Below are 57671 nucleotides of genomic sequence, written 5' to 3' on the forward strand. Positions count from 1 at the left end.
ATGGGCAGATCGGTATGGCTCGCAAAGGGCTTGTTCTATCTTCGCTGACCAAGTTGAAGCAGATTTGTGACCATCCGGGTCTGATCATTCCAGGCCGGGCTGATAGTGGTAAAACTGAAAACTCGGGCAAAATGGAGCGACTGCTGGAATTGGTAGAGACGATTCGCGAGAACGGCGAATCGGCGCTGATATTCACCCAATATGTGTCGATGGGAGAATTGCTGGTCTCTCGTTTGGCCAAAATCTTCGGGGAAGAGCCGTATTTTCTGCATGGAGGACTGGCGAAAACCAGACGTGATGAAATTGTTCACAACTTCCAGCAGGGAGAAGGACCGAATATATTCGTACTTTCCCTGCGTGCAGGTGGCGTGGGCCTGAACCTGACACGCGCCAGCCATGTCATTCACTATGACCGCTGGTGGAATCCTGCAGTGGAAAACCAGGCGACGGACCGCGTATTCCGTATTGGTCAAAGCCGCAATGTACAAGTGCACAAGCTGATTTGCCAAGGTACACTGGAGGAGCGGATCGACGAGCTGATCGAGAGCAAAAAGGCACTTTCCGAGCAGGTTGTCGGCTCCGGTGAACATTGGCTCACCGAAATGTCTGATGATGAATTGCGCGGTCTGATTGCGCTGCAAAATGATGTATGGATTGAGTGAGCAGAGAAAGGATGAAGGCGATGACGAGGCCGCGAGTGAAGCTAAAAGTAACTGACGGTCAATGGATAGCGGAATTAGACGGATTGGGGTTGGAAGGCGAATCAACGGGTGTACCTTCCACACATGCTGTCCAATGGACTGGCCCAGCGCCTGTACTAAACCCCGAACAGCGGAAGGCATGGCTGGAGCAGCTAAAAGCAGATCCTTTGGATATCTATCGTTTTTTGCAAGGGGAAACCTGTCTATCGCTGGATGAGATCGTTCAGCTAGCAGCTGAGACAGCCACTTCCAGCATGGAGGATGGCGTGGGTGTAGTCGACGATGTGAAGAAAGCTCTTCAAGCCGGTCTGGAAAGCGATCCGCAGACCTGTCTGGAACTGATCGGAATGTCGCGGGAAGAGTTGCTGGAGTACGTATTTAGTGCTTGGGCCGGAGAGTTATCCCATGTGCAGGGGACATCCCCCGCACTTGAGTCTACCTCACGGCCAGAGGGCGGACGTAGCGGATCGGCAGCGATTAGCGAATGGATTGCAGAGTCTGCGGCAGAAGGAGCATTGCATCGTCCCGGTGCGGGCTTTCACGCGATTGAGATTCGTCTGCCGCAGAAGCTTGCTCCTAAGAAGGAAGCGGATATTACGGCTTTGCTGCCGGGTTTACCCCGTGCGGAAGAGGCATTGAAACTCATACGTGAACGGGTAGCCGAGCGGGCCCGAGCTGCAATCCCGCAAAAACGTCATACTCCGTAACAATTCGGGTATATACTTCCTTTTTCGAGTCTATTCGCCTTCATCGAACAGGATAACGGCTTCGAAGAGTGCCAAAAGTTCAGTTACAATGGGGAAACGGAAAAGTGACGGCAAGTCATGCATCAATTGCAATATTGGAGGAGATACCAGCATGAAACGACATATACAACAGACGCGAGCATCTAAGCGCTGGACCAAAGCGCTCATTCCAGGGCTGATCCTGCCAGGGCTATTACTGGCAGCCTGCCAGCAGGGAGGATCAGGTGGACAGGAAAGCGAGCCGTTGAAGTCATCTACAGCGGTACAGGAGAATGTGCAGCCTTCCACCCAGCCGGATGCGGACAATGGCAGCACTAGCGCTGGACAAGCCTCTGCGGGTACAGAAGGCGGACAAGCCGACCCTGTGATGGCGTTGCGGAGCCAGAGTGCGCTGCAAGCCACGGTTAAGGAAGAGGATGGAACCGCGATCGTCACCAATGCGACTTCTGATACAGTCGTTGTGAACAAAAAGCGCAGCTTGCCTGTAGGCTATGTCCCCGATGATCTGGTGGAGCCGCAGGTACCATTTTCCTTCGAGGGACCGCATGAAAAGCGGCATTTGCGTAAGGAAGCGGCAGAGGCACTGGAGAAGCTGTTCGACGGGGCGGAAAAAGACGGCATTGAGCTGCGTGCGGTATCGGGATACCGTTCCTATAAGCGTCAGGTATCTATTTTCAACAACAATGTAAAGACAAAGGGGCAGGAATATGCCTCTAAAGTTAGCGCTGTACCGGGTACGAGTGAGCATCAGACAGGTTTGTCCATTGATGTATCCAGCCCAAGCGTAGGTAATGTGCTGGAGCAATCCTTCGGAGCTTCCAAGGAAGGCGAATGGCTGGAAAAACATGCACCGGAATACGGATTTATTATTCGTTATATGAAGGGGAAGGAAGATGTAACCGGTTATGTGTACGAGCCTTGGCATATCCGTTATGTGGGAATAGACATTGCGGAGGATGTAGCCAAGCAGGGGATGACGCTGGAGGAATATTTCGACGAGAACAATATCAAGCTGTAGCAGCTAAAATCAAGCCGTAATCCTAGGGATTGCGGCTTTTTGTCGTGTTTTTCTTCCAAATTGAACCTTTTCAAGGTAGAATCTCGTATAGTGAACGACGACAGAAGCGCTTTGATTTGTTGCAAACCTCATGACAGAAGCGTACAGGAAGGGAAGGGAATCATCATTTATTATTCATTAACGTATCGCGAATGGTCGGAAGACACTCAAAAGGAACTGCGCAGCCTGACACGGGAATCCGTATCGGGAGATGAGCTGTTTCTACGCAAGCTTGTAGACGCTACGCGTCTCCATGACAAACTATGGTCGCATATATCGAATGAAAGTGAGGAACATACGGATCATTCCGTCTATGTGACTGAATTTACAGGGGAACGTGCAAAGCCTTACGGTGCCTCCATCACAGACCTCGTGCTTGCCAGTGAGGGAGGTTACACTTCCACATTCAGTGCAATGTACTGGATATGGCATGAACCTGCATTCCGTAGTATGGATCAGCGGGAAGGCTCAGTATTTACTTTGGAGTTGGCCCAACGACTATTAGATCACTATACAGTACTGGGTGGCAAAACATATGAATTTATATATTCGGTACTGGACCCTCAGCTGAAAAAGGTACATCTGTTTGTGAAGGAGGTCGATCTGTGATGGAGCATTCTTGGGAAAAAATGAAATCCAAGCCCGGCTCTCGTACACGGATGGCGGCCTTTGCCCTGATGTTGGCTGTCCCGGTTGCTCTGACGGGTTGCGGTGACGACGAGTATTATGACTGCGATGAGCTTCCTGTATCGGAACAAACGGCGTGTCGGGATTCAGGCAGCAGCGGGTATTACTATGGTGGATCGACATATTATAGTGGAGGCTCCTCCTACCATAGTAGTCGTTCATCTTCCAGTTCTTACCGCAAAAGCTCATCCTCATCTTCCAGCTCACACAGCGGTTTTGGCAGCAGCGGCTCACGCAGTGGCTTTTTCTCTGGGGGTTAAGATGAGCATGCGCACGATTCGGCAATTGCCTTATGAACATAATGAGCTTTTTAAGGGTGAAATCAGCCGTAGAATTCCGTATCATCGCATGTATGGTAAATCCTATTGCGTGCCGGCCTTAACGGTATATCGGGAAAGCGAGCTGGCAGAGCTTCAGACTGCTTCTGAGGCGGTACATCGTATTTATCGCAAGGTTCAGCAATTCGTCCAGCGCTATATGCCGGATGAATACCTGGTGGAACGGTTGGGGATTCATCCAGGCTTGCTGCGTGCTGCACGAATGGAGGCCGAGCCGGATGGGATAACCCGCCAGGACTGGATTGTGGGGGAAGCGGGTATCAAGTGCATAGAGAATAACACCGATACCCCAACCGGGATTCCCGAGGTGGCTTATCTCGAAGGAAAGCTGCTGGAGGTGCTGAGTAGGGATGGAATATCGGCGGATGACAATGCATTACATGGACCCTCATCTGGAATGGACGAGGCGATTCAGTCTGCCTTGACGGAGTTCATTCATTTTTATAGCAATAAGGGATTAGGAACAAAGGTGTATTTCACTTGCTATGACTGGCACATCGAGGATCAGACGAACACCAAATATATTATGCATTTATGTGAACAAGCCGGGTTTGAAGTGGTTTATGCGCCTTTGGAAGAACTGGAGATTATCCCGAATGAAGGATTGTATCACCGGGGAGAGCAGATCCACATTCTCTATCGCCTGTATCCGCTGGAATATCTAATTGATGACCGGGAGGAGGATACGGGGCTTGAGGTGGGGCAGGCGTTAATGGATATGGTGGCAGACGGGAAAATAGGATTAATCAACCCGCCGCAGCATATCATTACCCAGAGCAAAGGGTTCACCGCAACCGTGTGGTCGCTATATGAGCGCAATGAGCAGACACCAGAGTTCTGTGGTTTTCGCTTGTTTGACGATCGCGAGCTGGAGGTGATACGAACCTACCTGCTGCCTACGTATTTTGAACCCTCGGTGTTTATGCAAAATAAAGAGCCTTATGTGGCCAAAGGTATATGGGGGCGGGAGGGTAAAGGGACGCACTTGATTGAACATCCTCAATCCGAAGAGATGCTGAAAGGTGCTTTGGGAGAGGTTGAACCTGCGCAGACTGACAACCCTGATCTGCTTCACCAAGCTGATGGTCCACGAACGCCTGAGCAGGAGGAAGCCGCACATATTGCCGCTTATTACGAGGGACAGCCTAAGATTTATCAGCGGCTGTGGCCGATGCAGAGCGCAGAGGTACAGACCGAGGAAGGGCTATTTCACGGCTATGTGCTGACAGGCATATTCGTGATCGGGGGGCGTTTTGCGGGTGTCCTGCCGCGAATCGGTGAAAAGGTAACAGGTGATATGGCCTATTATTGCGCCGCCGCTGTTGCCACCGTACCTCCTAATCCGCCCGTTATATAAGCTGAATTAAACAATGTACCATATTCGAACATATCTGTTATTTTCACAAGTGAGGATTTTGCAAAATCCTGAAGTATCATAAGGAGGAAGAAAATTGGACTCTCATATCAGTTTGGGCAACGCATTGGGCAATGTAGGTATCGGCCTGCTTATCCTGTTTGCCATCTTAATCGTAGGTTATTTTGTGTTCAGCTTGCTGACACGTTATAACGATAATCAAGAAATCGCACGCGGCAATGAGGCGGCAGGCATCTATATGGGTGCAAAGCTGCTAGGTCTGTGTATCATCGTGGGAATGGTGTCGTACAGCAGTCATTCATGGCTAGATATGCTAACCTGGTCGGCTGTGGGCATTGTAGTGCTGTGTCTGGTCTATGTGATTTTTGATCTGGTGACGCCGCGTACCAAAGTGTGTGAGGAAATTGCCAACGGCAATGTGGCTCTGGCACAGCTGCTGCGCTCGGTCATCGTCGGGGTGTCTTTTGTGGTAGGTACATTTTTGATGTAGTCGATATAGAGAAGGGATACAAAGGATCTGCAACACCGGACAACGGAGCTGCAGATCCTTTTTTATAGAACATTGTATTCACTGCCCGGCATCAGACTGTTGAATTGAAGGTTGTGACGATCACTTCCTGTGGGGACTATTCTACAAAGCAACGGGTGATACTGCATAGCAAAAAGGAATTTGCTACAGAGTTCAAACCAAATAGAAGAGAAGGGAATTCTGAACATATGAGTACCTCCACCTCCCCAACCAAACAAGTTCGGATGGGTATCATTGGCCTGGGTCTGATCGCTGAATATCACATGAGATCACTGCACACCATCTCGGGGGTATCTATTGTGGCCGTTAGTGATGTGAATCCCAATCGCCTTCAAGCCATCGGAGAACAATTGCAACTACCTGCTTCCAAGCGGTACGCCCATTATGAAGCATTAATCCGTGACCCAGAGGTAGATGCGATTCTGTCGCTGACACCCAATGATGTGCATTTTGACATTATTCGTATTGCGCTGGAAGAACACAAAGCTGTACTGGCAGAAAAACCATTGACTCTTACATGGGAAGAAGCGGATCAGTTGAAAAAGCTATACAAAGCGAATCCGGTGCCTTTGCTGGTTCACTATAAGCATCGCTACGGGGCGGCCTTCCAATATACCAAGCAACTGCTGGATGAGCAAAAGCTGGGTAAAATCTATAACATTCAATTTCGTTATCTAATGGATGCATTTGCGCCATATCGTCAGCATCCATATACATGGCGTCACAATTTAGCCAAGGCTGGTTCTGGAGTAGTGGGGGATACAGCCTCACATATCATTGATCTGGCCCGTTTTTTGGTGGGTGAATTTAAAAGTGTCGCAGCGCTGTTACATACCATTACACCCGAGCGGTTCGATCCGATCACGGGTCTGCCTGTAAAAGTAGATGTGGAAGATCTTGCTGCCTTTCATGGCATCGTAGGCGACAATACCGTGGGAACCTTTATCACTCATAAAAATGCCATCGGCATACGGCACGATATCGAAGTCGATATCTATGGAGAACTTGGTACGCTGCACGCCAGCCTCAATAACCCGGAAAGTATCCGCATTGTGCTGCGTGACTTGGAACACCCAGGTACCGAATACGAGACTTGGGCTGTCCCTGTAATCTATAATCATACGGCTTATGAAGATTTTGTTGAGCTGGCAAGGGGAAAATCTGTGGATCGTGCTCCCATATTCGAGGACGGCTACAAAAATCAGTGGGTACTTGAAAAAATACTGCAATCCTGGAAAGAGAATGGACGTTTAGTAGAAATGTAGGGGATGTGAGGGGAATAGCTGAAATTCCAGCAATGACAAAGAGTATAAACATGCTGTGACCCGCAAGAGGGTTCCTTTGAAGAGCAGCCATCTTGCGGTTTAGCAATTCAATATATTCTGTAAATTCATCATTTTGGCATCGCCACGCTTATATCACTTCAAATGAATCCTGCCTCAATCTTTTCAATAATGGTCAGCAAGAAGGATTCCGCTAAGCTGTTTTTCAAAATAGCTTGCTTGGCTTCCTCCAGTGTAAACCAACGTGCTTGATCTACCTCCGTACTAAGAACATCCAACTGATCGTCATTCACAATGGATACAAAATTCAGCATCAGTGTATTGCTTCGTTCAAAATACTCACTGCGCATATATTGATACTCATCGACTTGTAATCCTACTTCTTCCTTAACTTCACGCACCAATGTCTGCTCGGCGGATTCACCCTTGCTCACATAACCTGCCAATAAAATGAAGCCCTGAATATTGTACTGCTGTATGAGCAGCACCTTATCTCTCTGACTATTCAATACAGCGGTACTGATCGCAGTGCTGAATATCGGGAAACGAAAGACCTGGCATGTATGACAAAAGGGGATAGGGCCCTCACCTTCACACTCCTTCACCATCAATTTTGTTCCGCATTCATAGCAATATTTCATGTAAGCGCCACCCTTGTATCACATTTTTAAAATTGTAAATGTTGTTTTTAATGCCGTGTTTGTACTGCAATACTCATCATCTTAATCCTACGATTATTGTTCTGTCTACGGACGCTTTATTTCTTCTCTTGGTCTTTATCCCTTTTCTTGCTGCGTTTTTGCCCGTCTAGCCCCAATCAGCCGCCAGCCTGTTAACAATGCCGCCACAAGACAGATGGACGCGGACGTCATAAAGACTACATGCATGCCTGCCAGAAAAATTTCTGGATGACCCGGGACCAAGCCGGTGACCCGATAACCAGCCTCTTTACTCATAATATAAAAGAGGATCGATGTGGCCAAAGTGATCCCCACAACCATGCCGACGTTGCGAACCAGCGAATTGACACTCCCGGCTGAGCCGAGCTGTGTGCGGGGTACCGTGGACATAATCAGCGAGTTGTTCGGCGATTGGAATAAACCACTGCCAATGCCCAGCATGGCAATCCACAGACCCACGAGCGGGATGGAGCTGCCTGCATGCAGTTGGGCCAATCCAATTTGGGCAATGACCATAACGACCAGCCCGGCGAATGTAAGCAGTTCAGATCCGATTTTATCGGAAAGTGCACCGCTGAGAGGGGCCACAATAACCATCGAGATGGGGAGCAGCATCAGCAGGAACCCGGCATGAAAAGGCGACAAGTTCAGCATATTCTGCGCATAGAAAGGCGAAATGATGTTAAAGCAAAAATTAGCGACGAACACCAGAAAAGCACACAAAATACTGAGCGAAAATAACGGATTTTTGAATAGCGCGAGCTGTAACAGCGGCCCAGAACGACGAAGTTCCAACCTAATGAACATGGCAAAAGCAACTACAGCCACCACCAGCGAAGCAACGATACGTTTGTCTCCATACCCGACCTGCTGTCCCAGCAACAATCCGACGAACAAAGTGAGAATAAAAATAGCAAACACTAAGCTACCGGGAATGTCAATTTTATCTTTCACCTTGATCAAATCCTTCGGCAAAAGCTTCCAGCCAAGAAAGACAGCTACCAGCCCTACCGGTACATTGACCCAGAAAATATACTGCCAGCCCAGCGACGAGACAATAATACCGCCCAAGCTTGGCCCGGCGATACTGCCCAGAGAAACGAAGGTTCCAATGAGGCCAAGTGCTTTGCCCCGTTCATTGGACGGGAAGATATCTGTCACGATCCCCTGGCTGTTCGCCATGGTCATGGACGCTCCAAACGCCTGAATAATACGGGAAATCAGCAGCATAGAGAGCGAAGAGCTAAGACCGCACAATAGGGAGCCAAGAATGAATACGATTGTGCCGATTTTGAATATTTTGATTTTACCAACGATATCTCCAAGCTTGCCAAAAAATAAGATAGCGGTACATATCGCCATTAAATAGGCGGTTGTCACCCATTCAATCTGTGCCACGGGTAAATGTAACGTGCGAGACAACACAGGAAGAGCGATATTGACGATGCTTCCATCCAATGTGGACATAAATGTAAACAGATTCAAAACAATTAAAATCAGCCAACGTTTCTTCTGGACGTCGATATTCTCTTGATAGGTTGTAGCCGTTATAGCAGTTGAACTCATCATTACACCTCGTTATCGTTAACAATTTCTATTTAGTTGCACGCGCAACTAAATGAACGGTTCTAGTGTACAGCAAATTAGTTGCGTGTGCAACAATGTTATTGTAAACTTTGCTTTGGTCCCAACTGGGGATGTGTCATTTTTAAGCCAATGAGGTGTATTTGATGAGAAAAAAACAACCGATTGGAAAGCTAATTTCCCACCTGTACCGTCGTAATCAAAAAATATTGTCCAAAAAACTGACTCCTTACGGAATCGGCAGTGGAGGACAACACAGCTTTTTAAAGCTCATTTTGCAGCGGCCGGGCATTACACAAGAGCAGTTGACGAATGAACTTAAATTTGACAAGGCAACCACGGCACGCTCTGTGAAACAATTGGAGGAATCAGGCTACATTGAACGGAAAACAGACCCAAATGACCGCCGTTCCCATCTTTTGTCTCCTACGGCCAAGGCGCTAGAATTTTCCCCTGTCCTACAAGGAATATTGGACGAGTCCAATGTCAGCCTTGTCTACAATCTATCCGAAGAGGAAGAGGAGCTTCTTATCGATTTACTGCAAAAAATTAGTATAGACCCTGACGAATAAACAAATCAGGAGTTAGCCAGAGGATCGTGGCAGGTAAAAGAAAAAGCAGCCCTCACAGAGGATACTCTGTGAGGGCTGCTTGATGCCACGTCATTCAGTCCAAGCCAATTCCTTTGAACGCATTTATGACTAACTGTCGCACATAGGAATCGTCTAATGGATAACCGGTTACCAACAATCGATAAAAAACCGGCCCATAAATGAGATCGATACATAATTCAATATCGAGATTTTCCTTCAATTCTCCGCGCTCTATTCCGCGCTCAATAAGAAGCCTAGCCTCAAGTCGCCGAGGGTGGAAATATCGGGTCCGGTATGCCTCTGACAATCCTGAATCAAGTTGCCCTTCGCCTATTAACTCCGTAATGATTTTACCCTCTCGGCTTATTAAGAACCGCACTAAATTCGTGGCATGAATGAGAATGTCATCTAATACACAACCCGTGTCGGGCACGGGCAATCTTGCTATGGTGGCTGACAGGAAGCCATCCATCACTACTGCAGCTTTGTTAGGCCACCATTTATAAATGGTGGCTTTGCTAACTTTCGCTCGCTCAGCAATTTTTTCTACCGTAACCGCCCCAAAGCCTTGCTCCAACAGTAGATCATAGGAAGCGTTAAGGATAGATTTTTGCGTCTCGACATTACGTGGACGTCCTCTTTTGCTCTGCACTGGAATGCTCACCTTCTTAACGGATATAAGTAAACGCGAAAAATAAACTATACGTTCAGTATATCAAATATTATGTGAAATAAAAAAGTTGATTTCGCCTATTTACAAAACGAAACGTTCAGTATATTATTTGATTATAGAATTAATGAACTATACGTTTAGTATTTAAATTAATGAGGAGGATTATCATGCAAAGAGAACAACAAGCCTTAGAAAGTAACCGTATCTCAAATTGGATGATGTTTTTGTTGGCAGCCGCATGCGGCCTTATTGTTGCCAACCTGTACTATGCTCAAACCCTTGTAGGACCTATTCACATTGCTATGGGTCTTTCTTCTACAGCAGCGGGCTTCATTGTCACCTTGACTCAAATCGGTTATGTGGTGGGATTGCTATTTATCGTACCGCTCAGCGACATTATTGAAAATCGACGGCTCATGGTCATATCGCTAATCATCACAGTCTGTGCATTGGTTGTTGCCGCTTTTGCCACCAATGCCCCGTTGTTCCTGACCGCATCCTTATTCATTGGAATTGGATCTGTGGTAGCCCAAATACTGGTGCCGTACGCCACCTATTTAGCATCCGAAGAGCAGCGCGGCCGCGTTGTTGGGAATGTCATGAGCGGACTCTTGCTAGGCATTATGTTCGCACGGCCAGTAGCAAGCTTTATCACCAGCACCTGGGGATGGCAAGCCGTATTTATTTTGTCAGCCATTGTCTTGACGCTGTTGACGATTCTGCTCTCGCGAGCTCTTCCAGAGCGCAAGCCTGTGCCTACGGTATCTTACAGTAAATTGATTTTCTCGTTAGGCACTCTTTTAAAACAAACGCCTGCATTGCGTCGCCGTGCCCTCTATCAAGCCTGCCTATTTGGGGCCTTCAGCCTATTTTGGACTGTTGTTCCTTTACGATTGGCGGATGATTTCGGAATGTCTCAACAAGGGATTGCATTGTTTGCTTTGGTAGGCGTAGGCGGTGCAGTAGCTGCTCCGATTGCTGGGAGATTGGCTGATAAAGGCTGGAGCAAAGGTTTAACCGGGTTAGCTATGATCATTGCAGCCTTGTCTTTTTTGCTCATCTATCTTTTTCAAAGTCATTCGACCGTTGCGCTCGTACTTCTCTTTATTTCAGCGATTACACTGGATATGGCTGTATCGGGAAACCTTGTACTTGGACAACGTGTGATTTACTTCTTGGGAAGTGAAGCGAGAGGGCGTTTGAACGGATTATTCATGTCTATTTTTTTCATAGGCGGAGCGATTGGATCATCATTAGGGGGTTGGTCGTATGCGTTAGGAGGTTGGAATTTCAGTTCTCTGATTGGAGTCGTCCTGCCTGTACTGGCTTTGCTGTACTTTTTCACTGAGAAAGAAACGAGTGGAGACGTGCGAAAGAGACAAACCACCTGATAGAGGTCAGCTTTAAGCTATGCCGTACGCAAAAACATAATGATTAAAATGGCTGTTCCCAAGAGAAAACAAAGGGGCGAGTAGAGCACAGTGTCCCACTTTGCAAAAACAGTTCCTTTTTTTCTCTTGAAAAGCCCTACCCATTTGAAATCTCCTATAGAACGTAAAATAAATACGCACGACAACAAGCCTGCACCGTAGGAATGAAAGGTACTGAAAAACAGGAATTGTGTAACTCCACCTAGTTCTAGTACGAACCAAGCGGCTAAAGCTAGTAGAATAGCTACAATTGATGTCCCTATCTTGGAGGGCTCAAAGAGCAAAGCCGTTCCTGTGCTTGGGATCGCTGCCTTTGCACCTTTTTGTCCGCCGAATACCCAATATAGATGCATGCCGCTCAGTACCCATAGAATTCCGCCAACTGCCCATGTAAGTAACTCCAACATGTGGCATCCTCCTTAATTGAATTAATTTGAAATCCACTCTGTCCAAATCATGTGAATATGCTGTTGAATGGCTTCGTCACTTAACGTCTCTTGCTTGTGACGCTCATACCAACCTAAGTAGTAATGGTACAACATCCATGATCTCTGAAAGGCTTTCTCTGGTTGCATTCCCTTCTGTATTAAAAGCTGCTTCATAAACTCCATTCTCATCTGTTCGACTTCATTGAGTAGGGAATGGTAACTATCATCCTTCAATGACAGTTTTCGCAGATAAAACAGAAAATCTCCTCGTTTCGTCTTCCCGAACATCTGGGTTAACAACTCTCTGATCCGCTCATCTGCGGCAGCATGGATGATGGACGCTGCAATAACCTGTTGTGTCGTCTGTTCCTTCCATGTCTCCACAATCTGTCTAATGTAGCTGCTGCGATTGTTAAAATACCAATAAAAACTACTCTTACTGCACCCTAAAGCAACGGCCATTTTCTCAACTACGAGTTGATCAATCCCACCCTGTTCAAAACGTTCGATTCCTTTCTGAATCCATTGTTCTTCTGTGACAATAATTTTAGGCATCTCTCCCTCTCCCTTTCTGTACGGTATCGTCTAGATAAGTATATATTATAGTGTTTTTAGAGCTGTGTAAATATGGGCACATGAGCTCCCTTAGCTAGCTGATGCATAGGAGGCATGAAATTACATAATCGCCCACTTGAAATACCTGCGAATTTGATCTATAATGCTGTAGCATATAGTGATATTCAAGGCATTGACCAAAGACATGATTTCCTTGAAGGGCCGTTCAGAGAGAAAAGACGAGGCTGAGAGCTTTTCCGGCAACCGCATGTGAAGTTACCCCTTTGTAGCCGTGACGTTGAACATGTAGCTGTGCAATCTGGCAGTAACATCAGTAAACGCCTACCGCTTTATCCCCGTTAACGGATACCAATGGAGGGTCACGCATGTCGTGCATGAGTATGTTCCGATGAACATAAATGTACGCACAGGAGCGGGCCGAACTAGGGTGGAACCACGAGCTGAACGCACTCGTCCCTTGAGGGAGAGAGGCGTTTTTTTGCGTTCAATTTTGATATAGCACACAATTTGAAATGGAGGCTTTAATCGTGAGTATTCAAGTGAAATTGCCGGATGGAGCCGTACGCGAGTACGAGCAGGGCGTAACGATCGCCGACGTGGCGGGTTCGATCAGCTCCGGGCTGAAAAAGAACGCAGTAGCAGGTAAAGTGAACGGGAAGGCTGTAGATCTGAACACCGTTTTGGATCAGAACGTTGACCTTGAAATTATTACGCTGGACGGTGCAGACGGTCTGGAAATTTACCGCCACAGTACAGCGCATTTGCTCGCTCAGGCGCTCAAACGCATTTACGGTGAGAAAAACGTGAAGCTGGGTATCGGTCCGGTCATCGACAGCGGCTTCTACTATGACATTGATATCGAAAACCCATTGTCCGTTGACGACTTGGCCAAGATTGAGAAGGAAATGACGAAGATCGCACAGGAAAATCTGCCGATTACACGTCGTGTGGTTAGCCGTGAGGAAGCCACTCGTATTTTTGGAGAGTTGGAAGATCCACTGAAGCTGGAACTGATTCGTGATTTGCCGGAAGAAGCGGAAATTACAATCTATGATCAAGGCGAATTTTTTGACCTGTGTCGTGGCCCGCATTTGCCATCTACTGGCCGCATCAAAGCTTTTAAACTGTTGAGTGTAGCGGGCGCATACTGGAGAGGCGATTCCAACAACAAGATGCTGCAACGTATCTACGGAACAGCATTCCCGAAAAAAGCACAACTGGATGAGCACCTGCATTTGCTAGAAGAAGCGAAAAAACGCGACCATCGCAAGCTGGGTAAAGAGCTGGAACTGTTCATGTTCTCCGAAGAAGCACCGGGCATGCCGTTCTACCTGCCTAAAGGTATGGTTGTCCGCACTGCATTGGAAGATTACTCCCGTGACATTCAACGTCTGCATGGCTATGAGGAAGTACGTACACCGCTGATGATGAACAATCGTCTGTGGGAACAATCGGGACACTATGAGCATTACAAGGAAAACATGTACTTCTCCGAAGTGGATGAAACTACATTTGCTCTGAAACCGATGAACTGTCCAGGGCATATGCTTGTGTTTAAAAATGAGCTTCACTCCTACCGCGATCTGCCAATTCGTATAGCCGAATTTGGACAAGTGCATCGCCATGAGCTGTCCGGCGCGTTGAACGGTATGATGCGTGTTCGTACATTCTGTCAGGATGATGCGCATATTTTCGTCACACCAGGTCAGATTGAACAAGAAATTACAGACGTAATTAAGCTGATTAACGAAATGTATAGTGTGTTTGGCTTTGACTTCACAGTGGAATTGTCCACACGTCCAGATGACTTTATGGGCGAGCCAGTACTGTGGGATCAAGCGGAACAAGCTCTGCAAAACGTGCTGGATCACCTGGGCATCAACTACCGTATTAATGCGGGAGATGGAGCATTTTACGGTCCAAAAATTGACTTCCACATTCTCGATGCGCTCAAACGCAGCTGGCAGTGCGGAACGATCCAATTGGACTTCCAAATGCCTGAAAAATTCGACCTCACTTATGTGGGCGAGGACAACCAGAAGCACCGTCCAGTCGTTATTCACCGTGCTATCTACGGTTCGATTGACCGCTTCATGGGCATCCTGACTGAGCATTTTACAGGTGCATTCCCATTGTGGTTGGCTCCTGTTCATGCGAAGCTGCTGCCAGTATCCGAGAACTATATCGAGACTGCTAATGAGATACAGGATGCGTTGCTGAAAGCAGGTCTGCGCGTCGAAGTGGATACTCGCAATGAGAAGCTTGGTTATAAAATCCGCGAGGCGCAATTGGAGAAGGTTCCATATATGTTCGTTATCGGGGAAAATGAAAAAACAACCGGTACTGTAGCGGTTCGTAAACGCGGCGAAGGCGATCTGGGATCACTCAGCATTGCGGACATCGTAGAGAAAATCAGCACAGAGATTCGCGAGAAGCAGTAATATTTGATCGAAAAAATGTGTGAAAGAGCCATCAAAACCATGATGAACGTGGTTTTGATGGCTCTTATTTATACCCAATACATAAGAATCCAGCGTAAGAATGAACCATAGTTGTTGCAGCCTCGACTGAATTCTTAAGTTATCTTGTGCACAAAAACTTAGCAGGTTTGTGGCCGTGAAGTGGCGTGATCTGCAGGGAGGTAGAGTGTCTTCAAGGACGACTCTTCGGATTGTTTCGCCGGGGATTCTTCCGCATCCTGTTCCTCGCTAAGCGATAAAATTTCGCCGCGCAACTTCAGCATTTTCTGATCCAGCTCGTAGGTTGCACGTGCGGCTTCGGTCAATCCATTAACGACATGTTCAGGCACTTTCTTATCGAACTTATAGTACAAAATATGCTCCATACTGGCCCAGAAATCCATAGCCAATGTGCGCAATTGAATTTCAACCTTGATCCAGCGTGTGCCCTCAAACAGGATCAGCGGAATTTCCACAATGACATGCAGGCTCTGATAGCCGTTGGGCTTAGGATGGGCTATATAGTCCTTGACCTCCAGAATACGAATGTCTTCCCGTGTGTGAAGATGATCCATCAGACGATAAATATCTTTCACAAAAGCGCATACCACGCGCATTCCCGCGATATCATGAATTTCACGCAATATATTGTCCAAGGTCACTTCATGCCCTTTGCGCCGAACCTTTTCCACGATGCTGTGGGGCTCTTTGATCCGGGTTTTAATATGCTCAATCGGGCTAAAACCGTCTAACAGCTTCCATTCCGTCTGGATTAGCTTAATTTTATTCTTTAATTCCTCCAGAGCCAGCTGATAAAGGACGGGAATCTTTCTCCACTCCTCTAGTTGCTTGGCGTTAACACTGTTTTGATCCAGCTGTAGCTGAAATTCCTGCAAGGGTAATGGGACAGCATTCAGGTGCTTCCAATCCGGTTCATTCACAGAGCATTCTCCTAAATGAGGCTTATGATGTCCTCGATCTTTTTCGTAAAAATGCATTATCGTATACATTGTACACTATGTCAAAACCTACAGGCAAAGGAGAGACGGTCAAAGAAAAAAGAAATGCGACAAGAATTATGGTGGTAAAACCGAGTAATCCGATGTATAATTACAAAAATGCTGATTTGGAGCATTTAATTCTTTGAAAAAATCACAAATGTAGAGTATCCATCATTAGATTAAAAATATAAATTACAGAAAAGAGGAAAAGAAAATGGCAAAAGTAGAAAGTTTTCAATTAGATCACACGATTGTAAAGGCTCCTTATGTAAGAGCAGCGGGAGTAGAGCATGACGAAAAAGGAAGCACAGTACAAAAGTATGACTTGAGATTTTTGCAACCTAATGAAGACGCACTTCCGACAGCAGCTGTACATACGCTGGAGCACTTATTAGCGACGTACCTGAGAGATGAAATCAAAGGAATTATTGATATCTCTCCTATGGGATGCAGAACGGGGTTCTACTTGATTTTGTGGAATGAACATGAGCCAGAGGAAATTGCACTCGCTTTGGAAAAAACCTTGAAAAGAATTCTGGAAACGACAGAGGTTCCGGCTGTTACTGCTTTGGAATGCGGGAACTACAAGGACCACTCTCTTTTTTCAGCGCAGGAATATGTGAAGATTGTATTAGAGGCGGGTATTAGCCGCGATCCTTTCGAAAGAGTATTTTAAAATCTATGATTTCGATTGACCTATCTCATCAGACAGCGGTAGTGACAGGCGGCAAGTCAGGCATAGGCAAGGGAATTGTAGAGCTTTTCATTAAAAGCGGAGCTAAAGTGATTTCTGCTGATATTTCTTATGAAGAGCCGTATAGAGTGGTCAATCCACAGTTGGTTGAAACGCAATTGGACATATCCAAACCGGATGATATCGAAAGATGGTGCGATCTACTAATCAGCGAAGCGGGAGTGCCTGATATATTGGTGAACTGTGCTGGTACTTCTACGATGGATTATGTCATTGATAGTGAGTTGGCTGATTGGGAGAAAGTATTTTCGATCAATTCAACTGGGCTGTATGTAGCGTCCAAACGGTTTGCCAAGGAAATGGTGGATGCTCGTAAATCAGGACGAATTATCCAAATTGCTTCGCAGGCTGGAAAAAATGGATATCGGGCGATGGGCGGATATTGTGCTTCCAAACATGCGGTTCTCGGCTTGACCAAGGTGATGGCCATTGAGCTTGCCCGGCAAAATATTTTGGTAAATGCGGTCTGCCCCGGCATTGTAGAAACGCCGATGAAGCATCGTGAACGGATTGAAGGGGGCGTCATTCGCGGAATGACCGCTCAAGAAATATACGAAGAAGATTGTTCACAGGTACCTTTGGGGAGAACGGCTGAGGTGGAGGATGTCGCCAATGTGGTGCTATTTCTGGCAAGTCCGCTCTCTGCATATATGACAGGACAAGCGATTAATGTTACAGGTGGAATGACGATGCACTAGCATACTAGCATGATCTGGGGGAAAACAACATGAGGAAATCGTTCGTTTTACTATTAGGGATTAGTTTATTATTGGTTGCCGCAGGATGTGGTAATAAAAGTTCAGACAGCAATGGCTCCAGCGCCGCTTCCGGTTCGGAAACGCAAAAAGTAGTCATCGGCTCCATGGGCTCTGACGCCCAGATATGGAAGCATATTGCCCAGTCCCAGGCCGCCAAGGATGCCAAGCTGGACATTGAAGTGAAAGAAATTAACGGCGGAATCGAAACGAACAATGCGACCAAAGAAGGCGAAGTAGATGTGAATGCATTCCAATCGTGGGCGTACCTGGTTAGCTATAACAAAGAGAGCAAAGCCGATTTGAAGGCTATAGCCACAACCTACCTGGAGCCTATGGGGATTTATTCGCAAAAATTCAAAAGCATCGATGAAGTGACCGACGGGGCTCTGGTAGCTTTGGCAGATAACCCGGCCAATACAGCAAGAGGTTTAAAGTTATTGGAAGCCTCCGGTTTGATTAAGCTTAAGGCTGACTTTAATGATGCCTTGGGTACTGTCAATGATATTACTAGCAATCCTAAAAACCTGAAATTTGAACTAATTGATGACAAAACAGGACCACGAGTGATTCAAGATGTAGGCTTGGTGCTGATTGGGAATACAATTGCTTTAGAAGGGGGTCTGAATGTACTGAAAGATTCCTTGTTCCATGAGGAGATCAGTCAGGCAACCAAAAATAATATTAACGTCCTGGTGACTTCATCTGATAAGGCGAATGACAAAGGGCTGCAAAAGTTAGCGGATCTCTATCATAACGAGGATACTCAAAAATACATTAAAGATGAATTTGGCGGTACCAAAGTAGAGGTTAAAGAGCCGGTTTCTTATTTGGAAGGACAAACTACAACAAAATAAACTTATGAGATCAGCCAGTTTTTCTGGCTGATCTTTTTTGTTCGTAAGAGGCCTCTTACCAGTAGTCGGCTTGACTTTGAGCATGGGTTTCAGTTCGATAATGTTTGGGGGAGAATCCCTTTACCTTTTTAAAAATTTTCGAGAAGAGTAAAGAGTCGTTATAGCCGACTGAACGGGAAATATCACCTATCGAAAGTTCAGCGTTTCCCATCATTTCACATGCTTTGTTGATCCTATAGCGAACCAAATAATCCTGAATGCTTGTGTTTACTTGTTGTTTGAATAACGAACATAAATAGCTTCGATTGAGTCCGATAAAATTTGCAATGTGCTCAATGGTAATTTTCTGAGCATAATTCATTTCAATAAAATCCTTCACTTTTTCCACGTAAATTTCCGCCCGGCTTTCCTTTTGTTCGGGGGGCGTTACCGGGCCGAACTCTATAAGCTCCGATAACATTAAGCATAGCAGACCGGTTAGTCTGGTTTCCCGAGCTTTATGGCATCCACTTGATTCATTCATGAGCTGCAAATATTGATAAATCAAATGGTCTCCTTCAAAGTTGAGGATTGGACGCGTCATCGTTAGACCTGCTTGCTTGAGGAGTGTTTCTGCCAGTGCCCCGTCAAATCCAAACCAGCAATAAGACCAAGGATTCACTACATCGGCTTGATAATAAGTAATGACCTGGGGGCAGATTAGAAACCACTGTCCTTTCCGTAAGCGATAACTGAACCCACCGACCTCGAAGGTACCTTCTCCGTCCAAAATATAATGAAGCAGATAGTGATCTCTTATCGCAGGTCCAAAAAAGTGACTCGGTATGCATTCCTCTATGCCAAACTGAGTTAGATACAATTCAGAATGCTGCTTACTACGCGGCAAATATTCTATCACGCTAAATCTCCTTATGTAAATTATCAAGCATTATAACATAAATAGTGAGCACCATGCCATGTACTTCATATCTAAAATTAATATATCATTTCTGTAGAACCTATTGCGACTAACGAGGAGCTTATCAAGCTTTACACCATGTGAACTTAGTTGGTGGTGTTACAAAAAGGTTCTTCTATGTCCTTTTTTAGGTGCGGATTTCCGAGGGGTATGATCTAGAGGGAGGGGTTGTTTTTCCAATGGGTATCATTGTTCAAGAGCAAACGGGGCTGTTTCATCTACAGTCGTCGGGCATGAGTTATATTATTCAGATTGTGGATGGATTTCCTGTGCATGTATATTGGGGAGATAGGCTGAAGCACCGCGAATCAATGACCGATCTATTGCTTCACACTTCTGCGACGGCTGGATTGGATCGGCTACCGCAAGAGTACCCGCAGTATGGGAGTGGGGACTTCCGTAACCCTGCGTATCAAGTAGAACTTGAAGATGGAACTCGTATCACGGAGTTAAAGTACGACGGTTACCGGATCATCAAGGGAAAGCCATCATTAACCGGGCTTCCGGCCGTATATACCGAGAATGAAGACGAAGCGGATACGTTGGAACTGGAGTTAAAAGATGACTTTTCAGGTCTTAAAGTTGTTCTTCTTTACACCGTCTTCGCGGATCGAAACGTAATCGCTCGTTCGGCTCGTTTGAGTAATACGGGAGCCAAGAATCTTCGACTTCTCCGTGCTCTAAGTGCCAGTGTCGATTTTTCAGGTAAAAGCGATTTAGAGTTCATGTATCTTTCGGGAGCATGGGCTCGGGAGGGGAATATTACCCGCAAACCGATTCTTCAAGGTGAAACCCGAATTGATAGTAAAAGGGGCATGAGCAGCCATCAACTCAACCCTTTTGCTGCATTGGTCACTCGGGGAACAACGGAAAGCTATGGTGAGGTATTCGGCTTTAGCCTCGTGTACAGCGGGGGCTTTGAGGCGGGAGCGGAAATAGATTCATTTGGCTCTACACGGTTTAACATCGGCGTGAACTCCTTTGACTTTTCGTGGTTACTGAGCCCAAGGGAGAGTTTCCAAACGCCAGAAGCCGTTATGGTTTACTCCGGTCAAGGACTGGGAGATATGTCGCGGACGTATCATCGCTTGTATCGGACTCGACTTTGCCGAGGGAAATATCGGGACGAAGAACGCCCTATTCTGGTCAATAACTGGGAAGCTACCTATTTTGACTTCAATGCAGATAAGTTGGTATCGATAGCGAAAGAGGGGGCTGAGCTAGGCATCGAACTATTTGTCTTAGATGACGGTTGGTTCGGAAAACGGGATTCCGACAATTCGTCTCTCGGCGATTGGTACGAGGATCGTCGGAAGCTGCCAGACGGACTCGCGGATGTCGCGAACCGTATCAATCGGCTGGGTCTTAAATTCGGGCTCTGGTTCGAGCCAGAGATGATCTCTCCGGACAGTGAGTTGTACCGGGAGCATCCGGACTGGTGCCTCCACGTTCCGGGACGCAGGCGCAGCGAAGCCAGATGGCAGCTAGTGCTGGACTATACTCGCAAGGAAGTGCGCGATTTCATCTACGATTCGCTTGTTGCCATTTTCTCCAGCGTGCCAGTCTCTTATGTGAAATGGGATATGAACCGCTGCCTGACGGAAATCGGTTCCGCTGCTCTGCCGCCGGAACGCCAATCCGAGACTGCCCATCGCTATGTTCTTGGATTGTATGAGCTGTTGGAGCGCATCACCACCGAATTTCCGCATATTCTTTTCGAGAGCTGTTCAAGTGGCGGAGGGCGCTTTGATCCAGGCATGCTTTACTACATGCCCCAAGTCTGGACTAGTGATAATACCGATGCGGTGGAACGCCTGAAAATCCAATATGGAACTAGCCTTGTCTATCCTGTAAGCGCAACCGGGGCGCATGTCTCGGCAGTTCCGAACCATCAAGTTGGACGCATAACGCCCCTTGATTTTCGAGGTGATGTCGCCATGTCCGGAAATTTTGGATATGAGCTTGATCTCACGAAATTCACCGATGAGGAAAAAGAGACGGTCAAACGCCAAATCGCAGTATACAAGCAGATACGTGGCTTAGTACAGAAAGGTGACTTGTATCGCTTAAAGAACCCGTTTGAAGATAACGAATCGGCTTGGATGTTTGTTTCTGAAGACCAAGAGGATGCCATCGTCTACTATTTCCAAGTGATGGCTGTCCCGAACGCGCCTTGGCGAGCCCTGCGCCTTGACGGACTAAATCCAGAGCTCGAATATGAAGTTAAGTCAGGAAATAGCGGGCAAAAGTCTATCCATGGGGGGGATCGGCTTATGAAGTTGGGCCTCCCTCTTCTCTACAGACAGAAAGACTATGAAAGTGGATGGTTCAGGCTCCGGGCAATAAGGTCCGGTAAGGCTTAAGCATCAGTACAACAGTATAATTGCCGAAAGAGAGAAAACAATCGATGGAGTTATGCCCCTTTTTATATGAAAAGGGGCATTTTGCGTACAGCAGCTGTACTGATTGAGGAGGGGGAAGCCATTTTTTTATACGAATGATGAATGACATGAAACTGAGGAAGATGTAGGAGTTACATTTGAATTTTGATTGAAAACAGGATCATCAACAGAGTAAGTCGTTACGCTGACGGCTGCTTCATTCCTTAATTAATGAATTCATTTCTAAATTTCCGGAATTCATTAGGTGTTTTTTTATGATGTTTTTTAAAAGACTGAATGAAGTGATTTACATGATTGAACCCCACTCTGTGGGCTATTTCAGTTATTGTAGAATCTGTTGAAATTAATAACTCGCTGCTTTTCTTGATACGGTACTTAATTAAGTAGTCGTAAGGTGTCATATGAATGGTTCTCTTAAAACTACGAGTGCATTCCGAAATACTTAAATGTGCTATAGCAGCAATTTCTTGCAGTGTTATATTATCTGAGTAGTTTTGATGGATAAAGCTGAGCATCAATTGAAGTCGCTCCTGTTGCAATTTCATGTATTTAGGTGCTTCCTCAGAAGACAGCGAAATATTAGATATTAAGACTAACCATAATTGTGCCGTTTTGATGGAAACCTCGTATTCCCAGCCCCATTTTTTTTTCATATCGAATTTCTGTTTCATATCCCAAAGCATTTGCAGTATTTGAATTTGCCATTCAGCATCTCCTCTGATTACTAATGACAATAAGAGAGAGTTTGTATAAGGCAGTACATAGTTTTTTTCCATCGCACTATCTGCATAAAAGGCCAGCAGCTTTTCAGGGAAATTAAAACTGACATATTGACCGTTATGTGTAAGGTGTGTAGTAACGTGAAGAACACCTTTATTAATTAAAATGGCCTGACCTGTTTCTAATTCATGATCAATGCCGTTAACTTGTATCACTAGCTTTCCTTTGGTAACCAAAGTGATTTGTAGTTCCTCATGCCAATGTAAATCGTTGAATCCTCTACCCTCAGGACTACTTGCATGAATAGTATGGGTGTACATGATGTATGGAAATGAAACATCGGGATATAGAATGGTCTCATGCAATTGTTTTTCCATTTTAGCGAGGTCCTTTCTGATGACGATATTTCTATATAAATTAAAGATATAGTTACACAAATAAAATAAAAGTGGTGATATTATTATACCAGATCTTCGGCTTATCATTACAATCCTGTGCACAGGCGATTGGATAAGACATCTTGGAGGCGTATATGTGAAAATAAATCAATCGTCGTTACCGTTTCATCCGTATATTTTGCTTTTAATCAGCATACTGTCTGTTTCTATCTCATCTATCATGATAAAATCCTCAGATACTCCAACCTCTGTGGCTGGGATGTACAGATTGTATATGTCAGTACTCATAATGCTTCCCTTTGTACCTTGGAAAATGTTTCGTTCCTTAGAAATGAACAAAAAAGATTGGAGTACTGTTTTCATAGCTGGTCTTTTTCTCGGGTTATATTTCTTATTCTGGATGGAATCTTTAGTATATACCTCAGTTGCGAGTTCCATGGTCATCTTATCCTTACAGCCTTTATTTGTAATGATGGGTTCATACTTTATGTTCAGAGAACGAGCAAATATATTGACCATTCTTTGTTTGATCGCCGCTCTTGTCGGTTCAATCGTTATAGCTTGGGGAGACATAGGGATTTCGAGAGAGGCATTAATCGGAGATGGATTATCTTTAGTAGGAACAATCTTGGTTTCAGCATATATGTTGGCAGGACAGAAAGTAAGCCACAAAATAAATGCAAATTTATATAGTGTTATTGTTTTTTTTATTGGTGGCAGCGTCATGCTGGTCTACAATTTGTTGAATCATTATTCCTTGATCGAATATGACTCGTCGGATTGGATGTATTTCTTTTTACTTGCAGTAATCCCAACTATTTTTGGACAATATATTTTTAATTTGTTGTTGAAATCGATGGGTGCAACTACGGTCTCAGTTGGTATTATTGGAGAGCCTGTTCTTGCCATAATTCTCGCCTACTTATTCTTGGGAGAAATAATCTCTGCATTTCAATTCATAGGTGGAATCATGACTTTATTCGGTATGGGGATGTATTTTTGGGCAAAATCTTTAAAGTATACTACGGTTGCAAAATATTAAATTTGAAATTCATTATCGCGAAATTGAAGAAAACAATCGATGAGGAGAATGTTTAGATGGCAACGATTGATGATTTTTTGAAACTAGATATTCGAGTTGGAACCATAATTAAAGCTGAGTTTTTTGCAGAAGCAAAAGTACCTGCTATTAAACTTGAAATTGATTTTGGACAAGATATCGGAATAAAAGCTTCGAGTGCACAAATCACAAAAAGATATGTGGCTGAAGATATTATAGGGGAACAAATCATAGGTGTAGTCAACTTTCCACCTCGACGGATAGCAGGCTTTAAGTCAGAGGTGTTAGTCCTTGGAGGAATTCCCGAAAAGGGGGATGTGGTTTTATTGAAACCAGATATCAAACTACCTAATGGAACACCTATTGGATGATTGATCGGCTGTTTAATCAGTAAAATATATAACTTCACAACAGGCAGGACATTGAACCTAACGGGATACGATCGTTCAATAGCAAGTTGAAACAGAAAGCGGCAGACTAGGACTTTATTTTCACGTCCTAGTCTGCCGCTTTTTCTATTATTGGTCTGTCTAAAGCTTATTTGATTCATTAAAATCTGCAACAATTAGGCTGGAAATCACGGGTGTCACCAGTCCAGTAAAAGCACAATTCTCCATACCAGCTATATGCCTTATACCTATCTGGCCGGGATGCTGCGCGTCCCCTCTGTCATCGGGGAGGCGCAGAGCGGGCACACCGGCGGTGTGCTTGTGCTAGCCGCGCTTGTACGGCGTCCGCTTGTTGTGTCGCGCCGCATCCACGCCTTGCAGGCGTCGTCGGTGCATTTCCACACGGGCACGTTGATGCGTGGCTCCGCCTGAGACCCTGCCACCGACGAGGTCGTCCGTGTCGTAGCACTGCCTGGTCCCGGCCTGCTGCTCACGCGGGTCGCTGTGCCAGACGCTGGCGATCCAGCGCCAGCACGGCTGCTATACCCGGAAGCACCCTTCGGTTGGCCGAAGCTGCTGCGGCGTGCTTCTGGCTTGGAAACCTCAGGGGTGACCCCATAGGCTTCCAGCAGGAAGCGTGACACGGCGGCAGGCTTGCCATGATTAGAGGCGGGAGAGGTGATGTACAGCAACTCCTTCGCCCGGGTGACGGCCACATAAGCGAGGCGGCGCTCTTCTTCAAGCGCTGCATCGTTATCCACAGCGGTAGTCGGGGCGGCGCCTGCCCGCCGATCCTCCGGCAGCTCGCTGTGCAGCGCCGAGCTGTGCGGCAGAATGCCTTCGCTGGCTCCGATCCAATATACGCAAGGGAATTCCAGCCCTTTGGCGCGGTGGATCGTCATGAGCCGAACAGCATCGCTGTCTTCCTCTCTGCGCAGCGATTCCATTTGGCGGTGACGCTCGGAAAGCTCGTCCGCAAAGCTGACGAACGCCTCCACGGTGTCAAACCGCTTGGCTGCCGTTTCGAGCTCCTCCAGACTTTCTTGCATCGTTTCCTTATAATGAGTCCACGCGCCCGTATCTCCGCTCTCCAAATATTTATCATAAAAGATGCGCCGCATTTCTTGAATGGCATAGGTAGGTTTCATTGTAGTGAGACTGCGAATCAAACGAATACGCTCTTTCACCTGTTCACGCTGAAAATCACGTAGTCGATCCCAGCGGCTGAGATGAATCAGCGGGTATTTTTTAGCCTGCTGTTTCTCCTCGCGCATAATCCATTCCATCCCCGCCTCACGGGAGACGTACAGCGGCCCAAGGGTGCTCGGAATGGATTCCATACGCCGGGGATTCAGCGACAAACGCAGGTGGTCCATTAAGGGACGAATCAGGGACTGATCATAAAATACAGCCCCTGCTCCATACTGAATAAATGGAACATCCCGCATAATTAATTGCTCAAAAATAGATCGGCTTCCGCTGGCTGTCCGGTGCAAAATAGCGATATCCCGATAGCGCAGCCGACCTTCCTCTACCTGTCCGAGTAGATGGGTAACAATATGCCCCGCTTCTTCCTCGGGTCCGGATGGGGTGGCAAACTGCGGCGGCAAGCCTTCACGCCCGGCAGCCGAAAGACGTTTGGAGCGTCGATGAACATTTTTGGCAACAATGTTAGAGCCCAGCCCCAAAATCCGCGCATCGCTGCGATAATTAATATCCAGGGTAATGACCTTTGCATCCTTATAGACTTTGTCAAACTCCAGAATGGATTCCTGGCGTGCCCCATTAAAGGTATAGATCGTCTGGTCATCATCCCCCACGACCATCAGATTGCGATGTCGGGCAGCCAATCGTTGCACCATCTCATATTGCAGGGCATTCGTATCCTGAAATTCATCGACCATGATATGTGAAAAACGCCGCTGAAGCGGCTGAAGCACATCCGGGTCACGCAGCAGTGCGGAGGCACGCAGCAGAATATCGTCAAAATCCATTTTATTGCGCTCCTGTTTCCACGCTTCATAAGCGAGCATGGCACGCTTGGCATCCGATTCCTCGCGCACGGTTTCCGGTAGCTCGTCCGCGCTGCGGCCTTCCGCTTTCCAGGCGGAGAGGGCAGACAGCAGGCTTTCTGGCTGGAAAGCCTCGCTGAGTCCAAGCTGCCGCAGCATCATTTTCATAACGGTATGCTGGGCCTGCGTTTCACCGAACACTTCATCTTGCACGCCGCGATGACGCAGCATCGCCAAAGCGAATGAGTGAAACGTGCGAGCCTGAACTGCACGTGCAGCGGCAGGGCGCACACCGGGTAATCCCGCGATGCGCAGTTTCATTTCGGCAGCTGCCTTGCTGGTGAAGGTCACCAGCAGAATGGACGATGCAGGGACATCCCGCATCGCCATCAGGTAGCCTGCGCGGGCAGCCAGCACTGTGGTTTTGCCGCAGCCAGCCCCTGCAAGGGTCAGAAGGGGGCCTTTGCCGTGGCGGACGGCCTGGATCTGCGGGCGGTTCAGGTGAATGCCGGCGTTCTCTAAAGCACGAAAATAGGCCGAGTCTTGGTCGGTGTCGGGCACCAGCGTCATACTGGTATCCATGGAAGCACGACGTGCCTGAGGGCTCGACGTTGAATAAGGAACCCCGATGGGTCGGGGGTAAAAAGAAGGATTTGGGTCCATAATCCTGAAACCCCTTTCGTTCTCAAAATCTTCCATTTTCACAAATGGGGGTAGTTTTTGGTATGATAGAGTTCTAGTCAGCTTTAGCTGACGATAAGAACAAGGCGATGGACTAAAATAATGCTGAAATTCATGCGGATCTTGCCGGAGCGACAGAACGTCAATACGTTGACGCTAATGCCAATAGCCTTCAAACAGGCAATATGACCGCATTCCATTATACAGGAGTTCGAGGTTTGCCAACAGAAAAAAACTTTGGGATATACGGACGGTATAGTGAAATCCGGCTGGATAATGGGGAGGAAATAACGATGAAGCTGATTCAACGTATAAAGGAAGGCGCTAATCGCGCAACAGAAAAGGCGCAGCATGCTGTCGAGATTAGTAAGATCAATTCACAAATTACAACGATTCAGCAGGAAATGGATGTTCATTTCTTACGAATGGGTCAAATCTTTTACGAAGGCTACCGAGCATCCGACATGTCGGTGGCAGAGACCGAGATGACACAGCTATCCACTGCATGTGATGAGCTTCAGGATGAAATTGACGAGCTGCGCAGTAGAATTGCAGAATTAAAAAACGCTCATTTATGCACCTGTGGAGCGGTTGTGCCTCTGGATGCGAACTTTTGCCCCAAATGCGGACGCAAGCTCAATGAAGGACAGGCTGCTTCCAAACAAGTAGCTGCTGTGCGTGAAGAGGTGCCAACGGACGTCTATTCTTTTGATCTGCGCAAGCCAGAGGTAGTGAAGGATGCTGCGCCTGCTTACACGGAGTATGCAGAACAGGAAGTAGTCGATCGGCATGAACAGGAACAGGATGAGCGGTATGAAACACACGAACCAGCGGGACTAGACCGCGATTACACAGTATCTGATTTTACACCGGAAGAAAAAGCGGCATTCGACGCTGAGTGGGAGCGCCGTCGTCAGGAAGAACTGGAAAAAGAACACCGTCGTCTTGAAGAACTGGAACGCGAGCGTGAGCGCCAGGAGGAGCTGGACGAGCGAATCCGATATTGGAAGGCCAACAACTCCGGGGCCGAGAAGCCGGTAACGCCGTCTGCACAAGTACGTGAAAATGTAAAATGCCAAATCTGTACTGCAGAACTACCTAAAGGGTCCAAATGGTGCCCGCGTTGCGGAGCTGAACAGATTTGACGCAGCCGAACAGGCTGCTGCAGGACACAGACATAACGCCGGGCAGCATAGGGGGAACAGAATATATGGAGCGTTTGCTGCATCATCTGCGGAATCTGGGTTTTACGGAAATGGAAGCCAAGGTTATGGTCGAGCTTTCGAGGCAAAATGCGGCTTCCGGCTATGAAGTGGCTAAGCGTCTGGGTGCATCGCGCTCCAACGTGTACGCGGCTTTACAGCGTTTGGCCGGGCAGGGATACCTCAGAACCAGTGCTGGAGAGCCTGTACGTTACAGCATGCTGCCACCGGGTGAACTGACCCGGATGATCGAAGGACAAATGCAGGAGTCCCTACGCGCAGTGGAGAAAGAAATGCCACGAACAGAACCAACCAAGCCGACCTTTTATAATGCGGAAGGCGATCGGAAGGTGCTGGAAAGTCTGACACGTGAATTGGAACGGGCAGAGCATGAGATTGTGTTGGATTTGTGGCGCGAGGAAGCTGAGCTGCTGCGGACAGAGTTGGAGAAAGCTGAGAGTCGAGGTGTGCGTCTGCTCTGGTCCTGCGATAACGGAGAAAGCATGATGGGACCGTGGTTACCGTCTGGGTCTGGTACAGACGGACAGGAACCAGCAGGGCGGAAGTTTTCTTTTGTTATTGATCGGCGTTGGTGCATGCTGGGTATGCGGGGAGAGAATTGCCCGACACAGGCGCTTATTACCGAGCATCCGGTAATGACAGGCCTGCTGCTTAATCATTTTGCTCAGGATCTTATTCTGTATGAGCTGGAGCATGATATGGGCAGAGAACTGTCGACCCGGTATGGCTGGCGGTATGAAGGCATTATCGGCAAATATATGTCAGCTGGAGAATAGCTAAAGATTACCGGGTAGGAAGTTCCATCAGTGCCCGGCATATAGATGTAATATAGCCCGCCTTATGAGGCACGAATTGATCCGATGTAATCAGGCGGCGGTTTTTTTCTGGATTTGGCCCCGACGTAATGCCATGGGCTTCGATAAAGGGAATATGGCCTTCAAAAAGGGCCAGTGCTTGGTCAAGATCTGCTTCGTACAGTCCGGCTACTTCTTCTTGCTGGAGGTGATAAGCTTCCAATGGCTGGTTCGATAGCAGTCCAAACACCGAGCTAACCTCCCGATCCCAAAAAGAGGTGCCCTGTGCGGTACCTTTGCTTTCATACCGAACGGTCATCAGCGGTGTTAATGAGGTAAAGGGAACATGAATGCCCAGTTCTTCCTCCAGCTCACGAGCCGCCTGAGACATATCTTCGCCTGCCGTCAAGTGACCGGCTGCTGTAATATCGTAGCATCCGGGGAAGGTGTCCTTCGTATCCTGACGCTGTTGGAACAGCAAGCGACGGCCTGTCGAAGTGTCTCGTGCTAGCCAGCAGTGAAAGGTATGGTGCCAGTATCCCTTGGCATGTGCGTCTTGTCGCGAGGCTGTGCCAAGAGGGTTGTCTTCATCATCGTAGATATCCAGAAGCTCGCTAGTCATCGTGGTTCCTCCTATAGTAAGCAGAAATCAAAGGTCTACTTTACAGTATAACGTGTTTTCTGTCCTGACGATATGAAGGCGGGTGTGGAATGTGGAGTGGCATTTGGGGTATGCTGGGAACATGAGGATTTGCAACATCACACAGATTTACGATTGAAAGGAGCGATTTTACATGGAATGTATAGTACATTTTCGAGTCATGCATCCGGAGGAACCCAAGGAACTGCGCGGGTTGATTATGCTGGAAAGCGGAGGCAAGCCGGGGATTGATCAAATCACGGATATGTTCAAAAATATGGGCTATGATGTCCGCCCAGACAATCCGGAGGAATTGATTTTTAAACCAGTCGATGTCAGAGCCAATTATACATATATCCGGGTTATTGAACTGGATACAGGTGAGGAAGTCTACCAGGAAGACAGGGATTTGCGCGCGATTTTGGAAAATTTGCTGAATAAACGTTAAAGATCAGGAGAACTAATCGATGGAATGAGATAAAGTGATCCTGTCGCCATTCATAGGAACGGAGAACCAATAATGAGATTGTATATTATCCGACACGCAGACCCCGATTACCCCAATAACACCATCACGCCGGAGGGGCATTTGGAAGCCCAGGCACTGGCCAAACGGCTTTCCAGTCACGGACTGGATCGAATTTATGCCTCTCCTTTGGGGCGGGCTTTGGATACAATGCGCTACACCGCCGACTCTCTGGGTATGACTCATGAAGTGGAACACTGGACACAGGAGCTGGCTCTAAAGCTGGAGGAAACTCCATACGGCCGTCTTTCCCATTGGGATTTGCCAGGTGAAGTGATCCGTTCCGAAATGCCCCTGCCGACTCATGACTCTTGGCAGGAGATTTCCTATTATCAGGGAACGCAGAGTCCCGAAACCTTCGAGCGGCTGAAGCTTCATTCCGATGAATTCCTGAAACGGCAAGGCTTTGAGCGGGTGGAGGGCAGGTACCGGATTCTGAAGCATACCGAAGATCAGGTGGCCGTATTTTGTCATGGCGGCTTCGGGCTGACCTGGCTTGCTCATCTGTTGGAGCTGCCATTGGCCTTGGTCTGGTCCGGCTTTTGGATGCCGCCTAGCTCCGTAACCACGATCTTGTTTGATGAGCGCTCCCAGGAATGGGCAGTTCCCCGTTGCATCGGCTTCGGTGATGTTTCCCATCTGTACGCTGAGGGCTTGCCCGTCAGACCCCGTGGCATTATCACCAATTTCAACTAATCAGATCTCTCACACCATACCAAAACGGCTTAAGACGGTACATCGTCTTAAGCCGTTTGTTGTAGTCATATAGGTGTGGGTTGAGTCAGCGTGCTTCGACGTACCCCTCCAGCTTGGAAGTGCAATGTGCGCAACGGGTAGCGGCTACAGGAATTTCGGATAGGCAATGTGGACATTCCTTGATCGTTTTTTCCTGAGGAGGTTTTTCTTCCTCTTTGCGTTTCAGCATGTTAATCCCTTTGACCAGCATGAACACACAGAAGGCTACGATCAGGAAGTCCAGCAGGACGTTAATGAACTGACCATAGGCGAGGACTGCAATCCCTGCTTCTTTGGCCTGTGCCAAAGTCATGCGTGTACCGTCAGCATTTAAAGGATCGGCAGCTCGTAAAGCTACATACAAGTCTGGAAAATTCATGCCGCCCAGAAGTTTACCAATCGGAGGCATGATAATATCGTTTACCACAGAAGTGACAATCTTGCCAAACGCTCCACCGATGATAACACCGACCGCGAGGTCAATCACGTTACCCCGTACAGCGAATTCTTTAAACTCTTTTATAATACCTTTTCCGCTCATATGAGTGCTCACCTTCTTTACATAAAATCATTTATCTATAATACATGCTATGTCAATGGAGGGCAATTCCCAATTGATGTATTGCACTTTGTCACAAAATCACATGTTCATTTGTCTTCTATATGTAAACCAATAATGGAGGCGATGTATCGTGAGTTTAAGATTCAATCACAGAGCAGTGAGTCCTAGTACATTCAAGGTAATGATGGAGATGGAAAAATATATTTCCGGTCGTTTTACAGACAAAGTATTGTACGAACTACTGAAAATTAGAGTATCCCAAATCAATGGATGTTCCTATTGTCTGGATATGCATGCGAAGGATTTGCTCAAGCTGGGGGATTATGCTGACCACATTTTGCAGCTAGCCTTATGGCGGGAGGTTCCTTTGTTCACGGAAAAAGAACGTGTTATGCTTGAATTAGCTGAAGCGGTCACCCGTATCTCTGAACAAGGGGTACCTACGGATTTGTACAATAGGGTCAGAGAACATTTTACAGAGGAAGAATACGTAGATTTGATTACCGCGGTTAACGTGATTAACAGTTGGAACCGGATTGCGATTGCAACGGGAATGTATCCGGGCATTCTTTAAATGAACAGGGGGCTACGCTTTGTCTGGCAAAGAACACAGAATTGAACAAGAATCGGTGGATTTAAATCTGGAGGAGCTGTATCAGAGATATCGCAAATATTCTTTTGCCATTGCTTATCGCATGCTTGGAACGGTTACGGATGCCGAGGATGTAGTTCAAGACTGCTTTGTCGAGCTGAAGAATAAGCCCTTGGATGATATACACAATCCCAAAGCCTATGTAGCCAAAATGACGATGAATCGGTGTCTGAATCTGTTGAACTCTGCGCGCAAGCAAAGAGAGACATATGTAGGACAGTGGCTGCCGGAGCCGTTGGGTGAAAGCGCAGATCTCCCTGCGGATTGGTTAGAGCGTAAAGACATGATATCTTACGCTTTTCTGGTTTTGCTGGAGCAGCTAAAGCCGATAGAGCGGGCTGTTTTTGTGCTGAGGGAAGCTTTTCAATATGATTACAAAGATATTGCGGAATTGCTGGGGAAGACTGAGAGCAACTGTCGTCAGTTGTTCAGTCGCTCCCGTCGTATTCTATCTTCAGGAGAATCTGCTCTTGAGGCTCAGTCCAGTCGTAATATGAATAACTCATCCCGAATAAAACTACTAGAACGTTTTACAACCGCCTTTCTTGCCTACGATGTGACTGCTATGCTGGAACTACTGGCTGAACAACCTGTATTCGTGTCAGATGGCGGAGGTAATGTGCATACGGTGATGAGACCGATGGTTGTGCGCAAAGGCGTTCTTGCCCTGTTGACTTCTCGTCGGGTATTAATCGTTTTACGAGAAAGAGATGTGTTCCACACCGTCATCAATGGCGAGGTCCAGCTGGCATTTCTGGAAGATGGAAAAGTGAGAGAAACCTTATGTCTCAGACTGACACCGGACGGGGAGCATATTCAGAGTTTTTATTTAATGGTTAACCCAGATAAGTTGGGATACATTCATATAGGACAGAAGAAGCGAACATGCGATAAAAAGTAATCATCGAAACAGCAAAAACCTTGAATCCTGCTAAGGATCAAGGTTTTTTGTTGTCTTCACAACTGCCGGGCTTGATGAAGAGCCAGATCACCTACCCAGGGAAGCTTGAGCCACTTGCCTTGTCCCGCGCGAATTAACAGGATGACCCACAATACAAGGCCTGCCAGCGTTAGCAGGGAAGCGAGCAGAGGACCGAGCAGCGGAATGAATCCAACAAGCACATGCCCGATCATGAGGGTGACAAACAGAAATATGGATTGCAGCGCGTGAAATAATACAAATCGACTTTTCTTTTCCAGCATGACAAAGGCCAGTGCGCCAATAAATGCGAACAGATAGCACAGGACAGCTGCTATATTTTCATCCAATCCCGTGGAAGACTTATAGACTGACATGTCAGGCAAATCCCCCTTTATAAGTTATCCGTACTATACAAGCTATGAGGACAGGAATTAAAGATATGCCCGAAACGCCAGAAAAAGTTCAATCAGGGAATGTGTATAAAAACACGAAAAAGACTGAACGAAAAGGATTCGCTCAGTCATTCACAGGGTTATACACAGGTTTTGCACATGTTGTACGCATTTTATCCACTATACGCCACTACTTGTCCACAAAATAAGCATGGGTTATGCACAAATCGTGCACAAACTGTAGACAATATAGCGATTAAGCTCATTTTGCACACAGATTGTCCACAAAATATCAACAGATTGGTATTAACCGTGGATAAGTTGTCTTATTTAGCGATCTCCGCGTTGTAAACGACGGCGTGGATGTGTGATTTTACCCTTTTTATCCTCATCGTCCTCTTTGGGGATAAGTCGTTCATCAGTACGTCCTTCATGATGATTATCAAAGGCGTATTCGGTCATTTTCCACTCGGAAGTACCCAGAACAACATCAGCGGGAAAATGCTGACCTCTGTGCAAATGCTGCTCATGTCCATCCTCATCAATATAAACACCATCCACTTCTACCTTTTCTCCTGTTAGTGGGAGCAAATCCTTCCCTTTGTGTTCCATAGGTATCCCCTCCGTCTGACTTTATTCTTCGTTAATTTGTCCGGACGGAAGGTCTTTTATCCACAAGCTGATGCAAAATATCCTCGGCAATCTGGTCTGCGGGATGAGGTTTACGAAGCAGCTCAATCGCCTGCATCATCTCTTCGGCAAGAGAGGGGGTGGAAATCAGGTCGAGACAATGCTGAATCAGCTCCTCCGTAGTGCGAGCAATACGGGCAGCTCCTTTTTGCTGCAAATACAGAGCATTATTTAGCTCCTGACCGGGTACGGGCTTGAACACAAGAATAGGTAAACCGGATGCAATACTTTCCGAGAGTGTGATGCCGCCGGGCTTCGTAATCACCAGATTGCTCGCACGCATAAGTGCTGGAACAAAGTCCACGAATCCATAGGTGTAAATGTCCGGGTGGTCTGCATACAGCGCATCCACTTCTGCTTTCAGTTGCTGGTTACGTCCGCAGACGATCAGTAGCCGCAACTGAGGAAGCTGGCTTAATTGCCGACAGATATCCAGTATGCCGGATAGCACACCATAGGCGCCAGCCATAATGAGTAGCGTAGTAGTCTCAGACTGTAGTGATGGAATTACCTGTTCCTGAACAGGAATTTCGTCGGCAGACATGTTATAAAAAGAAGCGTGAATCGGAATACCCGTAGCGATAATGCGTTCGATAGGTATTCCCCGCTGGGCGGCTTCCTGCTGGATATCCTCAGTGGCTACATAGTAGCGGTCAATATCGGGATGCAGCCAGCGCCCATGCAGATCGAAATCCGTAACCACGTTGACAATAGGCAAATTCATTCCCATTTTGCGGCGTAACGCCGGGAGCGCGAGCTGCGGGAACGTATGTATCACGAGATCCGGCAACTCCTTTTTCAGAGTGAGCGTAAGTTGACGCATTCCGAATGAATGCAATACATGGCCGAAGGCCGATTTAGCCTGCATACCGCGCGTGATGTTATAGACCCAGCCGTAAAGCTGAGGAATGGTTTTGAAGCTTTGCATATATACAAATTTGGTCAGACCGTTCAACCAGGGATGGGATTCAGCCATCAGGTCGAGAAGTTGTACCTCGCAGCGTCCGAGTCTTCGCAAACTGTCCATAATTGCCCGAGCGGCCTGCACATGGCCTTCCCCGTAACTGGCGTATAATATTAGAATTTTTGGTGCTGAGACTTCCATGATTGTTTAGCCCCCTATATTCAATAAGCACATGAAGCTCATATCAGGAACGTTCCAAGTTGAGGGAGGATACGGCTGGCAAAACGTAGCGCTCCAGCAGTGTTCGCGGATTTTTCCAACGGCTCACCTTGCTGTCTGCTGTAAATACCACGACTGCGTTCGCTTCTGGCACAAGATAAATTTGCTGTCCTCCATGTCCGTGCGCACACGCGTAGTTGATACCGTGGAGTCGTCCTGTCCACCATTGAAATCCGTAATCTCCGAATTCTGGATAGCCTTCAACCTGTCGCTGTGTCGCCTGATGCAGCCAATCGGCCGGAATCAATTCTTTTCCGTTCCAGCTGCCTTGATGAAGGCAGCAATCGCCGAATTTAGCCATGTCACGCGATGTCAGATATAGCCCGATGTGTCCCATGGTGTAGCCCTCTGGATCTTGTGCCCAACCACTTCTTCCAAAACCTAAGGGTTCGAACAGATGCTGGAGAGCGTACGTATAGGCGTCAATCCCACAGCATTGGGTCAGCAGCACGGACAACAGGTGAGAATCAACACTACGATATTGGAATACACCGAGTTGGTCCTCCTGTACAGGTAAACGTAGGGCAAAGGACGGCCAGCTTTTGCTGCGATGAAAACGGTGGATAAAAGCTTCTCCGAGCTTTTTGCCCGTCTGCCAATACAAGCCGGATGTCATGGTCAACAGATGGCGAATCGTAATCTGCTCTAGCAGTGTTTCCTTCCGCCTAGGTAAATACTCAGACAACAGCTTATGCACAGCCGTCTCTGGCCCGGGCATATCACCGCGAGCCATAGCTATGCCGATGAGCGTGGAAGTAAAGCTTTTGGTTGCGGATCGCAAATCGTTCAGAGAGCTTACTTCATGCCCATTATAATAGCGTTCCCAGATCAGTTTGCCGTGGCGCAGCAGCAGGAAGCTGTGCATTTTAGGAAACTTGGCTTGGATTTCACGGTCTGCCTGATCAAGTAGGGAGACATTGATGCCCTCCTCTTCACAAGTTCCTATGTTCAGGGCAGACATACGGGCAACAGGTGCAGTGAACAGCGGAGCATAGCGGCGCATCCTTTTCCCTCCTTGTTATGTTTATTTATTTTACCCCAAACACATACACTCCAAAAACCGATAAATAAGGTATACCTCCTGTGCAACAGCTGATTGAGTACCCCAAATGACATGATGCGTAAAAGATAGGTAAAATCAATGTAAATTTACTGGAAAGCTGAAAGCTGTATCTGAATATGTTATAATGGGGTAGTGATTCAGCCAAAAGAAAATCGGTTAATAATAGTGTCAGGTACATGCCTTGTATAAGGTGTTCCCGACCTAAGCTGCAATTAGACATACTACTTCACTGCATAAGGACATCAATACTTTTCGGCATTCTCTTCAACGGAGCACTTATTTTCAACGTTTTGGGAGGGAGTTACATGGCAACGAAAGGTCACAATGAAGTTAAGGAAAGTCTGCGGGAAATGACTCGAATTTTCCGGCCTAAGGATCCCAAAAAATTTGTAAAGGAATATGTGCGAAAATACCGGATTACAGGAGGGTATGAGGAAGAGTTGACCATGGTGGTGGAAAACGAACTCGGTCGCATAAATTCTTCAGTATCTTAAAGGGTTCGATTACCCGAAAAACTAGAAATACGACTTTTATAAACCGTCTATCCACAGAGGAGACGGTTTTTTTGTGTCCGCCGTGCATACAATGGGATAGGTTTAGTGAATTTGTATGCTCAAAGGAGGCGGATTCCAATAGAGATAGCGATACGAACACCGGAGGAAATCGGCTACATGAGGGAGGCCGGACGTATTTTGGCAGATTGCCATCGTGCGCTGGAAAGTCGTATTCTTCCGGGAATTACAACGCTTGAAATCGATGCTTGGGTGGAGCAGTTTTTAAGCAAGCGTGGAGCCACGCCTGAACAAAAGGGCTATAAAGGTTTCCCTTATGCCACCTGTGCTTCGGTCAACGAGGTGGTATGTCACGGTTTTCCCTCGGAGCGGGTGCTTCATGATGGGGATATTGTGACCATCGACATTGTGGTTAACAAAGATGGTTGGCTGGCTGACCGAGGATGGACTTATGCGGTAGGTAACATTAGCCGCCCGGTAGCACGACTGTTGCGGCAGACCCATAAGGCATTGGTACGGGGTATCGAGGTTGCCCGCCCGGGGAGGACGTTGGGGGATATCGGGCATGCTGTGGAAAAAACGGCAGGCTGGCGGCGGTTCGGCAACGTCAAGCCTCTGATCGGGCATGGCATTGGTCGCGAAATGCATGAGCCGCCAGAGGTTCTGCACTACGGTCGTCCCAAAACGGGATTACCACTGCGCGAAGGGATGGTGATTACCATTGAGCCGGTATTTACCCTCGGAACCGAGGGGGCCGTGCTCTGGGGGGACGATGGCTGGACCATCAGCACAGCAGATGGCAGTTGGGGGGCTCAATACGAGCACACGATTGCGATTACAAAGAACGGCCCTTATATTTTGACCTCATAAAAGAGAGTTGTGCCATAGGGAGTCAATGTGCGGGGCGTTTGCATAAGGCTCTCTAGGTAAGTTTTTTCAGGATGACACATTCATCGTGGTTGTAGAGATTTTTCGGTAAAGCAACAGATAAATACCCAGCTCGACAGGGGAGGAAACAGCCATCACAATTCCCGCCACTTTGCCGTCCAGTCCTGAAAAAAAGCAGATACACAGAATAAGCGCGAGAATCGCAAAGCTTACAGAAAACAGCCTGCCGATAAAGATAGGTTTGGTATTGCCGATCAATATCGAACGCCCAATAAAATATTCCACCCAAGGATAAAATGCGACATAGACAGCCAGTATGCGAAGCAATCCTCTGGTTTCTAGCAACAATTTTCCTTCCAATCCCAATACATTCCGTAACACAGGATCGCCAGCAAATCCGAAGGAAAGTAACAGTAGTAGCAGCGGCGACAGGATAGACAAAAAGCTCAAAAATATCAGCACTTCCCTGCGCTTGGACGTATAAAATTGAATCACAATTTGATGCAAAGAGCTGCAAAACCAGACCAATAGATTTAGGATTTGCAGTGCTACAGAAAAGGATGCCACGGCCAAAAGTGGATCAGTTGTATTGTTCAGCGCAGCTTGGATGGAAGGATTCAGGATAACCAGCACCAGCGCCGAATATAGCAAAGGAAGATAAAAAGGTAGAAGATGCTTCGCATGATGGATGGTTTGCTCCGCGTTGTCAGGAGGCAGCTTTCTTTTGAGAACCCGGCCTTCTAAAAAAGTAACGACCAGCTCTATGAGAATACCTGCAATAAAAATGGCAGCACCGACTCGTCCGTCATTCGTCCAGCCAGCACGGATCAAAAACCAGGAAGCAATTAGCATCACGATAATACGTATGGACGAGCTGAATGTCATCCATGCCGTTCGGTGCTTGTTAATAATAAGTCCCTGATATATGTTACGGACAGCTACCAATATGTATAGTAAAGTAAGAACCTGAAATACGTTCTTGGTGGGTTCGATCAATACTGGGGACACACCAAATACATATTGAAAGACCAGATTGCCTACGGGCGTCAACCCGATGCTCCAGCCTATGATCAATACAGCCACAGCGACGAACGTACATAAAATACCGATAGAATGAACGGACTTGCGATCATAACCGAATTTCGTGGTCATTTGCCGTACAGCGGTTAACGGAGTTTCCAACAGTAGGCACAGGCTGACGGCGACCGCATAGCTGCTTAATGTAAACGAAGGATGTTCCGAACGAGCAAGCACGGCATTGACGATGACATGCGTTAGTGCAGCAATTAATGACGAAATGCCAAGCGGCACATAAAATGAAACGATTTTATTCAAGTCGAATCCTCCAGTAATGAACGAGTAGTGTAGTGAACGGTTATCCTATCCAACTTCACTAAACAATGAATATTCTTATTATAGATCAAGATTTGGATCGTCGATATAATAGAGTGCATAATATTGGAAACTAGGAGTGGAACTCACATGAACATCAGGGAAGGAACGATATCAGATGCCGAGGGCATCGCCAAGGTGCACGTAGATTGCTGGAGGACGACGTACAAAGATATAATGCCTGCCCAGGTTCTGGAACAGCTTTCCTATGAGCAAAGAACAGAACTGTGGAATGCGAATCTATCCAGTGAAGACGGCCATCGGGTATACGTTGCTGAAAATGAGAAGGGGGAAATCATCGGATTTGTGAGTGGGGGTCCGGAAAAGTCAGGTGAATATCCCCCGTATGGGGGAGAAATAACGGCTATTTACGTTTTGAGTGAATACCATAGTTTAGGCTTGGGAAAGAGACTATTTTTACGTCTGCTTCAACATTTTAATAGTATGGATATTCACTCTGTAATCGTATGGGTGCTAGCAGATAATCCAGCATGTACTTTTTATGAAAAGCTGGGGGCCAAGCTTATAGTAGAACAACATATTATAAATATGAGTGGCAAAAACCTGAACATGGTGGCTTACGGTTGGACACTATTCGGATAGAATACGCTTTTGTCCTTCCAAGGCACGAATTGGTGCGATATTTTGCGTAAATTCCAACGTTCCCAGATAGTGGCCCTCAGCATCACGGATGGCAAAATAACGGATGTAGACAAATTTGTCCTTGATTGGAATCCAAAAATCTTCAGCATCCTTGCGGCCTGCTTTAAAATCTTCCAGCAGCTTCTCAACGACATGCACGCTTTGGGGCGGATGGCAATTCTGTACGGTACGACCAATGACGGCTTTCGTGCGCGCGAAGATTCGTTCCTTACCATGGGAAAAATAGCGAACAACATCATTTTCATCGATAAAAGTCAGGTCAACGGGTAGATGATTCAACAGTAGTTCCAATTGTTGTACGGATACAATCCCCGTCTCGAATCTCACGAAGCCTTGCGGTGTTCCGGATGTGCCTTCCGTTTGCTCAAGGGCTTCTGCAGGTTCCTCTGCCCGTTCAGGTATCCATTCACGTTCGGGAGCGGTCAGGCAGAACCCGATTTCCTCGCTTTCACGGGCTATTTTCAGCCACTCATCCTCTGTCAGCTTACTGAGTGCCATCGGCAGCAAAATATTCTCTTCCTTGAATATCATTTCATTCACTTCGCTCATGATATGGGCAAGTGCCTTCCCAATCTGTTCACGATCTCCGTTATATTCGGTGAGCAGACTCTTTGCCTCCTTAATCGCAGCACGAATGCTGTCGTCCACACCCCACATGACTTTGGTTGGGCCAAAAATTCCATAGCGTTCTAGATAAGGAAAGACCAGATTTTCTTTGCGGCTATAGTGCTTGTCGAGATCGAGCAGCAGACTTAAATCTTCCAGTAGCTTGTAGATGATTTTGGGGCTGTCGTCCTTTTGAAATTGGTCCGCGTGCAATGACAACTTGAAGTTGACCAATTGTTCGATCTCCCGATTTTCCAGCTTGAAGGTATGAACGGGATGTCCCGGTTGTTCCTCTGGTCCTGAAGGACGGTGGATATCCTCAATGGAACCCTTGAATATCGATGTATGCACGGAACAAAGACGCTGCACTTCCGATACGGGAATTCCCTCCTCAGTCATCAATGCATGCTCCATAGCCGAAATTTCGGCTACGCTTACTCCGCCAACAGCCTCTGCGAAACGCGCTTTGACTTCCTCCACGCTTTTCCCGGCATGTAATTCTTTTATAATTTCCTTTAGCGTTTGTTGGCGTTCCGTTAATTCCTGTGCTGTATGTTCACGGTTGTTAATTAGCTCGCTCATGATCGTTAGCTCCTTTATTTTTGAATGGTAAAACCATGTTGCAAAAACGTGCGTTCCACGGTTTCCATAGCTACTTTTTTTAATGCAATACCTTTGGACAGTGTCATAAAACGACCTGCGGTTTGTAACATGCCAGGCTTGGCGATATCGTGAAAACCCAACTCTACCATAATGTCCTTCACTTCGGGATGACGGCTAACAAGGTTAAATATAGGCTCATCCCAGTGCAGTAGCTTATCCATTTGTTCATCCCCTTGATTGAGAACGTTTATCATTTACAGAGTAGCATAGGTCCTGGCGAGCTTTTGTGATTGTACGCACAATTTACATTCAGGTGTTGACAGTTGTAATTCATGGTTTATATACTGTGTATAAGGATATATACAGTAATAACACTGATTACTGTAATAACAACTTCGTATGAAGAGAGAATGAGGTCGTCATTACAGGCAGTGCAGAAGGGATCAGGATAAGAAAATGACAATCATCAAACAGGCATGGAAGATTACCCGGCACGATTTTCGCAACAATCCATATGTCATGCTGTGGACATTGCTGTTTATTGCGTATTTGGGATTTACCATGAGTTTTGCTGTAAGTGTGCATTGGGATGAGCGTGGAAACTTGAGTCCAGTAGCCGATTTTATCATGCTGGTGTTGATTCCGTTTCTCGGATTCATTTATAACCGTCGTGCATTTAAATATCTTCAGGAAGATTCCTATACGCATATGCTAGCCTTTTTCCGCACCTTGCCTATACCGATGAATGCGGTGATTATGAGTCGAATTCAACAGGCGCTTTTGGCGTTTGTTATGAATAGTGTAATATTTTTCACTCTCTTTTTTACGTTGTCAGCTACGTTTCGGGTATATGCGAGTACAGGTTTCTTTGTATCGTTTGCACTTACCTGGATAGGCTACGGAATGCTGATTCAAGCCATTTATATTCATTTAGAATTTCTTAAAAAAGGAAAATCCTACTTTTGGATATCCATTGTCATCATGCTTATTTGTGGGATAGTTACGATTATAGTTCGAGTATGTGGGGCCAATCTGGTATCGATAACGGCATTTTATAGCAAGGAATGGCAGCTGTTGTCTCCGGTAATGTGGGGAGCGCTGCTGGCAGGAGTTCTGGGTATGTGCGTGTCCTATAGGGTGACACAGCGTAGGCTTATGAAACGGGACTTAACTTAGCGGTATGTGTACAAAGATAGATAAAAAGGGGGGAGAAGCAGGTGAATATACCAGTGCAAATTGATGAGAATAGCGCGGAACCACTGTATGCGCAGATTGAAAAGCAACTTCGTTCACTCATCGTAACCGGACAGATTGCAGCGGGAACGCTGCTTCCCTCCATTCGGGAGTTTGCAGGGACGCTCCGCTGCAGCGTCATCACCGTCCGGCGGGTCTATCAGGATTTGGAGAACGAGGGCTTGCTTCGTACCCGGCAGGGGACGGGCACCTTCGTAGCTCTGGTTGAGGACGATAAGCGCTCAGGTTACCGCCTTAAAGCAGTGACTGAGGCGTTGGAAACGGCGATTGACACAGGCATCGCTGTGCAGATGACAGAACAGGAATTGTGGGAGCTTTTCGCAGAAATGGTGAAGAGAAGGTATGAAGTCCAAGTGAAGGAGTGAGGCCCGTGAAGAACGATGTAAATCATCATGTGGAAGTTCCTATGGGGATACAGATAAAAACACCCATTATTGAGATGAGCGAGGTCTATAAAACCCGGGGTAACCGGGAAATTGGACCGATTAATCTAACCATTGAACCGGGATATGTAGTCGCTTTGGCTGGACATAACGGATCGGGCAAAAGTACATTGATTCACCTGCTGACTCAGCTTATCCACCCGGATTCCGGTGAAATCCGTTGGTTCGGTCAAGCGTATCCAGACGGCATGCCAGCAGATACACGACAATGGGTTGGGTATGTGTCAGAGCAGCCAACCCGTGAGGAAGATCGACTCACAGCAGAAGCAGCAGCGGCTTTTCGAGCCTTGTGGTATCCCGGCTGGGATGAAACACGTTTTCAGCGTCTGATGGAACGATTTCAGGTTCCTCAGCATACGAAATTATCGCGTATGTCCAAGGGAGAGCGCCGTAAGTTTGAGCTGGCTGCAGCCTTGGCGCCTCACCCCCGTTTGTTGCTGCTGGATGAGCCTTCGTCGGGTTTAGACCCTTTTGCCTGGAAAATCATGCTGGAAGAACTGCGGGATTGTATGGAGAACGGCAAAACGACGGTCATTATTGCTACTCATATTATAGACGAGATTAAGCGTTTGGCGGATTATATTGTTCTGATGCATGATGGCAGGCTGCTCGGCAAGCTGGAAAAAGACCATTTGCTCGAAAATAGCAAGGAAATGTGGTTTGAAGGCACGCCAGAGGAGGCATCGGAGCTTCCGGGAGTGGTAGAGACGGAGAGCGAAGGCGGATTGCAACGAATTGTAACGTTGGCAGCCGGAGAGACCAGCGCCATATTGGAACAAGCGGGCATTCGCCCCATCCGTGTGCGGCGTTTGGAACTGGATGATATTTTAGTACATTGGTCTGCGGGACAACTATCAGAAGATGCGGAGATATATACGCAGAAAAAAGGAGCGGAGTAATCATGAGCATGCTGCAATTGAAAGAGGTCGTGAAGCAATATGGGAACCACACGGCGGTGAACGGAATTTCGCTGAATGTGAACGGCGGGGAGATTTACGGACTACTGGGAGGCAATGGAGCAGGCAAAACGACAACGATGCGCATGGTGCTCGGCCTGATTTACCCTGATGGAGGAAACATTCAATATGAGGGCAAGCCCTACAGCAAGGAGCTCCAACGGACGATGGGTTATTTGCCTGAGGAGCGAGGGTTGTACCCCAAGGTGAAGGTGAGCGAGCAAATTAACTATTTGGGCAGGCTGCGCGGCATGTCGGCCAAGGAGGCGGACAAAAGTCTACGCTACTGGCTGGAGCGCTTTGGGGTGCCGGAATATTACGACAAGCGGATTGAGGAGCTATCCAAGGGGAATCAGCAGAAAATGGGTTTTATTGCTGCTGTAGTGCATCGCCCGACGCTGCTTATTTTGGATGAGGCCTTCAGTGGGCTTGATCCGGTGAACGTTGAATTGCTTAAGGATACGGTGAAAGAGCTGCGGGATGATGGGGCTGCGATTTTATTCTCGACCCACCGCATGGAGCATGTGGAGGAACTATGCCGCCATATTACGATTTTGCATCGCTCCAATACAGTTGTGCAGGGAAGTGTGCAGGAGATTAAGGGCCGTTACCCACGTGAAAAAGTTCGTCTCATTACTACAGGTGAAGTGAACGGACTGGAGCAGCTGCCCGGCGTGCGCCGTGCAGAGCCTATGGATCGCGGCTGGATGCTGCATATTGAGCAGCCGGATGCGGCGAAGTTGATTTTACAAACGGCGTTGGAGCAAACGGATGTGGAGCATTTTGAGATCAAGGAACCTACGCTGAACGAGATTTTTATAAGAGAGGTGGGTGATTCCCATGAATAGACTGGGTACGGTGATCGGTTTTACGTTTCGTCAGAAGGCGAGAACCAAATCTTTTATCATTACAACGCTGGTACTGGCCTTGCTCATTACAATTGGTATGAATCTGCCGTATATGATTTCTTTGTTTAAAGGAGATGGGGCAGGAGGTTCGGGCACAACGGCAGCCGAGCATCATCGCTTGGGACTGATTGCTGGGAGCCGGATAGAAGTGGCGAATCAGCTGGAGCAATTTACAAAGAAGCAATCCAACCCGGCAGCCATCTGGGTGCGTTATGACAACGTACAAACGCCGGCCATGCAGCAAGCCTTGAAAAACGGGGAGCTGCAAGGTTACGTGCAGTTCACGGAGCCTGACGCCAAGGGAGACACGTTTCCTAAAGTGGAGTACGTCTCTGTAGAAAAAGAGCCATCTCCTGCTGTAATTACATTGTTGCAGACGGGACTTCAGGAAGCTAAGGTCAAAGCCATTATGGGCGGCAATGCATTGACCAGCGATCAAATTCGTGAAATTAGCACACCTGTAATGGTGGATAGCAGGGAAGTAGACGGTCCATCTGAGGCAGGAGGAGCTGTGGGGACAGAGGAAAAAGAGACCTCTATGATTAACTATGGTTTGGTCTATGTACTGATGATTTTATTCTTCACCTCCTCCATGATGACGGGGAATATGATTGCTGCAGAGGTGACATCGGAAAAAAGCTCACGTATCATGGAGATTCTTATCACAAGCGTTTCACCGCTGACCCAGATGTTCGGAAAAATTATCGGCATCTTCCTGGTCGGTCTACTGCAAATTGCTGTTTTTGCAGCCGTTGTATGTGCCAACCTTATGCTGCCGCATAATAATGTCATTCTTAGCTCAGCCGGGCTGGATCTGTCGCAACTGAATATCGCGGTGTTGGGTTATGGTCTGGTATTCTACATCCTCGGCTACTTTCTGTACGCAGTATTGTTCGCTGCGGTGGGCTCCATCGTTAGCCGTACCGAGGAGTTGGGACAGGCGATCATGCCGATTACCGTGCTGTCACTAGCAGCCTTTTATATCGGTATCTTCAATATCGCCGCACCTGATACGATTTTCGTAAAGGTTGCTGGGTACATCCCATTTTTCTCGCCGACTGTCATGCTGCTGCGGATTGGTCTGGAGCGGGCGAGCCTGCTGGAAATCTGGCTGTCCCTTGGTATTCTGGTCGCCTCCATTTTGTTGTTCGGTTGGCTGGCTGCCAAGATCTACCGTACGGGTGTGTTAATGTATGGTAAACGTCCTTCATTCAAAGAGTTAAGAAAAGCTATGAAGGCTTACAAGAGTTAAGAAGCTGTTGTCGATGTGTGATGTGTGGTGTCATAATTAATGAGAATTTTTTTCATAATTAGTGAGAAATGTAATTAATAAATGAAATTTTATTTAATATATGTTTTGGACAGAGTGGGGGCCTTGACTCATCAGAAGTACCGATGGATCAAGGCATTTCTACTTTAAATGGTGATGATTAATAATTTGGAGTGAACGAAATTGTAAAAGGAGAAAATTAGTGGTGTTTCTAAACAGAAGCATCAATTGGGTGAACTTCTTTCCAAGATAGCTGCCGATGATACCTTAGTTGTGACTAGAATGGAAGGTCTTGATCGAAATACTGACAGTTGTTGCAGCTGGTTGAACAACTTCGTGAAAGAAACATACATTTTATTATCTAAAACTTAGGAATTGATACAAGAACACCTACTGGTAAATTCTTTTTAACTGTTATGGCAGTATTCAGTGAGCTAGATCGAGAAATGATTAAAGAAAAGCAACGTTCGGGGATAAAATTGGCTAAGCAAAAGGGAAAATATCGAGGAAGGGTAAAAAAAAATACAGATAAACACCCAGGAATGAACCATGCAATTGAATTACGAAAAACAACAGATAAAACTGTAAAGGAAATTTGTACTATTACAGGGGTTAGTCAGGCAGCGTTTTAAAGGAAATAGAGGAAAAAGGGGTATAATAACTGGGGATTATTTTATATGTGGCCTCTCAATCCCCGAATCGTTTCCGTACCCCTCTTAGGAACTAACTACAGGTATTGAACGAATATATTTCATATCCAGTTATCTCCTTACCATTGTTAAATATTATTTTACTATCCAAAGGAATAATATAAATGGGTATGTTGGAAAGCTGATTAACTAACCAGCCAATGACCGATCTGTCTGAAAAATCCCTTCAGTTTCACTCAGTACTAGTTTCCTTTTGCTGTATTAATATTGTTTGACATGAATCCTTTTGTAATCACAGTCGCTAATAAAAAAATAAAACAAATATTTATATTAAATATAATAACTAATTTACTAAATAATGCTACACCAATACTCATACCGATAAAATTGCATAAATTATAAACACCAATACTTATTTTCTTGGATTCTTTCAGTTCCAAATCTAATAAATTATTTAAAGCAACTTGTACAACAGAAAAGGCAATGAAGCAACAAACACTTGTTAAAATGTATACTATGCCTATTTTTGAGTTAAAAATACTAATTAAATAACCTATGAAAAAAATATATAATCCTATTCTATAGAATTTTTTCACATTTTTATTAGTCATATTCTTCCCAATCCCTATACTTGCAAACCCTCCTATTAAAGCACTTATAAAAAATAGGATTCCAGACTGTATGGGATTAAAAGTATAAGAAAAAATATAAGAGAGAAGAAAAACATTTGCTCCTAGCAAAAAAAATAACAAAAAACTAAGACTAGTTATTCTAACAAAAATTATATTATTAAATATTTTTTTATCAATAATTGGGTAAGAAACGGTATTGATATGGCGAATGAATACTAGGGAAAATAAACTACAAAAAACAATAAAAAGAAAATTAATGTTCAAGGCACATAATAAAAAGAGAATACATAATAATAAATAAAACGTCCCTAACCAATCAAATGGAGTCTTATTTTCTACCTTATTTTCTGGAAAAGTAAAATATAAAATTGGTATAAAAATTATTGCACAACTCATAAATAAAAATAACATGTGCCAATCCGTTATGGATAGAATAATACCACTCAGTAAAGGTCCTAAACCTGATCCTAAAGCCATAGCAAAGCTTATAAAAGCAAGACCTATCGGTAATAATGCTCGATCAAGTACATCTATAATTGCAACCATTGTCAGTGAAATAAAGGCTGCCCCTCCGACTCCTTGTGCCATTCTAGATAATACAAGTAAATAAAAATGATCCATAAAAAAGCCCAAGATAGAGAAAAGAACAAAGATAACTAAAGCAAATAGATATAGTTTTTTTAATTGAATGCTTTCAGCAAGCTTACTGTATATTATTGAACCTACTGTAACCATAATTGAATACCCTAAGATAAACCAACTGCTAAAAGATATAGAAATATTTAAGTCTTTAGCAATTGGTACGAGAGCTAAATTAAAAAAGAAACTATTCATTACTCCGAGTAATACAGTACTTAGTAAACAAAACAATATAATCTTATTCTTCAAAGACAAACCCTCCGTTTAACTATTCCATAAAAATAAGACCTTCTTTCCTTTTGTTATAGTTCTAATAGAAATATAATTGAATTGCGGTCAGGATAATCATATTTAATTGGCAAATCTTCTTTATCAATCTCTTTAAATCCAGCCTTTTTATAGAAACCGTGTGACCTAGTGGCTTTAGATGGGGTATCTAAAATTATCTTAGAAAAACCTTGTTTCTTAGCAAAATCAAGCAGTGCTTCATAAAGCTTTTTTCCTGTCCCAAATTCTTTACCACGGTAGTCTTTATAAACAAAAAATTTCTTTAATACAGCAACCTCCTTATTTTTCTTTTGCAAACCAATTGAACCTACGACCTCTCCGATATCATTTAACGCTATCCAAAAATTACCGCCATCATTTATATAATTTGAATGAATGTCCAGAATGTCCGGTTGTTCTTTAAGACTAATACCCACTTCATATTCGACATTCTGTACATGCAATATTAATTTAATGACTTCTTCTTTATAACTATCATCGTAAACCGTAATCATTTATTAACTCCTCCAACCGTGTTTATTAAAAGAATGCTATTATATATACCTTTTATTAAGATTTCGCTGCTTTTGCTGCTCCCCAAAGTGCACCTGGATTAGCTCTATTTGGATAGAGTTCTAACATCTTATGGTAGAGCTCCTGTGCTGTTTCCGTTATTTCATTCAATCGGTTAAAATCTCGGATGTAATTTTGTGTCTCGGCGATAATTTTGGGATTATCTTCATTTTCGGGTTTCTTATGTCCAGCAACCACTGCACGTGGTTTTAGTACCTCAAGTTTGTCGAGCACAGCTATCCACTCAATTCGAGTTTCGTTAGTGGTTTCAGCCAAGTAAAGATGAATGTCGTTATAAGTTGCATCCCCTGAAACGATTAAATCAATTGATGGGACGTGTAGAGACGTTGTATCTCCAGTATCAGTAAACCCAGTATTCACCACGATAAGTTTTTGTCCTTCTAGCTCGAACTCACTTCCTTCAAGTTCCTGAGCGACGACTAGATCCTCAGGTATCTCACCAGGAAAGAGTTTATGCCAGAAAGATTCAGGAGATATTTGTTCTTGCATGGCTTTGACAGCACCTGGAGTTGCTATCGCTCTTGCATCAGGGAAACGATCTAAAAGCATCTTTATACCAAAGAAATGATCACCATGACCATGAGTGATATAGATTGTGGTTAAGTTTTTACCACTTTTGACAACCCAATCTACCAATGCTTGATTTTCTTTAATAGTAAGAAATGTATCAATGAGGACTGCGTCTTGTTCACCATAGATAAGCGTGACCGTATTTGCCACCCACTTCAGCAAATCTTGTCCTTCTGGTAAATCTCTACTGAGACCTTGACGCTTTGACACTAACACATCCCAGTTTAGGGGATTTTTTTTGATTTTAACTTTCGTAATGTCATTTCTCCTCCCTGACTATTTAGCGTTGTAAATACCTTAATTAAAAGGTACGTCCAGAATGGTTTTCACATAATATCCTTCTGTTTTCAAATTTCCTTAAGATTAACCCGGAACTAATTGTTAGTAAAATTGAAATTCGAGAAGTTATCCATTGATTTTTTTGATACTATAGAATTGAGATTAAATTGAAAGTTGGTGAACTGATGGAAATACGTCATTTTATTACATTTAAAAAAGTTATTCAATTTGGTAGCTTTACACAAGCAGCAGAACATTTAGGTTACACTCAATCCACGGTCACTTCTCATATTCAAGCACTTGAAGAACATTTGGGTGCACCTCTATTTGATCGGATGGGTCGAAAGGTAAGATTGACTGATATAGGCAAGAAATTATTGCACTATACTCAAGAAATTTTGGATACTTACGGGAAAATCGAAAGCATTGTAAATGATGGTGATGAAATAAGAGGCGAGTTAAGGATTGCTGCTCCTGAATCTTTAACGGTTTATCGACTTGAACCTATATTAAGAGAATATAGAAATAAGTTTCCCCATGTAAGCATCATTCTAAGTAACGCTACTTGCGGAGATAACAAGAGAGCAATACTTAATGGTAGTGCAGATATTGCATTTCTTATGATGCCAACGTTTCAGGATTCAGATTTAATCGTACATTCTTTATTGGACGAGCCTATTGTCCTTGTTGGAAGTCATGACAACCCGCTGAATGTTTTAGATCAAAGCTATGAAAACCAAAAGTTAAACGAGTGTTTGATCACGAATGAGAAAGAATGCAGTTATCGAACCATGTTTGAAGAATATCTTCGAGAAAGAGGAATCTTACTTTCCAACACGATGGAACTTTGGAGTATTGAGGCGATAAAACGTTGCGTAATGAGTGGGCTGGGTATTGCTTGTTTACCATTAATAACTGTAAATAATGAAATCAAGGATGGAAGGTTAAAGGTTATTCCTTGCAAAGGTGATCTTAAACAGATCTCAGCCCAAGTTGTTTATCATAAAAACAAGTGGATTTCCCCCGCTCTATCAAAGTTTATCGATATTACATTGAAACACACAAGAGACTGGTCATGAGAGGAAATTATTTGTTAAGGCAACCGGAGGCCTTAGTTACATTTTCTCCTCCATAATAGCAGCTTAAAGCATGAAAAATAGGCAAATGATTCAGACTCAAGCGACCCTCATTTTGAAATCTTAATACCTATAGCTAAACCATAAACGGTTTTTCTTGAAACGGGCGCTGTAATGGAGTAACGAAAAAAGTCTTATTTCCCAGCATTTATTGAAAAATCAGGCTTTTAATATGAGGATTTCCTGAACGTTGTAATTCCGCATTTTCCTGACGTTACCCCGTAAAGAAATATTAGAAAAGGTAAAGACGGGCACACAACTTTATTGTATCCGCACAGGGGGAAATAATTGTAGTTGACTCGCTAGTACACAACTTTATTGTTCGAAGAAAGTGGTGTCATATTAAATAAGAAAATTTTTAGATTAAACGAGAAAATTATCATAATTGATGTTCGAAGAAAATAAAGTTGTAGACTGGAGTTGCTGATTTTACGCGATTGTCCATTTCAAAGGTCGTCAGCTTTTGAGAAATATGTTTTTCGACTGATCCGACAAATGCAACAGCGGCAGATAAGGAAGCGAAAATAAAATCCTAGACTGGCCGCTGTTGTGGTCAACATTCAACATCGTGTCCCGTTAGCCAAATAACACTGCAGTTTGTAAGAGAGCGTCCAGCCGCCCTGGGTCTATGTTCTGCAGCGACGCCCCAATCTCATGCATGTGGCGCCTTGCTTCCTCCAGCTTGGCGACAAGCTGCTTCTTGCTCTCTGGCTGAGGAGGCGTATATTGTAGGTCGGGGTAGTACCAGCGAAGCTGTCACAGCCCGTAAAGTAAACCAGTGAAAAGTCCGGTTTTTGTTGGTATCGTAACCATAGTTCTGCTGTGCACTCGTTATTCTGGTTCAACGTGGTTTCCAAGGCGCAAATTGAATTACTTTCATCATATGAGAGGGCTCAAGAAAAAAGATTATTCGAAGTTTATATCTTTAATGCTTTATTTTCCAGTGAATCAGGATTATTAACAATTTTAGTGCGAGGTAATGACCCGTCTGTACTTCTGAAAAAACTGTTAGCGAGGGTGCACCTTCAGTGATTCCGACCTGGATCAGTTCTGGTTACCTGACTTGCGGAAACAGAATCTTTTTCAACACAACATAGGTATGCTCGTTTTGCTTAATGTTGTGTTATGGCGACTTTTGTTGTTATCAAAAAATCCCTTTGGCCACAAGCAAATGAATTTCATCACTTTGTAGTTCAAGGGGGACAGCGTATGGTTCGTCTAGTTTATCTATTCATTCGATTGGCAACCCTCTATATCTCCAAAGCGTAGGCAAGCGCTTGAGCTTGGGTCATCTCTTTCCCTTTGTTCCACCATCTATACCATTCCTGTTCCTGCAAACCCTGCTGAATGGCGCTTACACTCTTACGATGTTCGTCAGGAAAATTGGGTATGCTACCCTCATCATAGGCTTGACGACCTTTCTCGGCTGCTCCAAGAAGGATCGCTGCATCGGTCAGCGCTCCCTGAGCGCATAAGGTAATCCCTAACCCCTCAATTCCTCGGGAGAGAACCCAGGACCCTCGATATATTTGGCTTGCGGCAATGCATTTCTTGAAATATTCGATTGATTGATCCAGCTTCCCGAGTTTCAAAGCGGTATACCCAAGACATTCATAGGGACCGGACACTTCCCACTGATCCTGTACCGTTTCAAAGAGATGTACACTTTCTCTCAGCAATACGGAAGCATCATTGTATCGGTGCTGTTCCAGCCGTATTTTGCCGTATGCATGCAGAGAAGAGGCAAGATTCCATGAGTCATGAGCGCTTCTCGCCAAGTCTGCACTCTGCTGTACAACCGTTTCCGCTTCCTCGATACGATTCTGCTTAATGTGGAGAAAAGCGAGCAAACGCAGGGATGAGGCTAACAGGGAAATCTCTTGTTGTTCACGGGCAATTTCCACACTTCGTGTCGCTGCTTCCATAGCTGTTTTTGTATGGCCCTGTATAAATTGAATAATACTCAATCCATGCCACGCTTTGGCTGAATCCGTACGAAAGGCATGGTTTTCTTCTTCCGTGTACAGAAATCTCTCCAACCAAAACAACCCATCTTTCAACCTGCCTTCGTGAAGCCAGAACCAATACAGATGCGCCGCCATATGAAGACCACTAGGACGGACCTGAACACTTGAATAAGACCATTGAAGTGCAGAACGCAGATTGGCATATTCCCGTCTTACCGCCTCGATGCAGGACTCACGTTCAATGCTCCGAAATTGGGATTCAGCCTGTAGAAGGTACTTCATGTAATACCTCACATGACGCTCATAGAGAGCATCTCGCTTGCGATCATCGGATTCTTCACGGAACTTGTCACTCGCATATTCCTTGATGGCCTCCAGCAGAAAATAGCGAATGGAGCCATAGTGCGAGCTGATTTGTGTGGAGACTAGAGACTTGTTAACTAGGCTCGACAAGAGATCAACCACGTCTACCACAGTTATGCGGTCTTCCCGATCGGGTATGTCTGGTTCACAGATGCAGATTCCTTCCACCGCCTCCAGTGTGAAACCTCCTTCGAATACACTAAGCCGTCTTAATAAAAGACGTTCCCTGCCCGTAAGTAGATTATAGCTCCAGTCAATTGTTGAACGTAACGTTTGGTGCCGGGGCGTGGCTGTTCGTTTGCCTACGGTCAGCAGGGTCAGCTGATTCGTCAGACGTTCTTCAATCTGTTCCAGGGTCAGCATATTCATTCGTGCCACAGCAAGCTCAATCGCTAACGGGATGCCCCCAATTTTCTTGCATATCGAAGCAATCCGTTTCAGATGGGGAAGGGAGACCGCAAAATGGGGAGCCTGAATGCTGGCTCGTTCCAGGAACAGTTGTACGGATTCATAGTTTATCAATTCCGTTTCGGAAAGTTCATCCAGTGTGACTTCATCCACGGGAAAAGAAAGCGGAGGGATTCGGTAAACATACTCTTCTGCAATGTTAAGTGGCTCTCGACTGGTCGCCAAAATGGATAACTCTGGTGCCTCTGCCAGAAGAGACTCGGCCACCGTGGCGATGACATCAATGAGATGCTCACAATTATCGAAAATAAATAGCATATTACGGTTGATTGCCGTTTCCAGTATAACTTGTACATCGGGCTGGCTCCCTTGGTTTGACAGCCCCAGCGTGGATAAAAGAAACGGACCCACGTCATGCGCTTCACTGATTGCACCAAATTCAAACATCCAGATGCCTTGCGGAAAACGTTCCGTAAGCGTCGAAGCCAGTTCGACAGCAAGGGACGTTTTGCCGATTCCACCAGATCCAATGATGGAAACTAGCGCGTGGTGAGTTAACTGCTCCGCCAAGGCATCTCTGGATTGATGTCGTCCAACAAAGGTGGATGGCATCTTCCGTAATCGGGCTGGTGCCGTGACCGCGGTACCTCGCTTTTCTTTGCCTGTCTCCGGCTGTATAGCTTTGGTTGTCATCAGCGTTTCAAACCAGGCGTTATCAAAATCCTCAAACTCGCGTCTCGTGGCTGAACGCGCTTCCGATAAACGCTTTACAGCCATCCAAAGCTGTTCAGCTTCCTGGCGAGGATCTCCCTTCAGAAACAACCCTTCTTCCCAAAAAAACTGAATAATCTGCTTGAGGTTTCCGATGCTGGGTAGACGATCTCCACTTTCCCATTGCTGTACCGTCCTTGGATCAACACCAACCCGCTTCGCCAGATCCACTTGCCGCATCTTTTTTGACGTCTCTCGTCTGGAAGGTCTCGTACGAATTTTTTTGATCCATTCATGTGGCCAATCTTTTGCGTATTTACTGTCATCCATTCAATCACCTGAATTTCATAGTTTGAGCAACTTGAACACACGAACAAACACGAACTTATGTACATTCGTGCTCTGGATTGTAGCAGATAAAATAATCCATATCAACATAAACAAAACAAGGAGGTAACACTGATGCCTTTAACTCGCATTGTTACACTGAAGGGTCGTCCGAGTAAAGAGAAAACGCAGATCGGGGAAGTTGTCTTGCAAACTGTCGTGGATAAACTGCATGTACCTGCAAACGATCGGTTTTTGATTATTGAAGAACTGGATCGCGAAAATTTGAGTTTTGATCCAACGTGTCTCGACATTGAAAGAAGTGATGGATTTCTTATCATTCAAATCACTTTGAACATCGGTCGTTCTGATGAAGTGAAAAAAGATTTTTACGCGGCACTTGCCGAGCAGTTGCATCAGAAGATTGGTATTCGTAAAGAGGATGTATTCATCAATCTTATTGAGGTTACGAAAGAAAACTGGTCGTATGGCAATGGTCTTGGTCCATTCCTCGCCTAACTCATTACCCATCATAAATTTCGTTTATATAAGAAAGGAAGTCATAACCATGTCAACATTATTATATATTACTGCTCACCCTGGTAACCCGGAAGCATCCTACAGCCTTGCTGCCGGCGAACAATTTGTACAAGCTTATCGCGAAAGCCACCCACAGGATGAGGTTATTCATGTGGATCTGTATCGACGCAACATTCCGTACATTGATGCTGACGTATTGGAAGCGTGGGGCAAGCTGCAAACGGGCGGTACGTTCAATCAACTGACAGTGGAACAGCAGCAAAAAGTAACTCAGTTAAATGAACTCCTGGAGGAGTTCGTGACAGCAGACAAATATGTGTTCGTGACACCGATGTGGAATTTCTCATATCCTCCGGTGATGAAAGCATACATTGATTCCTTCTGTGTCAGAGCTAAAACATTCAAATACACCGAAAACGGCCCGGTCGGCCTGCTCAAAAACAAAAAAGCGTTCCACATCCAAGCTAGTGGCGGCGTGTACTCCGCAGGTCCTGTCGCTGATCGGGAGAACGGCAGCCGTCACCTGAAAACCGTACTGAATTTTGTGGGAATTACTGACGTGGATCATCTATACATCGAGGGTATATCTTCAGCAGGAGAGCGTGCGCCTCAGATCAAAGCCGAAGCCATTGGACAAGCACGTACAGCAGCGCAAAACTTCTAAGCAATGATGAAGCATGTATCGTAAAACATGTTTGCATACATCTCCGGCTCACGTTTGTCATTCAAAATCTGTTCGGTACGTCTCCGCAGCTATTCAGCATACTGTTTGCCCTGAACGGACTGGGACTAATCATTCCAGGTCAGATTACAGGGCGACTGTCAGTGAGCATTAGCGGGCAAACTCTGTTTATAAGCGAAATTACGCTGGCAACTGTGAGTGGTTTAATCTTATTCATTGTGCTGATCAGTGGTGGGAGACTGTATGCCGTTTGCATACCTCTATTTTTCACCGTTTCCAGCGTCGGTATCGTAACCACAACCGGTTCCTCCCTTGCGATGCAAAACTATGTACAAGCGGCACCTTTGACCGGCCTCGGTGGGGGTAAATTGGCCATACCCATGGGCCTAATTATTGTGTTATCCAACATGGTTGCGTTTTATATGATCTTCACCCGCAGAAAACCCGGCAACAATCAATGAATTCAAGGAGGAAGCATAATGAAGGTGACCTATCATGGACATTCTGTTGTAAAAATTGAGACTCTCGGGAAAATCATTCTGATCGATCCGTTTATTACAGGGAACGCCAATACGGACCTGGATGCATCCACGGTAAAGACGGATGTGATTCTGTTAACCCATGGGCACGGCGATCATGTGGGAGATACCGTAGAGATTGCCAAACGTAACAACGCGCTGGTTATTGCTTCGGCAGAACTGGCGGACCTGCTCGGATGGGAAGGCGTACGTACACATGCAATGAGCATCGGCGGAGCGTATACATTTGACTTTGGGAAAGTAAAATTGACACAAGCTTTTCATAGTTCAAGTCATGTATACAAAGAAACAAAAACAATTATCTATACGGGGATGCCCACGGGAATACTGTTTTCCGCCGAAGGCAAAACGCTGTTTCATGCCGGGGACACAGGCCTGTTTTACGATATGAAGGTGATTGGAGAACGCAATGCAATTGACCTGGCTTTTCTACCCATCGGGGACAATCACACTATGGGTCCAGAAGACGCCGCAGTGGCTACAGAATGGCTTCAGGCCAAACAGGTTGTACCGATCCATTTCGACACGTTTCCGTTCATTAAGCAAGACCCCCATTTCTTTGTTTCGTTACTGCCGACCGGGGTAGGGGTAGTTCTTGAAGCTGGTGAGGGAATTGAACTTTAACGCTGATCATTTTGACTTTATCACGAAATAATCGGCCGAAAACAAGAAAACAAAGAAGTCCATCTTATACGATTATCAAGAGATATTTTTGAATAGCCCAGTAAGGTAGGGGGGATTTCAATTATCCGCTCTTTCGAACAGATTGAAGACGCGTTGCGTCATAGCACACAGCAGGATGAATATATATTGGATGGTACGCTGGTGATTGAGGAGTATATAGACGACGGGGAAGAATACAGCGTTGAGGTGCTGACGACTAATGGAAGGCACGAAGTGCTTGCAATCACAACCAAAGAGGTGGTAATGCCTTATTTCATAGAGGCTGGTCACCTGTTACCCGCACCTTTGAAAATGGAAGATCGAGAGGCTATTCAAGAAACGGTATGCAGTTTACTCACTTCCATTGGACATCTTGAAGGCCCCTCACATACAGAAATCAAGCTACGGCGAGGCATACCGTACATTATCGAGTCTCACACACGATACGGTGGCAATCAAATTTGGGATATGGTTCGGCTAACCACAGGCGTCAACATGCAGCGTGCTACCGTGTGTCATTTGCTCGACATTCCTTATGTGAAAGAGAAGGTGAAATATCCGTTCCGCTGCATAAAATTGTTGCTGCCACAAGTGGAAGGAAAGGTCGTCATTATGAGCGTCAATGGAGTAAACGAGGCGGAGCATGCGCTTTCATTAATCCGAATTGAAACAGCCTCCATCCAGCAGGTTCAATCTATCTG

59 protein-coding genes and 1 pseudogene (2 of these 60 only partly in view) are annotated in these 57671 nt (G+C 45.7%); 38 read left to right on the forward strand and 22 right to left on the reverse strand.

What is annotated here, in order from left to right; translation table 11 throughout:
• The 8 genes from MKX59_RS23655 to MKX59_RS23690 form a co-directional block, all read left to right on the forward strand.
• Nucleotides 1-662, forward strand: the final stretch of a protein-coding gene (locus MKX59_RS23655) for a DEAD/DEAH box helicase (protein ID WP_340859055.1). Its footprint begins 2464 nt before the window's first position; 662 of the gene's 3126 nt are visible here — the last part of the coding sequence; its start codon lies beyond the left edge, outside the window; its stop codon occupies nucleotides 660-662.
• Nucleotides 663-682: 20 nt separating this feature from the next.
• On the forward strand, nucleotides 683-1408 hold the full coding sequence (locus tag MKX59_RS23660; protein ID WP_071559387.1) for a phosphoribosylglycinamide synthetase: 726 nt from the start codon (nucleotides 683-685) through the stop codon (nucleotides 1406-1408).
• Nucleotides 1409-1559: 151 nt separating this feature from the next.
• Nucleotides 1560-2465 carry a M15 family metallopeptidase gene (locus MKX59_RS23665; RefSeq protein ID WP_071559386.1) on the forward strand — a complete coding sequence of 302 codons (906 nt, stop codon included), beginning with the start codon at nucleotides 1560-1562 and terminating at the stop codon, nucleotides 2463-2465.
• Between the two features lie 90 nt (nucleotides 2466-2555).
• A complete protein-coding gene (locus MKX59_RS23670) occupies nucleotides 2556-3113 on the forward strand; it encodes a hypothetical protein (protein ID WP_226887799.1) in 558 nt (185 codons plus the stop codon).
• Nucleotides 3113-3451: a hypothetical protein gene (locus tag MKX59_RS23675; protein WP_340859402.1), complete on the forward strand. Its 339-nt coding sequence runs from the start codon at nucleotides 3113-3115 to the stop codon at nucleotides 3449-3451. The genes MKX59_RS23670 and MKX59_RS23675 overlap by 1 nt, the downstream gene beginning before the upstream one ends.
• 1 nt (nucleotide 3452) lies before the next feature.
• The gene (locus MKX59_RS23680) at nucleotides 3453-4886 is read left to right on the forward strand and encodes a glutathionylspermidine synthase family protein (RefSeq protein ID WP_340859059.1); all 1434 of its coding nucleotides are present in this window, start codon (nucleotides 3453-3455) and stop codon (nucleotides 4884-4886) included.
• Between the two features lie 94 nt (nucleotides 4887-4980).
• Nucleotides 4981-5394: a DUF350 domain-containing protein gene (locus MKX59_RS23685; protein ID WP_023986801.1), complete on the forward strand. Its 414-nt coding sequence runs from the start codon at nucleotides 4981-4983 to the stop codon at nucleotides 5392-5394.
• A 227-nt stretch (nucleotides 5395-5621) separates the two neighbouring features.
• Nucleotides 5622-6698, forward strand: a complete 1077-nt coding sequence (locus MKX59_RS23690; protein WP_071559383.1) for a Gfo/Idh/MocA family protein — start codon at nucleotides 5622-5624, stop codon at nucleotides 6696-6698.
• A gap of 158 nt (nucleotides 6699-6856) precedes the next feature.
• Here the strand turns inward: MKX59_RS23690 and MKX59_RS23695 are convergent, their stop codons facing one another.
• Both MKX59_RS23695 and MKX59_RS23700 read right to left on the reverse strand, forming a co-directional pair.
• Entirely contained in the window at nucleotides 6857-7357 is a 501-nt protein-coding gene (locus MKX59_RS23695) for an NAD(+) diphosphatase (protein WP_071559382.1), read from the reverse strand.
• A 135-nt stretch (nucleotides 7358-7492) separates the two neighbouring features.
• The gene (locus tag MKX59_RS23700; protein ID WP_071559381.1) at nucleotides 7493-8962 is read right to left on the reverse strand and encodes an MFS transporter; all 1470 of its coding nucleotides are present in this window, start codon (nucleotides 8960-8962) and stop codon (nucleotides 7493-7495) included.
• A 164-nt stretch (nucleotides 8963-9126) separates the two neighbouring features.
• Here MKX59_RS23700 and MKX59_RS23705 point away from each other — a divergent pair, with 164 nt between their 5' ends.
• The gene (locus tag MKX59_RS23705; RefSeq protein WP_023986805.1) at nucleotides 9127-9552 is read left to right on the forward strand and encodes a MarR family winged helix-turn-helix transcriptional regulator; all 426 of its coding nucleotides are present in this window, start codon (nucleotides 9127-9129) and stop codon (nucleotides 9550-9552) included.
• 94 nt (nucleotides 9553-9646) lie between these two features.
• On the opposite strand, the gene MKX59_RS23710 is transcribed toward MKX59_RS23705, so the two are convergent.
• Nucleotides 9647-10225 carry a TetR/AcrR family transcriptional regulator gene (locus MKX59_RS23710; RefSeq protein ID WP_028541135.1) on the reverse strand — a complete coding sequence of 193 codons (579 nt, stop codon included), beginning with the start codon at nucleotides 10223-10225 and terminating at the stop codon, nucleotides 9647-9649.
• Between the two features lie 188 nt (nucleotides 10226-10413).
• On the opposite strand from MKX59_RS23710, the gene MKX59_RS23715 reads away from it, so the two are divergent.
• A complete protein-coding gene (locus MKX59_RS23715) occupies nucleotides 10414-11637 on the forward strand; it encodes an MFS transporter (protein ID WP_340859061.1) in 1224 nt (407 codons plus the stop codon).
• 17 nt (nucleotides 11638-11654) lie between these two features.
• Here MKX59_RS23715 and MKX59_RS23720 read toward each other — a convergent pair whose 3' ends face one another.
• A complete protein-coding gene (locus tag MKX59_RS23720; protein WP_071559378.1) occupies nucleotides 11655-12083 on the reverse strand; it encodes a DUF3995 domain-containing protein in 429 nt (142 codons plus the stop codon).
• A gap of 21 nt (nucleotides 12084-12104) precedes the next feature.
• The gene (locus MKX59_RS23725; RefSeq protein WP_071559377.1) at nucleotides 12105-12659 is read right to left on the reverse strand and encodes a TetR/AcrR family transcriptional regulator; all 555 of its coding nucleotides are present in this window, start codon (nucleotides 12657-12659) and stop codon (nucleotides 12105-12107) included.
• Between the two features lie 548 nt (nucleotides 12660-13207).
• Here MKX59_RS23725 and thrS point away from each other — a divergent pair.
• Complete coding sequence (thrS, locus tag MKX59_RS23730) at nucleotides 13208-15121, forward strand: threonine--tRNA ligase (protein WP_053324540.1); 1914 nt, start codon at nucleotides 13208-13210, stop codon at nucleotides 15119-15121.
• A gap of 158 nt (nucleotides 15122-15279) precedes the next feature.
• Here thrS and MKX59_RS23735 read toward each other — a convergent pair whose 3' ends face one another.
• A complete protein-coding gene (locus tag MKX59_RS23735) occupies nucleotides 15280-16080 on the reverse strand; it encodes a GTP pyrophosphokinase (protein ID WP_053324541.1) in 801 nt (266 codons plus the stop codon).
• A gap of 274 nt (nucleotides 16081-16354) precedes the next feature.
• Here MKX59_RS23735 and MKX59_RS23740 point away from each other — a divergent pair, with 274 nt between their 5' ends.
• Genes MKX59_RS23740 through MKX59_RS23750 form a run of 3 tightly spaced genes read left to right on the forward strand, consistent with a single transcriptional unit; the run spans nucleotide 16355 to nucleotide 18506 of the window.
• Nucleotides 16355-16816: an S-ribosylhomocysteine lyase gene (locus MKX59_RS23740; RefSeq protein ID WP_007428584.1), complete on the forward strand. Its 462-nt coding sequence runs from the start codon at nucleotides 16355-16357 to the stop codon at nucleotides 16814-16816.
• A gap of 5 nt (nucleotides 16817-16821) precedes the next feature.
• Nucleotides 16822-17592, forward strand: coding sequence for an SDR family NAD(P)-dependent oxidoreductase (locus MKX59_RS23745; RefSeq protein ID WP_339201388.1), 771 nt, complete (start codon nucleotides 16822-16824; stop codon nucleotides 17590-17592).
• Between the two features lie 29 nt (nucleotides 17593-17621).
• Nucleotides 17622-18506: a MetQ/NlpA family ABC transporter substrate-binding protein gene (locus tag MKX59_RS23750; protein ID WP_025719774.1), complete on the forward strand. Its 885-nt coding sequence runs from the start codon at nucleotides 17622-17624 to the stop codon at nucleotides 18504-18506.
• A gap of 55 nt (nucleotides 18507-18561) precedes the next feature.
• Here MKX59_RS23750 and MKX59_RS23755 read toward each other — a convergent pair whose 3' ends face one another.
• Complete coding sequence (locus MKX59_RS23755; RefSeq protein ID WP_023986815.1) at nucleotides 18562-19404, reverse strand: AraC family transcriptional regulator; 843 nt, start codon at nucleotides 19402-19404, stop codon at nucleotides 18562-18564.
• A 239-nt stretch (nucleotides 19405-19643) separates the two neighbouring features.
• Here MKX59_RS23755 and MKX59_RS23760 point away from each other — a divergent pair, with 239 nt between their 5' ends.
• On the forward strand, nucleotides 19644-21827 hold the full coding sequence (locus tag MKX59_RS23760; protein ID WP_023986816.1) for an alpha-galactosidase: 2184 nt from the start codon (nucleotides 19644-19646) through the stop codon (nucleotides 21825-21827).
• A 242-nt stretch (nucleotides 21828-22069) separates the two neighbouring features.
• Here the strand turns inward: MKX59_RS23760 and MKX59_RS23765 are convergent, their stop codons facing one another.
• Nucleotides 22070-22963: an AraC family transcriptional regulator gene (locus MKX59_RS23765; RefSeq protein WP_340859064.1), complete on the reverse strand. Its 894-nt coding sequence runs from the start codon at nucleotides 22961-22963 to the stop codon at nucleotides 22070-22072.
• 157 nt (nucleotides 22964-23120) lie between these two features.
• Here MKX59_RS23765 and MKX59_RS23770 point away from each other — a divergent pair, with 157 nt between their 5' ends.
• Together MKX59_RS23770 and csaA are read left to right on the forward strand one after the other, a co-directional pair.
• Nucleotides 23121-24026, forward strand: a complete 906-nt coding sequence (locus tag MKX59_RS23770; protein WP_068941256.1) for a DMT family transporter — start codon at nucleotides 23121-23123, stop codon at nucleotides 24024-24026.
• Between the two features lie 56 nt (nucleotides 24027-24082).
• Nucleotides 24083-24415 carry a chaperone CsaA gene (gene csaA / locus MKX59_RS23775; RefSeq protein ID WP_053324545.1) on the forward strand — a complete coding sequence of 111 codons (333 nt, stop codon included), beginning with the start codon at nucleotides 24083-24085 and terminating at the stop codon, nucleotides 24413-24415.
• A gap of 266 nt (nucleotides 24416-24681) precedes the next feature.
• On the opposite strand, the gene MKX59_RS23780 is transcribed toward csaA, so the two are convergent.
• Complete coding sequence (locus MKX59_RS23780) at nucleotides 24682-27108, reverse strand: UvrD-helicase domain-containing protein (RefSeq protein WP_340859067.1); 2427 nt, start codon at nucleotides 27106-27108, stop codon at nucleotides 24682-24684.
• 311 nt (nucleotides 27109-27419) lie between these two features.
• Here MKX59_RS23780 and MKX59_RS23785 point away from each other — a divergent pair, with 311 nt between their 5' ends.
• Together MKX59_RS23785 and MKX59_RS23790 are read left to right on the forward strand one after the other, a co-directional pair.
• The gene (locus MKX59_RS23785) at nucleotides 27420-28271 is read left to right on the forward strand and encodes a zinc ribbon domain-containing protein (protein ID WP_071559698.1); all 852 of its coding nucleotides are present in this window, start codon (nucleotides 27420-27422) and stop codon (nucleotides 28269-28271) included.
• 65 nt (nucleotides 28272-28336) lie between these two features.
• Complete coding sequence (locus MKX59_RS23790) at nucleotides 28337-29125, forward strand: TrmB family transcriptional regulator (RefSeq protein ID WP_023986822.1); 789 nt, start codon at nucleotides 28337-28339, stop codon at nucleotides 29123-29125.
• 7 nt (nucleotides 29126-29132) lie between these two features.
• Here MKX59_RS23790 and MKX59_RS23795 read toward each other — a convergent pair whose 3' ends face one another.
• Nucleotides 29133-29765 carry an NUDIX hydrolase gene (locus MKX59_RS23795; RefSeq protein WP_053324547.1) on the reverse strand — a complete coding sequence of 211 codons (633 nt, stop codon included), beginning with the start codon at nucleotides 29763-29765 and terminating at the stop codon, nucleotides 29133-29135.
• A gap of 172 nt (nucleotides 29766-29937) precedes the next feature.
• On the opposite strand from MKX59_RS23795, the gene MKX59_RS23800 reads away from it, so the two are divergent.
• Together MKX59_RS23800 and MKX59_RS23805 are read left to right on the forward strand one after the other, a co-directional pair.
• Nucleotides 29938-30231, forward strand: coding sequence for a hypothetical protein (locus tag MKX59_RS23800; RefSeq protein WP_023986824.1), 294 nt, complete (start codon nucleotides 29938-29940; stop codon nucleotides 30229-30231).
• 72 nt (nucleotides 30232-30303) lie between these two features.
• Entirely contained in the window at nucleotides 30304-31005 is a 702-nt protein-coding gene (locus MKX59_RS23805) for a histidine phosphatase family protein (RefSeq protein ID WP_023986825.1), read from the forward strand.
• Nucleotides 31006-31090: 85 nt separating this feature from the next.
• Here MKX59_RS23805 and mscL read toward each other — a convergent pair whose 3' ends face one another.
• The gene (mscL, locus tag MKX59_RS23810; RefSeq protein ID WP_023986826.1) at nucleotides 31091-31585 is read right to left on the reverse strand and encodes a large conductance mechanosensitive channel protein MscL; all 495 of its coding nucleotides are present in this window, start codon (nucleotides 31583-31585) and stop codon (nucleotides 31091-31093) included.
• A 151-nt stretch (nucleotides 31586-31736) separates the two neighbouring features.
• On the opposite strand from mscL, the gene MKX59_RS23815 reads away from it, so the two are divergent.
• On the forward strand, nucleotides 31737-32180 hold the full coding sequence (locus MKX59_RS23815) for a carboxymuconolactone decarboxylase family protein (RefSeq protein WP_023986827.1): 444 nt from the start codon (nucleotides 31737-31739) through the stop codon (nucleotides 32178-32180).
• 19 nt (nucleotides 32181-32199) lie between these two features.
• Nucleotides 32200-33159, forward strand: coding sequence for a sigma-70 family RNA polymerase sigma factor (locus MKX59_RS23820; RefSeq protein WP_071559372.1), 960 nt, complete (start codon nucleotides 32200-32202; stop codon nucleotides 33157-33159).
• Nucleotides 33160-33215: 56 nt separating this feature from the next.
• Here the strand turns inward: MKX59_RS23820 and MKX59_RS23825 are convergent, their stop codons facing one another.
• The 4 genes from MKX59_RS23825 to MKX59_RS23840 all read right to left on the reverse strand — a co-directional run bounded on the left by MKX59_RS23825 (nucleotide 33216) and on the right by MKX59_RS23840 (nucleotide 36448).
• A complete protein-coding gene (locus tag MKX59_RS23825; RefSeq protein WP_023986829.1) occupies nucleotides 33216-33554 on the reverse strand; it encodes a DUF4870 domain-containing protein in 339 nt (112 codons plus the stop codon).
• A 348-nt stretch (nucleotides 33555-33902) separates the two neighbouring features.
• Nucleotides 33903-34184 (reverse strand): hypothetical protein, encoded by a 282-nt coding sequence (locus tag MKX59_RS23830; protein ID WP_023986830.1) that lies wholly within the window; start codon nucleotides 34182-34184, stop codon nucleotides 33903-33905.
• Between the two features lie 31 nt (nucleotides 34185-34215).
• Nucleotides 34216-35367, reverse strand: a complete 1152-nt coding sequence (locus MKX59_RS23835; protein WP_076158728.1) for an MGDG synthase family glycosyltransferase — start codon at nucleotides 35365-35367, stop codon at nucleotides 34216-34218.
• 43 nt (nucleotides 35368-35410) lie between these two features.
• Nucleotides 35411-36448, reverse strand: a complete 1038-nt coding sequence (locus tag MKX59_RS23840) for a serine hydrolase domain-containing protein (RefSeq protein WP_071559370.1) — start codon at nucleotides 36446-36448, stop codon at nucleotides 35411-35413.
• Between the two features lie 365 nt (nucleotides 36449-36813).
• Between MKX59_RS23840 and MKX59_RS23845 the strand changes: the two genes are divergently transcribed.
• Both MKX59_RS23845 and map read left to right on the forward strand, forming a co-directional pair.
• A complete protein-coding gene (locus MKX59_RS23845; protein WP_007428354.1) occupies nucleotides 36814-37002 on the forward strand; it encodes a hypothetical protein in 189 nt (62 codons plus the stop codon).
• A 105-nt stretch (nucleotides 37003-37107) separates the two neighbouring features.
• A complete protein-coding gene (gene map / locus MKX59_RS23850; protein ID WP_081365928.1) occupies nucleotides 37108-37890 on the forward strand; it encodes a type I methionyl aminopeptidase in 783 nt (260 codons plus the stop codon).
• A 66-nt stretch (nucleotides 37891-37956) separates the two neighbouring features.
• Here the strand turns inward: map and MKX59_RS23855 are convergent, their stop codons facing one another.
• Nucleotides 37957-39243 (reverse strand): hypothetical protein, encoded by a 1287-nt coding sequence (locus MKX59_RS23855; RefSeq protein ID WP_023986834.1) that lies wholly within the window; start codon nucleotides 39241-39243, stop codon nucleotides 37957-37959.
• 147 nt (nucleotides 39244-39390) lie between these two features.
• Between MKX59_RS23855 and MKX59_RS23860 the strand changes: the two genes are divergently transcribed.
• Nucleotides 39391-39903: a GNAT family N-acetyltransferase gene (locus MKX59_RS23860; RefSeq protein WP_068941264.1), complete on the forward strand. Its 513-nt coding sequence runs from the start codon at nucleotides 39391-39393 to the stop codon at nucleotides 39901-39903.
• Here the strand turns inward: MKX59_RS23860 and MKX59_RS23865 are convergent.
• Entirely contained in the window at nucleotides 39892-41151 is a 1260-nt protein-coding gene (locus MKX59_RS23865) for a DUF438 domain-containing protein (protein WP_071559368.1), read from the reverse strand. The genes MKX59_RS23860 and MKX59_RS23865 overlap by 12 nt on opposite strands.
• Before the next feature lie 14 nt (nucleotides 41152-41165).
• Nucleotides 41166-41393, reverse strand: a complete 228-nt coding sequence (locus MKX59_RS23870) for a DUF1858 domain-containing protein (RefSeq protein WP_340859076.1) — start codon at nucleotides 41391-41393, stop codon at nucleotides 41166-41168.
• Nucleotides 41394-41628: 235 nt separating this feature from the next.
• On the opposite strand from MKX59_RS23870, the gene MKX59_RS23875 reads away from it, so the two are divergent.
• The 6 genes and pseudogenes from MKX59_RS23875 to MKX59_RS27635 form a co-directional block, all read left to right on the forward strand.
• Complete coding sequence (locus MKX59_RS23875; protein WP_053324551.1) at nucleotides 41629-42348, forward strand: hypothetical protein; 720 nt, start codon at nucleotides 41629-41631, stop codon at nucleotides 42346-42348.
• A 41-nt stretch (nucleotides 42349-42389) separates the two neighbouring features.
• Nucleotides 42390-42791, forward strand: coding sequence for a GntR family transcriptional regulator (locus MKX59_RS23880; protein WP_023986839.1), 402 nt, complete (start codon nucleotides 42390-42392; stop codon nucleotides 42789-42791).
• Between the two features lie 41 nt (nucleotides 42792-42832).
• On the forward strand, nucleotides 42833-43768 hold the full coding sequence (locus MKX59_RS23885; RefSeq protein WP_034095140.1) for an ATP-binding cassette domain-containing protein: 936 nt from the start codon (nucleotides 42833-42835) through the stop codon (nucleotides 43766-43768).
• A gap of 2 nt (nucleotides 43769-43770) precedes the next feature.
• Nucleotides 43771-44673: an ABC transporter ATP-binding protein gene (locus tag MKX59_RS23890; RefSeq protein ID WP_023986841.1), complete on the forward strand. Its 903-nt coding sequence runs from the start codon at nucleotides 43771-43773 to the stop codon at nucleotides 44671-44673.
• Nucleotides 44666-45985, forward strand: coding sequence for an ABC transporter permease (locus tag MKX59_RS23895; protein WP_340859078.1), 1320 nt, complete (start codon nucleotides 44666-44668; stop codon nucleotides 45983-45985). Before MKX59_RS23890 ends, MKX59_RS23895 begins: the two co-directional genes overlap by 8 nt.
• A 185-nt stretch (nucleotides 45986-46170) precedes the next feature.
• A pseudogene (locus MKX59_RS27635) lies at nucleotides 46171-46635 on the forward strand (recombinase family protein); the annotation flags it as partial.
• Nucleotides 46636-46895: 260 nt separating this feature from the next.
• Here MKX59_RS27635 and MKX59_RS23910 read toward each other — a convergent pair.
• From MKX59_RS23910 to MKX59_RS23920, 3 genes are read right to left on the reverse strand one after another with little or no spacing between them, the layout of a single operon-like run.
• On the reverse strand, nucleotides 46896-48173 hold the full coding sequence (locus MKX59_RS23910; protein WP_071559365.1) for an MFS transporter: 1278 nt from the start codon (nucleotides 48171-48173) through the stop codon (nucleotides 46896-46898).
• A 53-nt stretch (nucleotides 48174-48226) separates the two neighbouring features.
• Nucleotides 48227-48706: a GNAT family N-acetyltransferase gene (locus MKX59_RS23915; RefSeq protein WP_023986844.1), complete on the reverse strand. Its 480-nt coding sequence runs from the start codon at nucleotides 48704-48706 to the stop codon at nucleotides 48227-48229.
• 55 nt (nucleotides 48707-48761) lie between these two features.
• Nucleotides 48762-49565 carry an MBL fold metallo-hydrolase gene (locus MKX59_RS23920; protein ID WP_209940909.1) on the reverse strand — a complete coding sequence of 268 codons (804 nt, stop codon included), beginning with the start codon at nucleotides 49563-49565 and terminating at the stop codon, nucleotides 48762-48764.
• A 236-nt stretch (nucleotides 49566-49801) separates the two neighbouring features.
• Between MKX59_RS23920 and MKX59_RS23925 the strand changes: the two genes are divergently transcribed.
• Nucleotides 49802-50713 (forward strand): LysR family transcriptional regulator, encoded by a 912-nt coding sequence (locus MKX59_RS23925; protein ID WP_264454225.1) that lies wholly within the window; start codon nucleotides 49802-49804, stop codon nucleotides 50711-50713.
• 1307 nt (nucleotides 50714-52020) lie between these two features.
• Here the strand turns inward: MKX59_RS23925 and MKX59_RS23930 are convergent.
• The gene (locus MKX59_RS23930) at nucleotides 52021-54549 is read right to left on the reverse strand and encodes a helix-turn-helix domain-containing protein (RefSeq protein WP_340859081.1); all 2529 of its coding nucleotides are present in this window, start codon (nucleotides 54547-54549) and stop codon (nucleotides 52021-52023) included.
• 132 nt (nucleotides 54550-54681) lie between these two features.
• Between MKX59_RS23930 and MKX59_RS23935 the strand changes: the two genes are divergently transcribed.
• The 5 genes from MKX59_RS23935 to MKX59_RS23955 all read left to right on the forward strand — a co-directional run.
• Nucleotides 54682-55065, forward strand: a complete 384-nt coding sequence (locus MKX59_RS23935) for a tautomerase family protein (protein ID WP_023986848.1) — start codon at nucleotides 54682-54684, stop codon at nucleotides 55063-55065.
• A 49-nt stretch (nucleotides 55066-55114) separates the two neighbouring features.
• Nucleotides 55115-55750 carry an FMN-dependent NADH-azoreductase gene (locus MKX59_RS23940; protein ID WP_023986849.1) on the forward strand — a complete coding sequence of 212 codons (636 nt, stop codon included), beginning with the start codon at nucleotides 55115-55117 and terminating at the stop codon, nucleotides 55748-55750.
• A 161-nt stretch (nucleotides 55751-55911) separates the two neighbouring features.
• Complete coding sequence (locus tag MKX59_RS23945) at nucleotides 55912-56229, forward strand: hypothetical protein (RefSeq protein ID WP_340859084.1); 318 nt, start codon at nucleotides 55912-55914, stop codon at nucleotides 56227-56229.
• An 18-nt stretch (nucleotides 56230-56247) separates the two neighbouring features.
• Entirely contained in the window at nucleotides 56248-56931 is a 684-nt protein-coding gene (locus MKX59_RS23950; protein WP_053324557.1) for a metal-dependent hydrolase, read from the forward strand.
• Between the two features lie 141 nt (nucleotides 56932-57072).
• Nucleotides 57073-57671, forward strand: the 5' portion of a protein-coding gene (locus MKX59_RS23955; RefSeq protein ID WP_340859403.1) for an ATP-grasp domain-containing protein. It continues 1 nt past the right edge of the window; the window shows 599 of its 600 coding nt (coding positions 1-599); its start codon is at nucleotides 57073-57075; the stop codon is cut by the window's right edge — 2 of its three bases fall inside, at nucleotides 57670-57671.

This window comes from Paenibacillus sp. FSL R7-0340 (assembly GCF_038002205.1).
Lineage (GTDB): Bacteria > Bacillota > Bacilli > Paenibacillales > Paenibacillaceae > Paenibacillus > Paenibacillus polymyxa_B.

Bases quoted from the DNA above. Each gene is read 5' to 3' on its own strand.
- MKX59_RS23660 (WP_071559387.1), top strand. From the start codon at position 683: ATGACGAGGCCGCGAGTGAAGCTAAAAGTAACTGACGGTCAATGGATA.
- MKX59_RS23665 (WP_071559386.1), top strand. From the start codon at position 1,560: ATGAAACGACATATACAACAGACGCGAGCATCTAAGCGCTGGACCAAA.
- MKX59_RS23675 (WP_340859402.1), top strand. From the start codon at position 3,113: ATGGAGCATTCTTGGGAAAAAATGAAATCCAAGCCCGGCTCTCGTACA.
- MKX59_RS23680 (WP_340859059.1), top strand. From the start codon at position 3,453: ATGAGCATGCGCACGATTCGGCAATTGCCTTATGAACATAATGAGCTT.
- MKX59_RS23690 (WP_071559383.1), top strand. From the start codon at position 5,622: ATGAGTACCTCCACCTCCCCAACCAAACAAGTTCGGATGGGTATCATT.
- MKX59_RS23695 (WP_071559382.1), bottom strand. From the start codon at position 7,357: ATGAAATATTGCTATGAATGCGGAACAAAATTGATGGTGAAGGAGTGT.
- MKX59_RS23700 (WP_071559381.1), bottom strand. From the start codon at position 8,962: ATGAGTTCAACTGCTATAACGGCTACAACCTATCAAGAGAATATCGAC.
- MKX59_RS23705 (WP_023986805.1), top strand. From the start codon at position 9,127: ATGAGAAAAAAACAACCGATTGGAAAGCTAATTTCCCACCTGTACCGT.
- MKX59_RS23715 (WP_340859061.1), top strand. From the start codon at position 10,414: ATGCAAAGAGAACAACAAGCCTTAGAAAGTAACCGTATCTCAAATTGG.
- MKX59_RS23720 (WP_071559378.1), bottom strand. From the start codon at position 12,083: ATGTTGGAGTTACTTACATGGGCAGTTGGCGGAATTCTATGGGTACTG.
- MKX59_RS23725 (WP_071559377.1), bottom strand. From the start codon at position 12,659: ATGCCTAAAATTATTGTCACAGAAGAACAATGGATTCAGAAAGGAATC.
- MKX59_RS23740 (WP_007428584.1), top strand. From the start codon at position 16,355: ATGGCAAAAGTAGAAAGTTTTCAATTAGATCACACGATTGTAAAGGCT.
- MKX59_RS23745 (WP_339201388.1), top strand. From the start codon at position 16,822: ATGATTTCGATTGACCTATCTCATCAGACAGCGGTAGTGACAGGCGGC.
- MKX59_RS23750 (WP_025719774.1), top strand. From the start codon at position 17,622: ATGAGGAAATCGTTCGTTTTACTATTAGGGATTAGTTTATTATTGGTT.
- MKX59_RS23760 (WP_023986816.1), top strand. From the start codon at position 19,644: ATGGGTATCATTGTTCAAGAGCAAACGGGGCTGTTTCATCTACAGTCG.
- MKX59_RS23765 (WP_340859064.1), bottom strand. From the start codon at position 22,963: ATGGAAAAACAATTGCATGAGACCATTCTATATCCCGATGTTTCATTT.
- csaA (WP_053324545.1), top strand. From the start codon at position 24,083: ATGGCAACGATTGATGATTTTTTGAAACTAGATATTCGAGTTGGAACC.
- MKX59_RS23780 (WP_340859067.1), bottom strand. From the start codon at position 27,108: ATGGACCCAAATCCTTCTTTTTACCCCCGACCCATCGGGGTTCCTTAT.
- MKX59_RS23785 (WP_071559698.1), top strand. From the start codon at position 27,420: ATGAAGCTGATTCAACGTATAAAGGAAGGCGCTAATCGCGCAACAGAA.
- MKX59_RS23790 (WP_023986822.1), top strand. From the start codon at position 28,337: ATGGAGCGTTTGCTGCATCATCTGCGGAATCTGGGTTTTACGGAAATG.
- MKX59_RS23795 (WP_053324547.1), bottom strand. From the start codon at position 29,765: ATGACTAGCGAGCTTCTGGATATCTACGATGATGAAGACAACCCTCTT.
- MKX59_RS23800 (WP_023986824.1), top strand. From the start codon at position 29,938: ATGGAATGTATAGTACATTTTCGAGTCATGCATCCGGAGGAACCCAAG.
- MKX59_RS23805 (WP_023986825.1), top strand. From the start codon at position 30,304: ATGAGATTGTATATTATCCGACACGCAGACCCCGATTACCCCAATAAC.
- mscL (WP_023986826.1), bottom strand. From the start codon at position 31,585: ATGAGCGGAAAAGGTATTATAAAAGAGTTTAAAGAATTCGCTGTACGG.
- MKX59_RS23825 (WP_023986829.1), bottom strand. From the start codon at position 33,554: ATGTCAGTCTATAAGTCTTCCACGGGATTGGATGAAAATATAGCAGCT.
- MKX59_RS23830 (WP_023986830.1), bottom strand. From the start codon at position 34,184: ATGGAACACAAAGGGAAGGATTTGCTCCCACTAACAGGAGAAAAGGTA.
- MKX59_RS23835 (WP_076158728.1), bottom strand. From the start codon at position 35,367: ATGGAAGTCTCAGCACCAAAAATTCTAATATTATACGCCAGTTACGGG.
- MKX59_RS23840 (WP_071559370.1), bottom strand. From the start codon at position 36,448: ATGCGCCGCTATGCTCCGCTGTTCACTGCACCTGTTGCCCGTATGTCT.
- MKX59_RS23845 (WP_007428354.1), top strand. From the start codon at position 36,814: ATGGCAACGAAAGGTCACAATGAAGTTAAGGAAAGTCTGCGGGAAATG.
- MKX59_RS23860 (WP_068941264.1), top strand. From the start codon at position 39,391: ATGAACATCAGGGAAGGAACGATATCAGATGCCGAGGGCATCGCCAAG.
- MKX59_RS23865 (WP_071559368.1), bottom strand. From the start codon at position 41,151: ATGAGCGAGCTAATTAACAACCGTGAACATACAGCACAGGAATTAACG.
- MKX59_RS23870 (WP_340859076.1), bottom strand. From the start codon at position 41,393: ATGGATAAGCTACTGCACTGGGATGAGCCTATATTTAACCTTGTTAGC.
- MKX59_RS23875 (WP_053324551.1), top strand. From the start codon at position 41,629: ATGACAATCATCAAACAGGCATGGAAGATTACCCGGCACGATTTTCGC.
- MKX59_RS23885 (WP_034095140.1), top strand. From the start codon at position 42,833: ATGGGGATACAGATAAAAACACCCATTATTGAGATGAGCGAGGTCTAT.
- MKX59_RS23890 (WP_023986841.1), top strand. From the start codon at position 43,771: ATGAGCATGCTGCAATTGAAAGAGGTCGTGAAGCAATATGGGAACCAC.
- MKX59_RS23895 (WP_340859078.1), top strand. From the start codon at position 44,666: ATGAATAGACTGGGTACGGTGATCGGTTTTACGTTTCGTCAGAAGGCG.
- MKX59_RS23915 (WP_023986844.1), bottom strand. From the start codon at position 48,706: ATGATTACGGTTTACGATGATAGTTATAAAGAAGAAGTCATTAAATTA.
- MKX59_RS23930 (WP_340859081.1), bottom strand. From the start codon at position 54,549: ATGGATGACAGTAAATACGCAAAAGATTGGCCACATGAATGGATCAAA.
- MKX59_RS23935 (WP_023986848.1), top strand. From the start codon at position 54,682: ATGCCTTTAACTCGCATTGTTACACTGAAGGGTCGTCCGAGTAAAGAG.
- MKX59_RS23940 (WP_023986849.1), top strand. From the start codon at position 55,115: ATGTCAACATTATTATATATTACTGCTCACCCTGGTAACCCGGAAGCA.
- MKX59_RS23950 (WP_053324557.1), top strand. From the start codon at position 56,248: ATGAAGGTGACCTATCATGGACATTCTGTTGTAAAAATTGAGACTCTC.